General features: G+C 48.6%; 58 protein-coding genes and 1 pseudogene (1 of these 59 only partly in view). 19 read left to right on the plus strand and 40 right to left on the minus strand.

All coding sequences use genetic code 11. The features are described from left to right. Window positions 1-71 precede the first annotated feature (71 nt). A complete protein-coding gene (pta, locus tag RBB45_RS17125) occupies window positions 72-1,049 on the minus strand; it encodes a phosphate acetyltransferase (protein WP_009791662.1) in 978 nt (325 codons plus the stop codon). 453 nt (window positions 1,050-1,502) lie between these two features. On the opposite strand from pta, the gene hemQ reads away from it, so the two are divergent. From hemQ to gerQ, 3 genes are all read left to right on the plus strand, one after another. Continuing rightward, a complete protein-coding gene (gene hemQ / locus RBB45_RS17130; RefSeq protein WP_022544519.1) occupies window positions 1,503-2,246 on the plus strand; it encodes a hydrogen peroxide-dependent heme synthase in 744 nt (247 codons plus the stop codon). 449 nt (window positions 2,247-2,695) lie between these two features. Next, window positions 2,696-3,118, plus strand: coding sequence for a cell wall hydrolase (locus RBB45_RS17135; RefSeq protein ID WP_306010007.1), 423 nt, complete (start codon window positions 2,696-2,698; stop codon window positions 3,116-3,118). Between the two features lie 22 nt (window positions 3,119-3,140). Continuing rightward, a complete protein-coding gene (gene gerQ / locus RBB45_RS17140) occupies window positions 3,141-3,641 on the plus strand; it encodes a spore coat protein GerQ (RefSeq protein ID WP_009794338.1) in 501 nt (166 codons plus the stop codon). Window positions 3,642-3,676: 35 nt separating this feature from the next. On the opposite strand, the gene RBB45_RS17145 is transcribed toward gerQ, so the two are convergent. From RBB45_RS17145 to RBB45_RS17165, 4 genes are all read right to left on the minus strand, one after another. Continuing rightward, complete coding sequence (locus tag RBB45_RS17145) at window positions 3,677-4,048, minus strand: DUF423 domain-containing protein (RefSeq protein WP_009794339.1); 372 nt, start codon at window positions 4,046-4,048, stop codon at window positions 3,677-3,679. A gap of 23 nt (window positions 4,049-4,071) precedes the next feature. Then, window positions 4,072-4,353: a YwdI family protein gene (locus RBB45_RS17150; RefSeq protein ID WP_094769431.1), complete on the minus strand. Its 282-nt coding sequence runs from the start codon at window positions 4,351-4,353 to the stop codon at window positions 4,072-4,074. Window positions 4,354-4,829: 476 nt separating this feature from the next. Beyond that, complete coding sequence (locus tag RBB45_RS17160) at window positions 4,830-5,504, minus strand: uracil-DNA glycosylase (protein ID WP_371931610.1); 675 nt, start codon at window positions 5,502-5,504, stop codon at window positions 4,830-4,832. Then, entirely contained in the window at window positions 5,488-6,264 is a 777-nt protein-coding gene (locus RBB45_RS17165; protein ID WP_224948802.1) for a DUF4230 domain-containing protein, read from the minus strand. Before RBB45_RS17165 ends, RBB45_RS17160 begins: the two co-directional genes overlap by 17 nt. Window positions 6,265-6,442: 178 nt before the next feature. Here RBB45_RS17165 and RBB45_RS17170 point away from each other — a divergent pair, with 178 nt between their 5' ends. After that, window positions 6,443-6,766: a YflT domain-containing protein gene (locus RBB45_RS17170; RefSeq protein ID WP_009794344.1), complete on the plus strand. Its 324-nt coding sequence runs from the start codon at window positions 6,443-6,445 to the stop codon at window positions 6,764-6,766. A gap of 99 nt (window positions 6,767-6,865) precedes the next feature. Here the strand turns inward: RBB45_RS17170 and RBB45_RS17175 are convergent, their stop codons facing one another. The 10 genes from RBB45_RS17175 to RBB45_RS17220 all read right to left on the minus strand — a co-directional run bounded on the left by RBB45_RS17175 (window position 6,866) and on the right by RBB45_RS17220 (window position 14,606). Beyond that, window positions 6,866-7,885, minus strand: coding sequence for a ThiF family adenylyltransferase (locus RBB45_RS17175; RefSeq protein WP_306010008.1), 1,020 nt, complete (start codon window positions 7,883-7,885; stop codon window positions 6,866-6,868). A gap of 13 nt (window positions 7,886-7,898) precedes the next feature. Next, complete coding sequence (gene moaD, locus RBB45_RS17180) at window positions 7,899-8,129, minus strand: molybdopterin converting factor subunit 1 (RefSeq protein ID WP_009794346.1); 231 nt, start codon at window positions 8,127-8,129, stop codon at window positions 7,899-7,901. Then, window positions 8,122-8,586: a molybdenum cofactor biosynthesis protein MoaE gene (locus RBB45_RS17185; protein ID WP_248138147.1), complete on the minus strand. Its 465-nt coding sequence runs from the start codon at window positions 8,584-8,586 to the stop codon at window positions 8,122-8,124. Before RBB45_RS17185 ends, moaD begins: the two co-directional genes overlap by 8 nt. Before the next feature lie 71 nt (window positions 8,587-8,657). Continuing rightward, window positions 8,658-9,254: a molybdenum cofactor guanylyltransferase gene (gene mobA / locus RBB45_RS17190; protein ID WP_248138149.1), complete on the minus strand. Its 597-nt coding sequence runs from the start codon at window positions 9,252-9,254 to the stop codon at window positions 8,658-8,660. A 362-nt stretch (window positions 9,255-9,616) separates the two neighbouring features. Further along, entirely contained in the window at window positions 9,617-10,351 is a 735-nt protein-coding gene (locus RBB45_RS17195) for an ABC transporter permease (RefSeq protein ID WP_009794349.1), read from the minus strand. Between the two features lies 1 nt (window position 10,352). Next, a complete protein-coding gene (locus RBB45_RS17200) occupies window positions 10,353-11,060 on the minus strand; it encodes an ABC transporter permease (protein WP_101548851.1) in 708 nt (235 codons plus the stop codon). Continuing rightward, complete coding sequence (locus RBB45_RS17205; RefSeq protein WP_306010009.1) at window positions 11,060-11,971, minus strand: ABC transporter ATP-binding protein; 912 nt, start codon at window positions 11,969-11,971, stop codon at window positions 11,060-11,062. The genes RBB45_RS17200 and RBB45_RS17205 overlap by 1 nt, the downstream gene beginning before the upstream one ends. Before the next feature lie 58 nt (window positions 11,972-12,029). Continuing rightward, window positions 12,030-12,347 (minus strand): hypothetical protein, encoded by a 318-nt coding sequence (locus RBB45_RS17210; protein ID WP_248138151.1) that lies wholly within the window; start codon window positions 12,345-12,347, stop codon window positions 12,030-12,032. 205 nt (window positions 12,348-12,552) lie between these two features. Continuing rightward, entirely contained in the window at window positions 12,553-13,932 is a 1,380-nt protein-coding gene (locus RBB45_RS17215) for a HAMP domain-containing sensor histidine kinase (RefSeq protein WP_306010010.1), read from the minus strand. Further along, the gene (locus RBB45_RS17220) at window positions 13,929-14,606 is read right to left on the minus strand and encodes a response regulator transcription factor (protein ID WP_371931613.1); all 678 of its coding nucleotides are present in this window, start codon (window positions 14,604-14,606) and stop codon (window positions 13,929-13,931) included. Before RBB45_RS17220 ends, RBB45_RS17215 begins: the two co-directional genes overlap by 4 nt. 140 nt (window positions 14,607-14,746) lie before the next feature. On the opposite strand from RBB45_RS17220, the gene pdxK reads away from it, so the two are divergent. From pdxK to bshB2, 3 genes are all read left to right on the plus strand, one after another. Further along, window positions 14,747-15,583, plus strand: a complete 837-nt coding sequence (pdxK, locus tag RBB45_RS17225; RefSeq protein WP_101548846.1) for a pyridoxine/pyridoxal/pyridoxamine kinase — start codon at window positions 14,747-14,749, stop codon at window positions 15,581-15,583. 128 nt (window positions 15,584-15,711) lie between these two features. Beyond that, window positions 15,712-16,059 carry a YojF family protein gene (locus RBB45_RS17230; protein ID WP_022544523.1) on the plus strand — a complete coding sequence of 116 codons (348 nt, stop codon included), beginning with the start codon at window positions 15,712-15,714 and terminating at the stop codon, window positions 16,057-16,059. A 21-nt stretch (window positions 16,060-16,080) separates the two neighbouring features. Continuing rightward, window positions 16,081-16,749, plus strand: a complete 669-nt coding sequence (gene bshB2 / locus RBB45_RS17235) for a bacillithiol biosynthesis deacetylase BshB2 (protein ID WP_009794356.1) — start codon at window positions 16,081-16,083, stop codon at window positions 16,747-16,749. A gap of 26 nt (window positions 16,750-16,775) precedes the next feature. Here the strand turns inward: bshB2 and RBB45_RS17240 are convergent, their stop codons facing one another. The 4 genes from RBB45_RS17240 to RBB45_RS17255 all read right to left on the minus strand — a co-directional run bounded on the left by RBB45_RS17240 (window position 16,776) and on the right by RBB45_RS17255 (window position 20,103). Beyond that, window positions 16,776-17,219 (minus strand): SRPBCC family protein, encoded by a 444-nt coding sequence (locus RBB45_RS17240; RefSeq protein ID WP_022544524.1) that lies wholly within the window; start codon window positions 17,217-17,219, stop codon window positions 16,776-16,778. 144 nt (window positions 17,220-17,363) lie between these two features. After that, a complete protein-coding gene (locus tag RBB45_RS17245; RefSeq protein ID WP_240684190.1) occupies window positions 17,364-18,449 on the minus strand; it encodes a PQQ-dependent sugar dehydrogenase in 1,086 nt (361 codons plus the stop codon). Window positions 18,450-18,513: 64 nt separating this feature from the next. Further along, window positions 18,514-19,380 carry a Cof-type HAD-IIB family hydrolase gene (locus tag RBB45_RS17250; protein ID WP_022544525.1) on the minus strand — a complete coding sequence of 289 codons (867 nt, stop codon included), beginning with the start codon at window positions 19,378-19,380 and terminating at the stop codon, window positions 18,514-18,516. Between the two features lie 60 nt (window positions 19,381-19,440). Continuing rightward, window positions 19,441-20,103 carry a DNA alkylation repair protein gene (locus tag RBB45_RS17255; RefSeq protein WP_224948782.1) on the minus strand — a complete coding sequence of 221 codons (663 nt, stop codon included), beginning with the start codon at window positions 20,101-20,103 and terminating at the stop codon, window positions 19,441-19,443. Window positions 20,104-20,317: 214 nt separating this feature from the next. On the opposite strand from RBB45_RS17255, the gene RBB45_RS17260 reads away from it, so the two are divergent. Further along, on the plus strand, window positions 20,318-21,835 hold the full coding sequence (locus RBB45_RS17260) for a glycine betaine uptake BCCT transporter (RefSeq protein ID WP_009794364.1): 1,518 nt from the start codon (window positions 20,318-20,320) through the stop codon (window positions 21,833-21,835). 56 nt (window positions 21,836-21,891) lie between these two features. On the opposite strand, the gene RBB45_RS17265 is transcribed toward RBB45_RS17260, so the two are convergent. The 4 genes from RBB45_RS17265 to RBB45_RS17280 form a co-directional block, all read right to left on the minus strand. Continuing rightward, window positions 21,892-22,617, minus strand: a complete 726-nt coding sequence (locus RBB45_RS17265) for a hypothetical protein (protein ID WP_129613215.1) — start codon at window positions 22,615-22,617, stop codon at window positions 21,892-21,894. 135 nt (window positions 22,618-22,752) lie between these two features. Beyond that, entirely contained in the window at window positions 22,753-23,334 is a 582-nt protein-coding gene (clpP, locus tag RBB45_RS17270; RefSeq protein ID WP_009794366.1) for an ATP-dependent Clp endopeptidase proteolytic subunit ClpP, read from the minus strand. A 23-nt stretch (window positions 23,335-23,357) separates the two neighbouring features. Further along, entirely contained in the window at window positions 23,358-24,041 is a 684-nt protein-coding gene (locus tag RBB45_RS17275) for a sigma-70 family RNA polymerase sigma factor (RefSeq protein WP_240684187.1), read from the minus strand. A 245-nt stretch (window positions 24,042-24,286) separates the two neighbouring features. After that, a complete protein-coding gene (locus tag RBB45_RS17280) occupies window positions 24,287-25,186 on the minus strand; it encodes an SDR family oxidoreductase (protein WP_009794368.1) in 900 nt (299 codons plus the stop codon). 150 nt (window positions 25,187-25,336) lie between these two features. Between RBB45_RS17280 and RBB45_RS17285 the strand changes: the two genes are divergently transcribed. The 4 genes from RBB45_RS17285 to RBB45_RS17300 all read left to right on the plus strand — a co-directional run bounded on the left by RBB45_RS17285 (window position 25,337) and on the right by RBB45_RS17300 (window position 30,872). Beyond that, window positions 25,337-26,656: a short-chain fatty acid transporter gene (locus RBB45_RS17285; RefSeq protein WP_129613214.1), complete on the plus strand. Its 1,320-nt coding sequence runs from the start codon at window positions 25,337-25,339 to the stop codon at window positions 26,654-26,656. 171 nt (window positions 26,657-26,827) lie between these two features. Then, complete coding sequence (locus RBB45_RS17290; protein ID WP_224948776.1) at window positions 26,828-27,595, plus strand: MerR family transcriptional regulator; 768 nt, start codon at window positions 26,828-26,830, stop codon at window positions 27,593-27,595. Beyond that, on the plus strand, window positions 27,582-29,348 hold the full coding sequence (locus RBB45_RS17295; RefSeq protein ID WP_148949908.1) for an ABC transporter ATP-binding protein: 1,767 nt from the start codon (window positions 27,582-27,584) through the stop codon (window positions 29,346-29,348). Before RBB45_RS17290 ends, RBB45_RS17295 begins: the two co-directional genes overlap by 14 nt. Before the next feature lie 207 nt (window positions 29,349-29,555). Then, on the plus strand, window positions 29,556-30,872 hold the full coding sequence (locus RBB45_RS17300) for a YjiH family protein (protein WP_101548829.1): 1,317 nt from the start codon (window positions 29,556-29,558) through the stop codon (window positions 30,870-30,872). Between the two features lie 58 nt (window positions 30,873-30,930). Here RBB45_RS17300 and RBB45_RS17305 read toward each other — a convergent pair whose 3' ends face one another. From RBB45_RS17305 to RBB45_RS17335, 7 genes are all read right to left on the minus strand, one after another. Further along, entirely contained in the window at window positions 30,931-31,404 is a 474-nt protein-coding gene (locus tag RBB45_RS17305; RefSeq protein WP_170939576.1) for a hypothetical protein, read from the minus strand. Between the two features lie 62 nt (window positions 31,405-31,466). Then, a complete protein-coding gene (locus RBB45_RS17310) occupies window positions 31,467-32,579 on the minus strand; it encodes a PRK06851 family protein (protein ID WP_094769410.1) in 1,113 nt (370 codons plus the stop codon). A gap of 168 nt (window positions 32,580-32,747) precedes the next feature. Continuing rightward, window positions 32,748-33,224, minus strand: a complete 477-nt coding sequence (gene ybaK / locus RBB45_RS17315; RefSeq protein ID WP_224948772.1) for a Cys-tRNA(Pro) deacylase — start codon at window positions 33,222-33,224, stop codon at window positions 32,748-32,750. Between the two features lie 136 nt (window positions 33,225-33,360). Beyond that, the gene (locus tag RBB45_RS17320) at window positions 33,361-34,677 is read right to left on the minus strand and encodes a UDP-glucose dehydrogenase family protein (protein ID WP_306010012.1); all 1,317 of its coding nucleotides are present in this window, start codon (window positions 34,675-34,677) and stop codon (window positions 33,361-33,363) included. Continuing rightward, the gene (gene galU / locus RBB45_RS17325) at window positions 34,674-35,561 is read right to left on the minus strand and encodes a UTP--glucose-1-phosphate uridylyltransferase GalU (protein WP_009794378.1); all 888 of its coding nucleotides are present in this window, start codon (window positions 35,559-35,561) and stop codon (window positions 34,674-34,676) included. The genes RBB45_RS17320 and galU overlap by 4 nt, the downstream gene beginning before the upstream one ends. 331 nt (window positions 35,562-35,892) lie before the next feature. Further along, window positions 35,893-37,548 carry a glycoside hydrolase family 13 protein gene (locus tag RBB45_RS17330; protein ID WP_224948768.1) on the minus strand — a complete coding sequence of 552 codons (1,656 nt, stop codon included), beginning with the start codon at window positions 37,546-37,548 and terminating at the stop codon, window positions 35,893-35,895. A 210-nt stretch (window positions 37,549-37,758) separates the two neighbouring features. Further along, window positions 37,759-38,220, minus strand: a complete 462-nt coding sequence (locus RBB45_RS17335; protein ID WP_306010013.1) for a hypothetical protein — start codon at window positions 38,218-38,220, stop codon at window positions 37,759-37,761. A 181-nt stretch (window positions 38,221-38,401) separates the two neighbouring features. Here RBB45_RS17335 and RBB45_RS17340 point away from each other — a divergent pair, with 181 nt between their 5' ends. Beyond that, window positions 38,402-39,124 (plus strand): class I SAM-dependent methyltransferase, encoded by a 723-nt coding sequence (locus tag RBB45_RS17340; RefSeq protein WP_009794381.1) that lies wholly within the window; start codon window positions 38,402-38,404, stop codon window positions 39,122-39,124. 533 nt (window positions 39,125-39,657) lie between these two features. Here RBB45_RS17340 and RBB45_RS17345 read toward each other — a convergent pair. After that, window positions 39,658-40,563 carry an NAD(P)/FAD-dependent oxidoreductase gene (locus RBB45_RS17345; protein ID WP_306010014.1) on the minus strand — a complete coding sequence of 302 codons (906 nt, stop codon included), beginning with the start codon at window positions 40,561-40,563 and terminating at the stop codon, window positions 39,658-39,660. Between the two features lie 238 nt (window positions 40,564-40,801). Here RBB45_RS17345 and resA point away from each other — a divergent pair, with 238 nt between their 5' ends. Further along, entirely contained in the window at window positions 40,802-41,338 is a 537-nt protein-coding gene (gene resA / locus RBB45_RS17350) for a thiol-disulfide oxidoreductase ResA (RefSeq protein WP_022544530.1), read from the plus strand. An 84-nt stretch (window positions 41,339-41,422) separates the two neighbouring features. Here resA and RBB45_RS17355 read toward each other — a convergent pair whose 3' ends face one another. Both RBB45_RS17355 and RBB45_RS17360 read right to left on the minus strand, forming a co-directional pair. Further along, a complete protein-coding gene (locus RBB45_RS17355; RefSeq protein ID WP_101548819.1) occupies window positions 41,423-42,031 on the minus strand; it encodes a hypothetical protein in 609 nt (202 codons plus the stop codon). Window positions 42,032-42,045: 14 nt separating this feature from the next. After that, window positions 42,046-43,224, minus strand: coding sequence for a ParM/StbA family protein (locus RBB45_RS17360; protein WP_087944255.1), 1,179 nt, complete (start codon window positions 43,222-43,224; stop codon window positions 42,046-42,048). 448 nt (window positions 43,225-43,672) lie between these two features. On the opposite strand from RBB45_RS17360, the gene RBB45_RS17365 reads away from it, so the two are divergent. The 4 genes from RBB45_RS17365 to RBB45_RS17380 all read left to right on the plus strand — a co-directional run bounded on the left by RBB45_RS17365 (window position 43,673) and on the right by RBB45_RS17380 (window position 49,084). Then, window positions 43,673-45,325 (plus strand): M20/M25/M40 family metallo-hydrolase, encoded by a 1,653-nt coding sequence (locus RBB45_RS17365; protein ID WP_306010035.1) that lies wholly within the window; start codon window positions 43,673-43,675, stop codon window positions 45,323-45,325. A 45-nt stretch (window positions 45,326-45,370) separates the two neighbouring features. After that, window positions 45,371-45,754, plus strand: coding sequence for a VOC family protein (locus RBB45_RS17370; RefSeq protein WP_009794388.1), 384 nt, complete (start codon window positions 45,371-45,373; stop codon window positions 45,752-45,754). Window positions 45,755-46,139: 385 nt separating this feature from the next. Then, window positions 46,140-47,372 (plus strand): peptidase T, encoded by a 1,233-nt coding sequence (pepT, locus tag RBB45_RS17375; protein WP_306010015.1) that lies wholly within the window; start codon window positions 46,140-46,142, stop codon window positions 47,370-47,372. A gap of 191 nt (window positions 47,373-47,563) precedes the next feature. Continuing rightward, complete coding sequence (locus RBB45_RS17380) at window positions 47,564-49,084, plus strand: UDP-N-acetylmuramoyl-L-alanyl-D-glutamate--2,6-diaminopimelate ligase (protein ID WP_306010016.1); 1,521 nt, start codon at window positions 47,564-47,566, stop codon at window positions 49,082-49,084. A gap of 108 nt (window positions 49,085-49,192) precedes the next feature. Here RBB45_RS17380 and RBB45_RS17385 read toward each other — a convergent pair whose 3' ends face one another. Beyond that, on the minus strand, window positions 49,193-50,977 hold the full coding sequence (locus RBB45_RS17385; RefSeq protein WP_306010017.1) for a S9 family peptidase: 1,785 nt from the start codon (window positions 50,975-50,977) through the stop codon (window positions 49,193-49,195). A 158-nt stretch (window positions 50,978-51,135) separates the two neighbouring features. Here RBB45_RS17385 and RBB45_RS17390 point away from each other — a divergent pair, with 158 nt between their 5' ends. Then, window positions 51,136-52,035 (plus strand): PhzF family phenazine biosynthesis protein, encoded by a 900-nt coding sequence (locus RBB45_RS17390; RefSeq protein WP_306010018.1) that lies wholly within the window; start codon window positions 51,136-51,138, stop codon window positions 52,033-52,035. A gap of 11 nt (window positions 52,036-52,046) precedes the next feature. Here RBB45_RS17390 and RBB45_RS17395 read toward each other — a convergent pair whose 3' ends face one another. The 6 genes and pseudogenes from RBB45_RS17395 to mglB form a co-directional block, all read right to left on the minus strand. Then, a complete protein-coding gene (locus RBB45_RS17395) occupies window positions 52,047-53,036 on the minus strand; it encodes a glycosyltransferase family 2 protein (protein ID WP_306010019.1) in 990 nt (329 codons plus the stop codon). Window positions 53,037-53,154: 118 nt separating this feature from the next. Continuing rightward, window positions 53,155-53,469 (minus strand): annotated as a pseudogene (locus tag RBB45_RS17400) (sulfurtransferase); the annotation flags it as partial. Window positions 53,470-53,560: 91 nt separating this feature from the next. Beyond that, entirely contained in the window at window positions 53,561-53,752 is a 192-nt protein-coding gene (locus RBB45_RS17405; RefSeq protein WP_009794397.1) for a hypothetical protein, read from the minus strand. A gap of 77 nt (window positions 53,753-53,829) precedes the next feature. Next, window positions 53,830-54,849, minus strand: coding sequence for a galactose/methyl galactoside ABC transporter permease MglC (gene mglC / locus RBB45_RS17410; protein ID WP_009794398.1), 1,020 nt, complete (start codon window positions 54,847-54,849; stop codon window positions 53,830-53,832). Window positions 54,850-54,861: 12 nt separating this feature from the next. After that, entirely contained in the window at window positions 54,862-56,364 is a 1,503-nt protein-coding gene (mglA, locus tag RBB45_RS17415) for a galactose/methyl galactoside ABC transporter ATP-binding protein MglA (protein ID WP_148949915.1), read from the minus strand. Window positions 56,365-56,536: 172 nt separating this feature from the next. Then, a protein-coding gene (gene mglB, locus RBB45_RS17420) for a galactose/glucose ABC transporter substrate-binding protein MglB (RefSeq protein WP_009794400.1) crosses the window boundary here: on the minus strand, window positions 56,537-56,645 show its final stretch. It continues 953 nt past the right edge of the window; the window shows 109 of its 1,062 coding nt (coding positions 954-1,062); the start codon falls outside the window, past its right edge; it ends in the stop codon at window positions 56,537-56,539.

Below are 56,645 nucleotides of genomic sequence, written 5' to 3' on the forward strand. Positions count from 1 at the left end.
CCACCGCGCCGCGCCACAACACGCTGCACCGCAAAAAAGAACCGGCACACCAGAGTGCCGGCTCTCTTCTATTACTGATTCAATGCCTGAGCTGCTGTGATCAAAGCAAGCTTATACACGTCTTCCTGGTCACATCCGCGGGAAAGGTCATTTACCGGACGGTTCAGGCCTTGAAGGATCGGTCCGACCGCTTCAAAGTTACCAAGGCGCTGGGCGATTTTGTAGCCGATATTTCCGGCTTCCAGGCTTGGGAATACAAATACATTAGCATCTCCCTGCAGCGGTGAATCCGGAGCTTTCTTCTCGGCTACGGATGGAACGAAGGCTGCGTCGAACTGGAATTCGCCGTCCACGATGAGCAATGGCTCACGAAGCTTGGCTTCTTCAACTGCCTGGGATACTTTTTCCGTTTCAGGGGATTTTGCAGAGCCTTTGGTAGAGAAGCTCAGCATGGCAACGCGCGGGTCGATGTCGAACATTCTTGCTGTCTTGGCGCTTTCGATGGCGATTTCCGCTAGATCTGCGCTGTCTGGTGCGATATTGATTGCACAATCCGCAAATACATACTTTTCATCTTCGCGGACCATGATGAAGACACCGGAAGTCTTTTTGACGCCTTCTTTTGTCTTAATGATCTGAAGAGCCGGTCGGACTGTATCTGCAGTAGAGTGAGCTGCACCGCTGACAAGGCCGTCTGCTTTATTGGCATAAACAAGCATGGTGCCGAAATAGTTTTCATCAAGAAGAATGCGGCGGGCATCTTCTTCTGTCGCTTTTCCTTTGCGGCGCTCAACAAATGCAGCAACAAGTTCGTCCATCATGGCAAAGTTTTTCGGGTCATAGATTTCGACAGAATCAAGGGATACATCCAATGATTTTGCTTTATCCTCGATTTGTGCAATATCCCCGATCAGAATAGGGGTAAGAATTTTGTCAGCTGCCAGACGGCCTGCTGCAGTCAGAATCCTTTCATCTGTTCCTTCAGGAAATACGATTCGCAGATTATTGCCGGAAACCTTATTCCTTAATCCTTCAAAAAGATCACTCATATGAAAATCCTCCTTTTATATGTAACAAATCACTCGGCTTAAGCGGCGCTGAGACTGCCTTTATCCATAGAAGTGGGCCTGCGTCCGCTATTCTCACTCCCTTAGGATACTCCTCCACTGTGAAAATTCAAGAACAAGGAGAAGTGGCAGCGGTTACACCTGAAAAGTTTTTGTTTTCTTAACATTCTTATATTTATATCTGGGAATCGATTCTCTCCGGACGATGTTAATATGGTCCTTTTTGCCGGAAAATATCCGATTTCGCGCCCGTTCTGGTTGCCTAATCTGCTATTCTTTAGAATCCCCTTGTTTTCCCGGCTGGAAACCTGATTGAGAATAATTTTTGAAAGCTGGTAAGCGACATATAATTTTCAAGTTTCAGGCAGACGTGTTATGGTGAAACTATGATATAGTATTGATGAGAATTCGAGTACATATATAGGAGTGATCAGAATGACTGAAGCAGCACAAACGCTTGATGGCTGGTATTGCCTCCATGATTTCCGCACAATGGACTGGACAACATGGAAAATGACTCCGAAAGAAGAGCGCGATGCAGCAATCCAGGAATTTATGGGCCTTGTGGATAAATGGAATTCCGTGCAGAGCGAAAAGAATGGCAGCCATGCTTTATATACGATTGTTGGCCAAAAAGCAGATTTCATGATGATGATCCTGCGCCCTACAATGGAAGAGCTGAATGAGATCGAGAATGAGTTCAATAAATCAAAGCTTGCGGAATATACCATTCCGGCACATTCTTATGTTTCCGTTGTGGAGCTCAGCAACTATCTGCCGGCCGGAGAGGATCCTTATCAGAATCCTCATGTCCTGGCACGCCTTTACCCGGAGCTTCCTAAAGCAAAATATGTTTGCTTCTACCCGATGGACAAGCGCCGCCAGGGTGAAGATAACTGGTATATGCTCCCTATGGAAGACCGCCGCAATATGATGCGCAGCCACGGCATGATCGGCCGCCAGTATGCAGGCAAAGTAAAGCAGGTCATCACCGGCTCTGTCGGCTTTGACGATTACGAGTGGGGAGTAACCCTCTTCGCAGACGATGTGCTTCAATTCAAGAAGCTTGTCTACGAAATGCGCTTTGATGAAGTGAGCGCCCGCTACGGCGAATTCGGCTCCTTCTTTGTCGGAAACCTGCTCCTGGAAGACCAGGTAGGCAGCTTCCTGAATGTTTAATATATGAATCAGGCCTCGGCTTTTGCCGGGGCTTTTTTTATTGAAAAAAAACCGTCACATTTACTGCAATTGGGCTTCCAATTTTTCTATCTATACAGTTACCAATAAAGAGATTCCTGCTTATAGAGCAAGCGCCCTCCGCTTTTCTTTTTGTCCAGCTCCGGCTCCTAGGTGCTCGAGTCATAAGTCACTTTGGAACCGAAGGCAAAGAACGCCTTCAATTCCAAAGCGCCTTATGCTGGGCCCGCAGGATGCGGGTCATGCAGGCGTTGCCACAGGACGTGGCGTCTTTAGCCTGCGTTCCTTTATTCTGAACAAGCGCCATCTGCTTTTCTTTCCCCCATCAGGCATAATACAGCATTTCCCACATATTTATGAAATAGTGAGTTTGGTTTTATACGGATACTTTCACTTACAGCCTTTGAATAGCTGCTGAGAGAGGTGAAGTTATGGCCGTTATTCCTTATACCGAAGAGGATGTGAAGCTTCTCGCAAGGCTGATGCGTGCGGAGGCTGAAGGAGAAGGAAATCTGGGCATGCTGATGGTCGGCAATGTCGGGGTGAACCGGGTCAGGGCCGATTGCCTGGATTTCAAAGAGATTCCTTCCATCCGGAAAATGGTTTATCAGCGGCCAGGCGGATTTGAAGCCACCATCAAGGGCTACTTTTATCAGCGGCCCCGTCAGAATGAGCTCGACCTGGCCAGGAAAGTCATCAAGGGGCAGCGCCATAATCCTGCCAGCAATTCGCTCTGGTTTTTCCGCCCCACCGGGGACTGCCCTGCCCAATGGTATAATCAGCCGAATGCCGGAAGATACAAAGCACATTGCTTCTTCCAGCCGGCCCAGGCAGACTGTCCCACTGTTTATTAATGACATTTAGGAGGGATTTATTTTGAAACAGCAATCTGTACCGCAGCAGCAATATGTTGATTACCGCACCTATCCGCCTTATCAGCAGCAGCAGCCGCAACAGCAGCAGCCTTACTATGGGGCCGGCACACAGGCACAGGGATACGGCGCCCAGCAGGCCTATCCGCAGATGCCGTCCGGTTCCATGCTCACCACATCTCCGCCTTCAGGTTCACCCGTTTCACAGGTTCCCGGGATGCTGCCTATTGAGCAATCCTACATTGAAAACATCCTCCGTCTGAACAAAGGGAAGCTGGCAACCGTTTACGCCACCTTTGAGAACAACAGGGAATGGAATGCGAAGATTTTCAAGGGAATCATTGAAGCGGCAGGAAGGGATCACCTGATCTTGAGCGATCCGCAGTCAGGCACACGCTATTTGATCCCGATGATTTATCTGGATTATATTACATTTGATGAAGAGATTGAGTATGACTATCCATATGGAGCGGCTCCAGGGCTGGCAGCCTTTCCGCCAAGATAATGAAAAGCCTGGCTTATGCAGCCAGGCTCATTTTTTTACAGATATTTAACTGCGGCAATGATCAGGAGAACCCATGCAGCAAGGAAGGCGACTCCGCCGAGCGGCGTGATGGCGCCGAGGACACTGATCTTTGTCAGCGTCAGGACGTACAGGCTTCCGGAGAAGAGGATGATTCCAATCAGCATCAGCCAGCCGGACCATGACAGTAAGGCCGTTGCCGGCAGTCGTCCCAGCAGAACACCGATGATCAGAAGTCCGGTGGCATGGAACATTTGATAGGTTACACCTGTTTTCCAGGTTTCAAGATACTTAGGTTCAACTTTTCCTTCCAGGCCGTGGGCGCCAAAAGCACCAAGAGCAACAGCAAGGAACGCATTGATTGCACCGATTATGATAAAAATTTTCATGATTTCACCTCTTCATCGACTTCTTAAAAGTCGAAAATTGAATCTCCATTTGCTTCATTTTCCATATTCATCTTCCTGGGCTGCTGGATTGAAGCCAGCGGCACACTTTCCTGTACAGGCTGAGGAATATAAGATGCAGCCGGCCGCACCGGCTCTGAACTTGTCTTCTCACCTTCCAGAAGCAGCTCGCATAAAGCCTTTATAGAATACACCCGCTCCCGGATCATTTCCTCAGAAGAGCTTGATTTGGCCCCCTGCAGCTCCTTTTCAATCTTGGCAAGCAGATTTCCAACAGGTATCTGCATACTGTTCACCTCTTTTTCCTAAATCTCTACAGCTCCATTTTCGGCAGCAGGCACCCATGCTATTCAGGCAGCCGAAATTACTTGGACTTTCCCTCAAATTTAAGGCAAGGATGGCCTGAAGCCCTTTCAACCGCTTTGGACGGAAGCTGCCTTCCCTTAAATTGAAACGCCCTGCACCCTTTCGGAAACTGCCGGTCCCATGTCACGTAGAAATGCTTGCATTTAAAGCAATTTGGCTGATTGCTGTCCAATCCTGTCATCCTTTGCTGAGCCTTATTTCTAACTCATTTGGCTATCGGTTTCTATTTTACATGACTTGTACCCATTATACATCCTAAAACTCTGACAGTTCTTTGAATAGAGAAAGGCGGAAGCGTCTTGCCCGCCTTATTTTATACTTGTCTATTAAAAAATGCCGTCAGCTTTCGACGGCATTCTTCATATGCAATTTCCGTTCCACGTGAAACATGCCGGAATTAGAGATCTGGTATCTGCCAGTCTATCTCCTCTTCCCCATTATCCTTCAAAATCTGATTGGTTTTTGAAAAGTGATGGCTGCCAAAGAATCCTCTTCTTGCTGATAGTGGGCTGGGGTGGACTGATTTTAGGATAATATGGTGCGGATTATCAATCAGCCTGGCCTTTTCCTGGGCGGGCTTTCCCCAAAGCAGGAATACGACCGGCTTTTCCCTGTCATTCAGCAGGGCAATAACGCTATTGGTAAAAGTCTCCCAACCCTTATCTTTATGGGAATGGGCTTCCCCCTCCCGCACAGTCAAAACGGTATTCAGCAGCAGGACACCCTGCTCCGCCCAGCTGACCAGATACCCGTTATCAGGGATTTTGCAGCCAAGGTCTTCATGAAGCTCCTTGAAAATATTCCTTAAGGAGGGGGGAATCCTGGTCTGCGGCTTGACCGAGAAGCTCAAACCATGGGCCTGTCCCGGTCCATGGTACGGATCCTGCCCCAGGATGACCACTTTTACATCCTCATAATCGGTATACTTCAGGCTGTTGAAGATATCTTCCCTGGCCGGATAGACCGTCTCGCTCGCATATTCTTCTTCCAGGAATCTTTCCAGTTCATGAAAATACGCTTTTTCGAACTCCTCTTCCAGAAGCTCGCCCCAGCGGTTATTTAATAGCTGCATCAGAATCCCCCTTATAGCTGACAGAGGCCTCATAGCCCAGCCTGCCAAAAAATTCGCTGATCGTTTTTTCTGCGTTCTTCTCAGCAAGTTCAAGAATCCCCTGGTCAATCGCTTCCGCTTCTACCAGTTCCTTTGCCTCTGCTGCAAGGCTGTATGCCTCATCCCAGTTCACATCACCCCGAAAAATCCCGGAAGCCGAAAAGGTCTGGACATGCTCCAGATCGAGCGACGGCTCCTGGAGGATGCTTGCCTTCGGAAGGGAAACTTCAATCCTCTTATCCTCTTCCGACACCTTGATATCCTTTTCTCCAACCTGCTCAAGATCGACCCCTGCCGTTACCGTTCCCGGGACAATAAGCAGAAGCTTGCGCTTTGTCCCCGGCAGATCCGTTTCTATCTGCCTGCCAAACAGTTCATTGTCCTCTTTTTCAATCACGGCCTTCACGAGCGCCTGTGATGATGCCAGCGTGGACAGGCCCCGCACCTGTTCTATAAAACTCCCTTTCTCTTCTTGAGCTGATGACCCTGTATAAAAATAAAAGATTCCTGCTGTAAGCAAAATTCCGATCATAATAAGCGACAATAAAAGCAGCCCGATTTTCCAGCTCCACTTCCTGAATCCGTAGCGCAAAAACCGTGAAAACGTGAACGCACCCCCGCTGCCTTCAAGAGCGGCGGCACTTGCAGCCTGCTTGCGGGAAGTTTTCAGTTCCTTCATAAGCGCCTCCATCTGTTCTAATACTTCCTGTTCTTTTTTCAATATCTCCGCTCCTTTTCTATACCCGTTCGTTTACATTATAAAATGAGAACTGCCTTTTTTGTAAAATTTTGCTGAAAAATTGTACACAAAGATTGAAGTTTAAGTATGGAAAAAAAGGATAAATAAAAGAATAAGCGGACAGGCACATTGTCCAAAAAAATTAGAGGAGGAATTATTCATGTATAAAATTGAGGTTTGTGAAAACGGCGTACAAGCAACGGATACTATTAAAACTTTAACAGCAGAAGGCTATGAAAAGGACAATATCTTTATTTTTGCGCATGACGAAAACCGTTCCGAAGATTTAACTGATGCTACGAACACTGGGAGCGTCGGCTTGAAGGAACAGGGCTTATTTGATTCTGTCGGCAATATGTTCAATAAGCGCGGCGACGAGCTCCGCAACAAGTTCGAAGCTCTCGGCCTTTCAAAGGTGGAAGCTGAGCAATACGAAAAGGTGCTTGATGAAGGCAAGCTTGTCATTGTAGGTTCAAACGAATAAGTAAGAAGGTTCTCCAGCCGTTCCGGGACACCCCCCGGGACGGCTTTCTTACTGAAAAAAACAGAACCCCTCTGCAGCCAGGCAGAGGGGTTCCTGTATTTAACCCAGCAGACGCTGGTAGATGGCTTTTGCATGGGACTCATCCTTCGTGCCATGGATGAGGGCCCGGCCGTCACTGAAAAAGACGGCCCTTTCGGCACCCAGCTCGGCAGACAGAAGATAGGGATTGCCCTTTACTTCATAGCCGAGCCGGCCAAGCTGCCCTGCCAGCCCTTCGAGATCCAGGTCCCGCTTACCGGGCGGGCGGATCTGGACCGTATCCCGGCCGCAGAGTACGGCTGTCCTGGTCCGGTTATCCAGCTCCAGGTAAGGATAGGTCCTTTCAGCCCCGCATGAAGGGCAGCCCGGATCCTTGGCTTTGGCAGTCCCCATATTTGTATACTGGCTGTGCCAAAGATCGAAGCTGACAAACGAAGTCCTGACAGCGTCCCAGTCTTCTGTCAGGATTTTCAGCGCTTCTGCCCCCTGATGGGCTACAGTCATCTGGACGGCCGGTCCGATGATGCCGCCTGTATCACAGGTAAGCCCCTGCAGCGGAACGGCTTTCAGAAGGCAATTCAGGCATGGGGTCTTGCCCGGGATCACGGTAAAGCTCATTCCAAAGCTGCCGACACAGGCTCCGTAAATCCATGGTATTCCAAGTTTCTGGGACAGATCATTGATGACCATCCTTGTTTCAAAATTGTCAGTGGCATCAATCATCAGATCAGTTCCAGGCGCAAGCCCAGCCAGAAGTGAAGGATCTGCATCCCCGACAATGCAGCTTAAGCTGACGGAAGAATTTATTTCCTTCAGCCGCCTTTCTGCAGCCTTTGCTTTCGGAAGTTTTTCCCTGGCATCCTTCTCTGCATAAAGCTGCTGCCTCTGAAGATTGCTTTCTTCCACATAATCTCTGTCAATGATCGTCATACTCCCGACCCCCGCACGGATCAGGAGCTCTGCACAGCCTGAGCCCAGCGCCCCGGCCCCGATGATCAGGACATGCTTCCGGGCGATCTTCTCCTGTCCAGCCGTGCCGATTCCGGGAAAAAGCGTCTGGCGCGAATATCTTTCGTCCAACCTATTCCCCTCCTCAGCCGCCGCTGACCGGCGGGATGAAAGCGATGACGTCTCCCTCTTTGATCAGCTCGTGATCCAGGGCGAACTCTTCGTTCACTGCTGTCATTACGGTTTCCAGATTAAGGTGATAGGCTTCAGTTAAAATGGCTTTCAGTTCATTAATCGTCTTGCCCGCGGCGTCAAGCTCGATTTCTTCCTTGCCTGCACTTTCACGCAAGTGGGCAAACAGTTTGATTTTATTCATCCAGATCCTCCTTTTGCGGACGGCCAGCCGGATAAGAAATGGTTTCAAGCTGGTTGCCGATCCATTCTTCCCCGTCCTCCCAGTGTTCCTTTTTCCAGATAGGGACTATCTCCTTGATTCTTTCGATGGCATAGCGGTTCGCTTCATAGGCATCCGCCCTGTGCGGGGTAGATACAGCAATGACGACGGCTATATCGGTAATATCCAGCCTGCCTGTCCGGTGGGTGATGGCTGCCTTCGCGCCTTCCCATTTTTCTTCTATTTCATGGCCGATCTGCTCAAGCTTCTTCACTGCCATTGATTCATATGCTTCATAGACGAGATACAGGGTTTTCTTGCCGCCCGTCAGCTCCCTGACCGTCCCGATAAACACGGTGACCGCCCCAGCATTGCGCTGGATGACTTTATCAGTGACAGCCTGAACATCAATCGGTTCTTTTGATAGTTCAAAATCCATTTTCTCACCTCTTAGGATTCTCGAAGTTTTTATCTATATAGAATAGCAGGATTGGCTTCCCATTCCCAATTTTAAGATTCCCTGCCGAGCATACGCTTAGCTGTCTCGTATTCAGAAGGATGGTTCATATTGAAAAAACAGGCCTCCTCACCACCCCAGCCTCTTTCCAAAAGCTCTTTCTCTGATAAAATCCGGCTGTCCTCTGTGAGCAGATTCCTCATTTTGCGGTCGCCTGCTTCAAGCATTTCCTCTGCCCTCCGGTATAACCCCTTGTGATAGGCACCGAACAAGGGATGAAGCTGCCCGGAGATTTTCGGAACAGCGGCCTGGCATTCTCCCAGCTCGTTTAAAAGGATGCTGCCGAGCCCGGCTGAAAGAAAGGGCATATCACAGGCTGCGGCAAGATTATAGTCTGTTTGCGAATTTTTCAGTCCTGCATGGAGTCCGGCAAGCGGCCCTCCGTCCTGATAGATGTCACCAGCCATCGGGCAGCCGAGAAAATCGTAGTCTTCCGGGGAGTTGGTGACAATGATGATATCCTGGACTGCCTTTTTCAGCTCGTCACGCACCCGTTCAATGACCGTTGTCCCCTCTAAGGTCATAAGCGCCTTATTCTGGCCCATCCGGCTTGAACGCCCGCCCGCAAGAATGATTCCTGTTGCTTTCATGCAGCAGCCTCCTTTTTGGTATATGTATCTATTGTAGCTTTCTTGATGGTGGATTAATAGGTAGTGGGAAAAACATCCATGGAGGGGTGTAAAAAGAGTTTAGTGGTGACAGAGAAAAAAAACTGCGGAATTATAAGGGATGCTTAAAAAGTTTTAGAAACCTGCTGTTTGGAGTGCAAGGCACGTAGACTCCTGAGGGAGATAGCGGCAATGCTGAGACCCCGCACCGCGGAGCGGGAGGAGGCTCAGCGTCGCCCCGCGGAAAGCGAAGTGCCTGGAACGGAAAACAGCAGCAAAGTGTTAAGACTAAATAGTTTTAAATCTACAAATATCCGCCCCCATTTTTCCACACAAACTGGATACTAAATCTCCTTGCGCTGAAAGTACGTCATTCCTGACAGGAAAAACAGTACGAAGCCGCCGAGGATGACAATCAGGAGGGTTTCCATGGAGGCATTCAGTGCCCCGAATTCTTCTCCCATCCGCGGAATCATGGTCAGAAACGGCTGTGCCCAGGGATAGAACGGGCCGTAGGTTTCTGAGTTGGCTACCAGAATGTTTGGGAGTGTAAAGACCACATTGATGGCCAGCGGAGCGGCAAAGCTGGACCATGCGGCTGAAACAAACATTTGCAGGGCCGCGACCGGAAGGCAGGCAACCCATCCGCCGGCTATGCTTTCCAGGATGATTTTCCACGGAATCGGTGCATCGAATCCTTTCAGCTGTGCCACCAGCAGCAGGCCGCCTAAAAAGAGCAGCTGGGAGACAGCAATCAGCCCCATAACAAGACTGAATTTCACGATATATACATTTCTCCGGGAAACCGGCAGTGACAGCAGCTGCTTCCAGCCTCCGCCCAGATGCTCATAGCGGCAGACAAATGCAGAAAATACACCGGTCAAGAGCGGCAGGAACAGCAGCGCATGGACGAACGCCATGCTGCTGAGGGTGTAGAGCCATTGCAGCTCCCCCTCCATCCCGGGATGATCCGCTTCACCAAAGCCGGCCAACGCTGCCAGAAGAGGACTTATAAATATAAGCAGCCAGACAGAAGATTTTCTAAGCTTCAGCCATTCAGAGCTTAATAGATTGATCATGCTATTTCACTTCCTTTCTGGAAAAATCAATCAGCCCGGTCAAGTAGATGCCGATGCCGAGCAGGACGCCGGCCAGTGCCGAATAAAAAGGACCGCCCCAGCTCTCAAGAAACAGCCATTTCAGCGGGACCCAGTCCGGGAACTTCACGGAAAACAGGGTCAGCACCGTCGCCAGAATGCCGGCCGTCAGCGGAATGGCCTGATTTTTCATGGTGATGGAAATCCATAACTGCAGTGCAATGAAAGGCATCCCAGCCAAATAAGGAAAGAACACTGATTCCGCCAGATGAAGGAAGGGGATGTCTGTGCCAAATCCGAGGATCAGTCCCAGAATGATGAGCCCAACGAATAGCAGTACACAGGAAATAAACAATAAGATGGCTGCCAATAGAAACTTGGAGGTAAATACCTTTCCTTTAGAAACAGGAAGGGCCAGGAGCTGCTTCCAGGCATTTGTCTGATGCTCAATATTGGCAATCATGCTGGTGACCAGCGCAAGCCCGAGCATGATCGCAGGGATGCTGAGGAAGCTGGCTTCACCGATCAAGCCTTTCCATAAATCTTTTGCATAAACTCCTGTCAAATACTCATAGCGGAGCCCGAAATTGACCGCTTCAAGAGCGACAACGCCAAAGGGGCCGAGAAAAACGAGAAACAGGATCATTTTTCTTTTGATTTTCAGAAAGTCGGCGGAAAGCATGTTCATCATCACAGGCTTCCCCCTTCTCCTGTCAGCTCCAGGAAGATGTCCTCGAGCGTTTTTCTCTGCTCCTGGACACGGTATACAGAAACATCATGGCGGACCAGTGTTTCCACAGCCGCGGCCACCTGGGCGTCTGTCCCGTCAAGCAGCAGGTGCTCCCGCTCTTTTTCTGCCTGGATGCCGTTTGACAGCAGCGCTCTCCAGGCTTTCTCTGTTTCATTGACTGTAATCGCAATCTGGCTGTTTGCCTTCTGCCTGAGAACATGGATCGAATCCTGGAAAATCATCGACCCTTTGGAGATGATGCCCACCTGTGTTGCCATTTGATCAATCTCTGATAATAGATGGCTGGAGACGAGGATGGTCATTCCATGCTGTGCCGGCATGCTTTTGATCAGCTCGCGGATTTCAAGAATGCCGGATGGGTCCAGTCCGTTCGTCGGCTCGTCAAGGATCAGCAGCTCAGGGTTCGCGAGCAGGGCGGCGGCAATTCCAAGCCGCTGCTTCATTCCAAGGGAAAAGCCTTTTACCGGCCGTTTCGCTTCCTTTGACAGGCGGACAATGGCCAGCACTTCATCAATCCTTGATTTTGGCACCTCGAGAATCCTGCGGAGAGCCTCAAGATTTTCGATGGCGGTCAGATGTCCGTAATAGGAAGGATATTCAACAAGAGAGCCAACCTTGCGAAGGATCTGCAGCTTCTCTTTTTTCAGATCCCTGCCAAAGATATGGATGGAACCGCCCGTCGGCCTGGCCAGCCCGAGCAGCATCCGGATCGTCGTTGTCTTGCCCGCACCGTTAGGGCCGAGGAATCCGTATATTTCTCCTTTCGCCAGCCGCAGATCCACATTTTCGACCGCACTCCGTTTTCCGAACTTTTTCGTTAAACCATTCGTTTCCAAAATTAAATCGCTCATTTTCTTCACCTCGGAACCATCTTATCCCGCGAAGGTTAAGCTGGGGGTGGGGGGAAGTTTAAATTTGGTTTAAAAAAGGATGGATGTAGGCTGCATTTGATGAATTTCTTTGAAAAATTCCATCTATCTTAGTAGCAGCTGGCGCCGATATGCATGATTTCCGGCTGATTCCACCCAAATTCAGCGTTTTTCTGCATAAAATTACAATGATTCGCCCTAAAAATGAAATGATTCGCCCTACTTTTTTGGTTATTCGACCTTTTATACATTTATTACCATTTTCAATAAAAGCGACTGATCCTTTATAAATATTTTTATCTCTTCGAACTTCGTCTGTTAAGCCTCCTGGCGCTTGCGCGCTGTTGGGTCTCAACATTTCCGCTGCAATCCCGCAGGACTTTGAATCTTCACCTTTGAACCTGCTTCGCACGAAGAAAATGCGTATGCATTTTATGAGGAGTCTTCGTGCCTTCCACTGCAATCCACAGCCTTTTTAAATTTGAATTGTTTCAAAATTCTATTCTAGCCTTAAAAAAAACAAAAAGAGTCCAGATGAAATCATCCGAACCCTCCACCAATAACTATCCATCCTTATACCCTTTTCCCAAATCCCCCTTCCTCCCAATCACCATCTCCGTCCCGCCGCTGCTGCTGTTAATCTGAAGATCAAGATCCATCTCCTTCAGCATAAGAGCTGCAATGGAGAGACCGATGCCAGCGCCTTTGCCAGCAGACTCTCCTGTCATTCCCGGCCCTTTATCTTTTACGGCCAGAATTTCCTTTTCTGCATCAAGCAGGACACCGGCATATCTGCCCTGGGCGGCGTGCCGGAGGATATTCTGAAACAGATTATCGAGGATGCGGTTCATCCATTGCCCGTCTATATCCCAGTAGATGCTCTTGTCCGGCAGCTCAATATCAAGCTCGAAGCCTTCATTTTCAAAAACAGGATACCAGGCGGCTGCCGAGGTTTTTACGAGCCGGACGATATCCGTTTTTTCCGGATTGTATGGATACTTGCCTGAGGTTAATAGTGTATAGGAAAGCAGGTTTTCGATCAGCTGGCCAAGATAGCTGACTTTATTGTCAATGAGTTCGAGAGATTCCCGGCCTTTTTCGGAAGTGATTTCTTTTTTCAAAGAATAGGCATGGCCCCTGATTGTTGTCAGCGGGGTTCTGAGGTCATGGGAGAGATTGGCGATCAGCTGGCGCCTCAGCTCTTCTTCTTCCCGCTCCCGCTGCCTGCCTGTTTCAAGCTGGTCGATCATCCGGTTAAAAGCCCCTTCCAGCTGGCCGATTTCATCCTTCTTATCAATGGCGATCGGCAGGGGGATCCCGCCTTCAGCAGGCTTGTCCATTGCCTCCTGGAGACGGAGCAGTCTCTGGCGGATTCTGTAAAAGAAAATCCAGGACACAAAAAGGAACAATCCCAGCACCCCAAAGGTGGCAATCAGATAATAATAGTCATAGCTTCTGCTTACTTGCTCCCATTCTGTGTCCATTTCTCCCCGGGGCACCTGGATGACCATGAACCCTTCGGATTTCCCGGACCCGATGAATGAAACGACAGTATAGGGATCAGCTTCAAGGCCCCTGTTCGTCTTCATGAAATCTATGGTGTACAGCGGGTCCCACTGGGCAGGGATCTTTATTTGCTCTGGAAGCTTCAGCTTTGTGCTCCCCTGTCCGTCGACCCAAAAGATGCTTGCCTTATTGTACTTCTGCTTAAGCTCCCGGAGCCTCTCATTGATTTCCTCATCCGTCCTGCCGCCGAGCTTCTTTCCTTCTTCCTTCCACATTGATTCCATGCCTTTGCTGTCTTCATAGACATTCGGGTCATGCTCCTGCATGGAAAATGGGATATGGAATAAAACTGAAACGAGCGGAAAGGTGATTGGCATGAGCACCAGCGCCAGCAGGATGATGAGCAGGTATCTGCCCTGCAGTGATTTTGGCTTCATTGCTTCACCCTGTAGCCGATGCCCCGGATGGTTTCCAGGATGGCAGGCGAGCCTGGGTTTTCTTCAATTTTTTCGCGCAGGTAGCGGATGTGGACCATCAAGGTTTTATCTCCGTCCATATAGGGCTCCCCCCAGACTGCCTCAAAAATCTGCTCTTTTGTGAGAATCTGGTTCGGATGGCGGAGCATGTACATGAAAATCTGATGCTGCTTGCCTGTCAGGATGATCTCTTCGCCGCTCCTTGTATCGGTGATGCGATTCTCCCCAAGGCTGACTTCGAGATGGCGAAGCAGGAGCTGGCTCTGTTCCGGCTTTCCATACCTCCGGAGCAGCACATCGACCCTTGCCGCCAGCTCTTCCGGATGAAATGGCTTTGTCAGGTAATCATCGGCAAACTGCAGGCCCTGCAGCTTATCATCGACAGCCGTCCGGGCCGAAAGCATCAGGATAGGAATCCCCGGGGCATCCTTCTTCAGGCGCTGGCCGACCGTAAAACCGTCCAGACCTGGCAGCATTACATCAAGGATGACCAGGTCCGCTCTGACAGCTGCCTGGGCTGCTCCCTCCCCTGACTGCAGCCAGTCGACCGAGTAGCCTTTTTCAAGGAGATAATCTTTCGTCCATTTGCCGATTTCTTTATCATCTTCGATATATAGGATGTTCTTCATCTTCATCACCGCTCAATCTTCTATTTCTGTTTTTATCATAGGTAAATTTTGGCGAAAAGAAAAGGGGTCCCTGCAATTCGTTCCAATTGTACTGAGATATAATATTGTTATAATCATAATTAGAACAATAATGGGAGGCGCATGACATGACTATGAAGAAAGTACTTACGATTGCTGGATCGGATACGAGCGGAGGAGCGGGCATCCAGGCGGACCTGAAAACATTCCAGGAACTCGGTGTGTACGGGATGACTGCACTGACAACGATTGTAACGATGGATCCGAAAGACCAATGGCATCATCATGTACATCCGCTGCCAATCGAAACGCTGAAGGCGCAGCTTGAAACCATCCTGTCTGTCGGCATCGATGCCATGAAGACCGGCATGCTCGGAACGGTGGAAATCATTGAGCTGGCGGCAAAGGTGATGGATGAAAATAAATTGAACAACACGGTCATTGACCCTGTAATGGTCTGCAAGGGCGAAGATGAAGTATTGAACCCGGAGACCACTGACGCGATGAGGGAGCTTCTTCTTCCGCGGGCAACAGTGGTAACGCCGAACCTGTTTGAAGCATGGCAGCTGGCACAGACCGGGCCGATCCGCACCATCGATGATATGAAGGAAGCGGCTGCGAAAATTCATGACATGGGTGCGAAGTATGTATTGATCAAAGGCGGCAGCAAGCTGAAGCATGAAAAAGCGGCTGACCTCCTATATGACGGAAAAGATTTCCTTTTGTTTGAAAACGAGCTGATTGATACTGTTTATACGCATGGGGCAGGCTGCACCTATTCTTCTGCAGTAACTGCAGGGCTTGCGAAGGGCCATAGCGTGACAGAAGCTGTCGAGACCGCGAAATCCTTCATTACGGAAGCAATCCGCCATGGGTTCCGCCTGAACGAGTATGTGGGTCCTACGATGCATGGTGCATATCGCAGCAATGGCTCAATCGAAAAAGCCGAGGGCCGGAAAATCTGATAGCGGAGGAAACACTGCCGCTGCTTAAAAGGAATGTGGAAGCGCCGATTTCGCTTTTCCATTCCTTTTTTAGTAAAATAATCTCATTCAAGGAACAGCAGCATTGTGCTGAAAGGAGGCATATATTTATGAAGCCTGTCGTAAAAGAAGATGTGCAAAAAGAGATTAGCCGGCTTGCCGGAAAGAACGTTTTTGTTCACCTCGAAACCACAAATGGGGCATACGCATCCCATTTTGATGAGTCTTTTTTCTCTGCCGGAGCCTATATCCGAAACGCATCCCTCAAATATGAGCTCGGAAAGATTACCGGAGACGGCCCGTTCAGAGTCGGTTTGAAAATGGAATTCGGCTGGGTGTATGCGGAGGGCATCACCCACTTTGAAGTGGATGAAATCGGCCGCCTGCTGATGGCTGGCCATGATAACAGCGGAAAGCTTGCTGTAGCGCTGCAGATCAGCGAGACTCCGTTTGAATAAAAGTGAAAGGAGAAATAGCTAATGGATAAGGAAAGACATGTACTCGTCATTTTCCCGCACCCGGATGATGAAGCGTTTGGCGTGTCAGGCACGATTGCTTCCCATGTTAACAGCGGGACCCCTGTTACATATGCATGCCTGACGCTTGGCCAGATGGGGCGCAATCTGGGTAACCCTCCTTTTGCAACGAGGGAGAGTCTGCCGCTGATTCGCCGCAAAGAATTGAAGGAGGCTGCCCGCGTCCTGGGGATCCAGGATTTGCGGATGCTCGGCTATCGTGACAAAACCATTGAATTTGAGGATGAAAAATTGCTCACCGACCACCTTTTTTCCATTGTGGAAGAAGTGAATCCGTCACTGGTCATTTCCTTTTATCCGGGATATTCGGTTCACCCGGACCATGATGCAACAGGGGCAGCTGTTGTAAGGGCACTTGAGCGCCTGCCTGAGCAGGACCGGCCGAAGCTGCATTGTGTCGCATTTTCCAATAACTGCGTCGATGAACTTGGCGAAGCGGATATTCTCAATGATGTCAGCGCCGTTGTCGACCAGAAGCTTGCTGCCATTAAAGCGCATCTTTCCCAGACACAGCTGATGGCTGCCCAAACGGAGGAAAAGCTGAAAAATAAGGACCCGCAGGCTACAGCCTGGATCCAGAATGAACGGTTCTGGACTTATAAGTTCCAATAAAAAAAGAGCCCCCGGGCTCTTTTTTTTTACTCTTCATCCCCCTGCAGCATCTGCTTAAGATAGGACAGCTGCCTGCCATCTTCTTTTTTTATAATCTTTACGAGCATTGGCTTTGTCAGGGACATGATGAAGCCGGATGTGTGGATATTGGCTTCGAGCTCCACCTGCGTGCCTTCATCAATTTCCGTGAATGTATAATCATACGTGACAACCAGCCCATTGGAATTGCTTTTTGCTGTATAGGACCTGTCCTGTTCAAATTGTGTATATTCAATTTCAGCCTTGACCTTCTTGCCCCTGATCATCCTTGTTTCAATGAATTTCGTGGATGGCCCGATCGGACCGTCCGTTGCCTTTTCCATCTTGACGACATTCGGCATAATTTCAGGCGCGTTGTCCGGGTTGGTGGCGTACTGGAAAACTTCTGCTACTGGTCTTCTTATAATGACAGTTGATTTAAAATCAGCCATATTCTGCACCCCGTTTAAAAGATTTGCTGGTACAGAGAACATTATACCTTTTTGAGGGATATGAGTCAGGTATTAATTTAAGAGATATGGCTCGAACGCTCATTATGTCAAAAAGAGGCATGGCTCTCTGAGCCTGCCTCTTTTCTATTCTGAAAGCCGGATTTTATACAGCTTATCATCGTTTGGCCCCGGGTTGCCGCGGCCATCCGTATTATTGCCGGCGAAGTACAGGATATCATCGGAGAGCAGCACATCCCTGATCCTTCCGGCACCGGTGATGAGTTCCTTTAGCTCCCCTGACTCCAGGTTGAATTCAAGTACTGCAGTACCCCTCAGCGCAGCCGCATATAGCTTGCCGTCCTTGATGGCAATGCCGGATGGGGCCCAGGTATTGTCTTCCCCTGAGGTGAAGAGCGGCGTTTCCATGCCTTCCTTCTCTTGCTTGCCCTGGATGACCGGCCAGCCGTAGTTTTTCCCGGCCTCGATCCGGTTGATCTCATCATTGGCGGAAGGTCCGTGCTCAGAGGCATAAAGGGTGCCGTCTTCAGCCCAGGCAAGGCCCTGCGGATTGCGGTGGCCATAGCTGTATACATAAGAACCGGCAAATGGATTATCGTCGGGAACCGTTCCATCCAGATTCATCCGGAGGATTTTTCCGCCGAGGGAATCCAGATCCTGGGCGATTTCCGGATCGGCTGCCGCGTCGCCTGCGGTAGCATAAAGCTTGCCGTCAGGGCCGATTTTCAGGCGGCCCCCATGATGGTATTGCCCGCTCGGGATCCCATCCAGCAGCAGCCTTGTTTCCTCCCAGGCATCCTCCGTCTGCTTCAGGACGACGATCCGGTTCTGCTGTACGGATCCTTCTTCATACGTATAATACGCAAAGGCTTCTCCAGAGCTTTTAAAATCCGGGGAAAGGACAAAGCCGAGCAGGCCGGCCTCTGAAGCCTGTGAGAGTTTCTTTTTCAGGCGGACCTCCTGCCTCTGCCGGCTGCCTTCTTCTGCTTTTACAATGCTCCCTGTCCTTTCGGTCATATAAAAAGTGCTTCCTGCCTGGTCGATCGACCACGGGGTCTTCAGATCGGCTGCGAACTCTTCCGCCTCCGGCACGGCTGAAGCCGCCTCCTCGCTTTCCTGCGGGCTCGGCTCTGTCTCATTCGATTTGTCTTCTGCCGAGCAGCCCGCCGTTGCCAGCAAACCGAGCAGCATGAATAGGGCTGATTTTTTCACAGTATCTCCGCCTTTCAGTTAAAGGTTTCAAAACGTCCAAAAAACAGGCCGTGCCGTCATTTCCCTATGCCTTAAGGGCATCCAGGATTGCTTTTGCCACTCCGCTTTCTTCATTAGTCAGCGTCACAAAGTCGCACTGTGCCTTGATGATTTCGTCTGCATTGCCCATGGCGACAGACCTGCCCACCCGTTTGAACATAGAAAGATCGTTATAGTTATCGCCTATTGCCATTGCATCCTGGATGCCTGTCCCGCTTTTTTCAAGGAAGGCTTCAAGCGCAACGCCCTTTTGCGCTTGTTTGCTAGTCAGCTCCAGGTTTTCCTCACCGGAAGAGCTGATGACGAGCCCTTCGTCCTCAAGCGGCACAAGGGCTTCCTTTGCCGCTGCCAGCCTTTCAGCGTCGAATGAGAAGGCAAGGAGCTTATAAATTTGATGCTCTGTATCATCAAAAAGGATATCGTAGCTGTCCACCTTTTGGACAAGCCCTTTTGTGAACCTTTCCTCTGCCGCCTTCATGACTTCATCCACATCAGCTTCAGGGTTTCCGCTCATGAAGATGTCGACGATGATAGAGACGCCTTTATCGGCATCAATCGTGTAAGTGCCTTTGTTTGTGTACACTTCAAAATAAACGCCATTTTGCAGGAGCGCCATGCCGGCTGTCCTTGCCGTCGACTTGTCAAGCGGATTGCTGGCTATTACTTCTTTATCGATGGACCTCACTTCGGCCCCATTGACGCAGATCATCGGGGTGTGTATCCCGGCTTCTTCCAGGACGAAGTTCGCTTCAAAATAGGATCGTCCTGTGGCGATGACAACCTCCACCCCTTCAGCCTGCGCCTTCTGGATCGCTTTTCTGTTTTCTTCTGTAATCTGCTGGGTTGCGGTCAGCAGTGTCCCGTCCATATCAATCGCGATGCATTTCACCATGATTTCTTCACCTACTAATTGTTTTTTCAATCTATGTAGCATTCTATCAGTTTTTCCTTCTTACTTTAAATATTTGCTACCCTCACGGATGCTCAAGGGTGCGAGCGAAGAACTGCTGATAAAGCTTCTGACTGACTCAGGGTTTGTCTTGCTGTACTCCCTCAAGGCCCAGCCGATTGCCTTTTGGATAAAAAATTCCTTGCTGCCGGCATTCTGGCTGATGAATTCATACAGGATGCCTTCACTTGTATTTTGCTTGTACCGGAGCTGAAAGATGATGCTTGTCCTTCTCAGCCATAGATGGCTGCCATAGGCCCAATCCTTCACTGTATCCTCAATGGTTTCAGGATGATCGGAGGCAATTCGGCCGACAGGGTGGGCAGCCAATGTATCAACAGTATCCCACCAGGACTTTTCTGTAATCAATCTCTCCATAAATAGCATGTCGTCTTTTACAAGCTTCTTCAAGGAGCTGAGGATATAGTCACAGGCTGCATATTGATATTCCCTTTCTTCCTTCTTCCATAGCTCTGACACAAACTCATGCTGAAAAGGCTCCTTCAAGATCTGAGTTTCTGCAAAAAACCCCTTCGTAAGCTTCCTGCGCTCCGGCGTCCTTATTCCCAGGAACGGGAAGTTGCCTTTCATATATTTTCTCATCGGCTCTGCCTGCTCAGCATTCCTGTGCAGGGTGAATTTTTCTTCCAAAGGTTTGAGATACATCTCATCCAGCTCCTATATATTCAGATTTTTTGCTAAATAGGTTGCTAACTTGCTTATTAGGGTATATATCTACATGAGGCACTCTCAAGGCGGCAAAATCCCGGCTTTCCCGCCATATATTCTTGGATATTGCCATTTTCAGCTATTGATGGCGTTTTCTCCAGTCTTTTATACATGTTAAGGTTAAATATAGAGAAAAAACAGGGGGTATTCTATGAATGAACAGCAAGATAAGTCATTAAACAGTGTATTTTGGGTCTCTGCTTCAGTGATCCTTCTGCTTGTCCTCACAGGCGTCTTCCTGCCTGACATTTTTTCAGGGGCCGCACAGAAAGCCTTCGATTTCACTACATACGCCTTTGGCTGGTTCTACCTGCTATCGGTACTCCTCTTTGTATTTTTCTGCCTATTCCTGGCCATCAGCAAATATGGCCGCATCCGGCTTGGCGGAGATGATGAAAGACCCGAATATTCCTTTTTCACGTGGATCGGCATGCTCTTCAGCGCCGGATTCGGCATCGGCCTTGTCTTCTGGGGAATCGCCGAGCCGATGAGCCATTATTTTTCGCCTCCCATCGCTGATATGGAAGGGCTCACACCTGAAGCAGCAAGAACTGCCATGGGCTACTCTTTCTTCCATTGGGGCGTCAGCCAATGGTCCGTCTTCACGATTGTCGGACTCGCAGTCGGCTATTTCCAGTTCCGCAAAAAGCAGGACGGGCTTGTTTCCACTACGCTCAAGCCGATCATCAGTACAAAAAAGGAGCGGACAGGCCTCCGGAAATTCATTGATATCCTGGCTGTCATCGCCACTGTCCTGGGTGTAGCCACATCACTCGGGCTTGGGATCCTGCAGATTAACGGCGGATTGAATGCTGCCTTCGGGATCACTAACAGTGCATGGGTGCAGATTATCATCATCGTCGTTTTGACAGCCCTTTTCCTGTTGTCGTCTACGACCGGGTTGGATAAAGGAATCAAGTATTTGAGCAATCTTAACCTTTCCCTTGCTCTGATCATCATGCTCTTTGTATTCATTGCCGGACCGACTGTTTTCATCCTGAATACGTTCACACAGGGCATCGGCGATTATATTACCAATTTCATTAACTGGAGCCTGCGCCTTACACCTTATAAAGGCGGTACATGGGTGCGTGACTGGACGATTTTCTATTGGGCATGGGCGATCGCCTGGTCCCCGTTTGTCGGCGCGTTCATTGCACGGGTATCAAGGGGCAGGACCATCAGGGAATTTGTCGTCGGCGTGCTGATCATACCGCCGCTCATCGCCCTTTTATGGACAGCCGTGTTTGGCGGGACCGCCCTGCATTTTGACCTGTTCCAGGGAACAAGCATAGCTGAAGCAGTCAATGCGGATGTTACCAGTGCACTGTTCACAACATATGGTGAATTGCCGTTTACCTTTATTGTCTCATTATTATCGATTCTGCTGATTTTCACGTTTCTTATTACCTCAGCAGATTCGGCAACCTATATTCTCGGCAGCATGACCTCCAAGGGGTCACTGATGCCTCCCCTCGGTGTGCGCATCGTCTGGGGCATCCTGATCGGTGCGATTGCGGCCGTCCTCCTGCTCAGCAGCGGGCTTGAGGGACTGCAGACTGCCTCGCTTGTCGCAGCCCTGCCATTTACTGTCATCCTTGTCTTTATGTGCATTTCGCTCCTCAAATCATTGAGCAAGGAACCGCCTGCGCCAAGGACCAAAAAATAAACAGCGAAACTCCCGTATTTAAGCGGGAGTTTTTTTGGTATCAAAATTATTTTCCCCTAGTGCTTTGATATATAAGATTTCAGCTCCTGCATGTCAGTTGTACGATAAACAATCTTCTCCTGCTTAAAAACAAAATAGGAGGGAAGCTCGTTCAGCTCCAGTTCGGGATAAGCTTTTTGTAAATAATCCAATTCTCCAGATATGTATCCAGAGGCAAATCGATCGCCTGGTTTTTTATTGGCAAATTTAAGAGATGATGAATTGCTGACAGCAAATCCAATGACGGTTTGAACCTCTTTATCAGGGGCCAGAAGTTCCTGGTAAGAGACAATCTTTTCGGTTTTGACTCTGGTTAAATACGTTGCCTTGCCTTTATTCCACTCAGCCTTAATCACAAGAGTCACAGTTCCGGGACGGTTTGTAAAATGAAAGACAGATCCAACCTGTTTATAGATTTCTTCTTCAAGCCGCGGCTCCCAGGCGGAAATGGATATTAGATCAGGCTTCTCCGAAAAGGAGACTGAAAGATCTGAAAATGGTCCGACCGGCAATGCCTCCATGCTTTCCAGGGAGTCTGATAGATTAGCTTTATTCAATGCTTTGGATGTGTCCGTCCCGTTCCATGAATAATCAAACAAAACTGCTTGAGCTTCCTTGCCTTCTGACACTATTTCAGGGAATGGAGGCTTTTCTTCCTTATACAGTTTCCATTTATCGAAAGATAGCAATATAGCCAATAGCACTATCGCTCCAATTCCCCACTTCAAAGATTTCTTAGTCATAATCCGCCTCCTCCACCCCCTAAATGTTACCATATTTTCTTCGACTCGGGACGTTTATCCAGATTTCCCAATATGATATAAGATTCAATTTTTCAAAAAAAAGCAGCCCTTCCTAAAAGGCTGCCATTCCCGCTATCAGCTATGAAAAATGATAGTATCGATAATCCCGTATTCTTTCGCTTCTTCGGCGCTCATGAAATAGTCGCGGTCTGTATCCCTGGCCACTTTTTCAACAGGCTGGCCCGTTTTTTCGGAAATGATTCCGTTGATATGCTCCCGGAGCTTCAGAATGCGTTTCGCGGATATTTCAATTTCAGTTGCCTGGCCCCTGGCCCCGCCGAGCGGCTGATGGATCATGATTTCGCTGTTTGGCAGGCTGCAGCGCTTGCCTTTCGTGCCGGCGAGCAGGAGCATCGCACCGAAGGAAGCGGCCATACCCGTGCAGATTGTCCTGACGTCAGGCTTGATGTACTGCATAGTGTCATAAATTGCAAAGCCTGCTGTTGTGGATCCGCCCGGGCTATTGATATAAAGCGATATATCCTTGTCTGGCGCATCTGCGGCAAGAAACAGAAGCTGGGCAATCACACTGTTTGCCACATGATCATTGATCTCTTCTCCAATCATGATGATCCTGTCCTTCAGAAGCCGTGAATAGATATCATAGGAGCGCTCGCCCCTGCTCGACTGTTCAATTACATATGGTATTGCCGTCATATCCAATCCTCCCTTTCTGCGGTCTACGCCGCGATAGAGAGTGTGCATTGCGGAGGAGACTGCCTGCGATGATGGCAAGGCTTTGGCTCAGCATGGACAGACAGGCTTTTCAGTGACGGCAGCATCGGGAGCGCCCTTAGAAGACAGCCTGGATCTTCTTCCTGGAGGGACTTTACCAGCAGCCTGGCAACAAAGGCAGCCTCTTCGCTCCCGGTGTCAGGACTGCCCGTGTCTGCATCTGACTGCAGCTGCCTGCGCGCCCGGCTTAAGGCCGACTTTACGGCAAATTCGGTTGTCTGCATCAGTCCGGCAATTTCCTTTGAGGTATATTGGAACCCTTCCTTAAGAGCATAAATGACTGCCTGCTTCAAGGTCAGGCATTCCAACAGCTTTTCGACAGCTTCACTGCTGACGTATTGCTTCTCTTCATTCCGGATGGGCTCCGGCGCCTCCTCCAGCTGCTCCTTTTTACGTTTGCGCGTCACATCCACCCAGCAGTTATAGGCAATTTTCTTCAAAAGTGCCTGGCTGACCCGTTCAGGCTCGTAGCTGCTGGCGGCACGGAGGAAAGCCTCCTGTGCAAGGTCATCCCCATCCCAGCTGTTCCGTGCGAGAAATCGGCTATAGCGCTGAAGGGCGGGATACATCTCATCCGCCTTCTCCGCCAATGCCGGCACCTGGTCTGCCTCTACCTGCTTCATCACCATCGCTGCTCACTCCTTTTACACATCTCTGCCCCTTAAACGGATCAGGGAGGAAGAAAAGATACGGCCATTCAAATATATTTTATGCATTTCATGAAAGAGTTCTCTAATAGTGTATTCTTCAGGAAGCCGCCCCAAACCTTCCCATTTTACTTCCCAACTGTGAAAAACTGGCCAAGGCACAGCTCCCCAGGGGTCCTGAACAGTCTTCCATAGAAAAACCGGGCCAGCCCGCCCGGCAGCTTTCCTTATGAACTTACCATCGTCCCGCCGTTGATATGAAGCACCTGCCCGCTCATATAGCGGGAGTCGTCGGAGGCAAGGTAAACATACGCCGGAGCCAGCTCAAACGGCTGGCCAGCCCTTTTCATCGGCGTATCTGTGCCGAATTCTGATACCTTCTTCGCAGAGAAGCTGGCGGGGATGAGCGGTGTCCATATAGGACCGGGAGCTATGGCATTCACCCGGATTCCATTTTTCTCAAGCGACAATGATAAGGACCTTGTAAAGGTTACGATCGCACCTTTTGTCGAGGAATAGTCAATCAGATCTTTATGGCCTTCGTAGGCCGTAACGGACGTTGTATTGATGATGGAGCCCCCTGCCTTCATATGGGGAAGAACGGCTTTTGTTAAGTAGAAAAACGCGAAAATATTGGTTTCAAAGGTGTCGAAGAGCTGTTCCCTTGTGATATCGAGAATGCTCTTCTGCACAAATTGGACGCCATGGTTATTGACGAGGATATCGATCCTTCCGAAATGATGAAGCGTTTTTTCGACAATTTCCCGGGAAAAGTCTTCCCTTCTCATATCGCCGGCGATAAAAAGACTTTCCCCGCCAAGCTCCCGTATCCTTTCCTGTGTTTCCCTGGCATCCTGGTGCTCATTCAGGTAGACAATGACGACTTTGGCGCCTTCCTTTACAAACGCGTAAGCCGCCGCACGGCCAATCCCGCTGTCCCCGCCGGTGATGATGGCCACCTTCCCTTTCAGTTTCCCTGACCCCCGGTAGTCCGGGTCCTCCGAAATCGGTCTTGGCACCATCTGATATTCCAGGCCGGGCTGTACATCCTGATGCTGCGGCGGGAAAGACAGCGGCTTTTCTTTGCATTCCTCTTTTTTTCCGTAATAAGGATAGACTGGATACATGATCACCACTCCTGTTCATAGGCATATGACTATCCAGTGTATTCTGTGGATCCCCACTTGGTGAAAAGAGAAGATTAAGGAGCAAAAGAAGGAAAAATTAGAATATTACAGAAACTATATAGGAATTGTTTTTTTAAAGGGGGAATTAATATGAAAGCTGTCGTCTCACTTTTTAACCGGATCATGCAGCGTTATTTGCCGGATCCATTCCTGTTTGTGGTGATCCTGACCTTCGCCGTTTTCGGCCTGGGGCTCATCTTTACAGAAAGCAGCCCGTATCAGATGGTCCAGTTCTGGGGAGGCGGGTTCTGGGGACTTCTGACATTCTCGATGCAGATGGTGCTCGTGCTGGTGACGGGCCATGTGCTGGCTAGCAGCCGCATTTTTAAAAAGGGCCTTGGCTCATTGGCAGGCCTGGCCAAATCTCCGGGGCAGGCCATCATCCTTGTCACTGTCATCTCCATGCTCGCGAGCTTGATCAACTGGGGCTTCGGCCTTGTGATCGGTGCACTTTTTGCCAAAGAGCTGGCGAAAAAGGTCAAAAATGTAGATTACCGGCTCTTGATTGCAAGCGCATACACCGGCTTTATTGTCTGGCATGGAGGCATTTCTGGTTCGATTCCGCTGACGATTGCAACAGCCGGGCATTTTTCAGAGGACCTCATTGGCATCATCCCGACAGACCAGACCATCTTTGCTTTTTTTAATATTGCTATTATCTTAGGCATTTTCATCATTATGCCGATTGTGAACAGAATGATGATGCCCTCCAGGGAAGACACTGTCACGGTTGACCCTGCTCTGCTTGAGGAGGACCAGCCGGCTGCTGCCATTGAACAGGCGGCCCTGACACCGGCGGACCGCCTTGAGAACAGCAAGATCGTTTCCATGCTGATCGGCATTTTCGGGCTTGTGTTCTTATTCTATTATTTTGCTACAAACGGGTTTAAGCTCAATCTTGATATCGTAAACTTCCTGTTCCTGTTCCTGGGCATCCTGTTCCACGGGACTCCAAAGCAGTTCCTGAACGCGACAGTCAATGCCGTGAAAGGAGCCAGCGGCATCATCATCCAGTTCCCGTTCTATGCCGGGATCATGGGAATGATGACCACTTCCGGGCTTGCGGCTGTGATGTCAGAGGCATTTGTGTCCATTTCCAATGATTTCACCTTCCCATTCTTTGCCTTCCTTTCCGCCGGCCTGGTCAATTTCTTTGTCCCGTCAGGAGGCGGCCAGTGGGCCGTACAGGCGCCGGTCATGCTTGAGGCGGCACAAACGCTCGGTGTTTCGATACCAAAGACAGCCATGGCAGTCGCCTGGGGCGATGCGTGGACTAATCTGATCCAGCCATTCTGGGCACTTCCCGCCCTTGCCATTGCCGGGCTGAAGGCCAAGGATATCATGGGTTACTGCGTGCTTGCTTTATTTGTAAGCGGTATCATTATTTCACTGGGAATGCTTTTTCTATAAGACTTCCGAAAACCCGCTCCGGCGGGTTTTTTTCATGCGGCCGGTTCCTGCTTATGGGCAGAGCTGCGGCTTGGCTATAATAGACTTAACCAATTTTTTAAAAAAACAGCTTGCATCTCACGCTGCGTGAGGTTTTAAGATAAAGACAGATAGATTAAGGGAGATGAAGAGATGGCTGGCAAATACTCAATCGGTCAATTTTCAAAGAAAACCGGCACCACGATCAGGACACTCCATTATTATGATGAAATCGGCCTCCTGGAGCCAACCGAAATAACAGATTCAGGGCGCCGCTATTATTCCGACCCTGATTTCACCGTGCTCCAGCGGATTGTGACACTGAAATACCTCGGCTATTCCCTCGAGCAGATCAAAGGGATGCTCCAGAATGAAAAATGGAGCCTGAAGGATTCTCTTGCCTTTCAAAGAGCGGAGATGATCCGTAAGAAGGAAGAAGTCGAAGGGGTCATCCGGGCTTTGGACCGGGCGCTCTATGTAATGGAGGATCAAAACGAGGTGGATGCTGGCATCTTCATTTCGCTCATCAACACTATCCACCGGGAGGATGAACAGAAAGAATGGCTGAAGAGCTTCCTCCCGGAGGAAAGAGTAGATTCGATTTACGCCATTCCCGAGGAGAAACAGCGGGAATATGAAAGCAGATGGGTTTCCATTTCAATGGGCTTGAAGGAGCTTGCTGGTTCAGACCCTGCTAGCGGGGAAGTTCAGGCTTTAATTGAGGCCATGATGGAGATAGTCGATGAAATCTCGGGAAACGATCCTTCGCTTCTGAAAGAAATCAGTTCGGTGGATTTAAGCGATGAGGATGACGGCGGTCTTTTCCATATCCCATTCTCCCCCAAGGAGGAAGAATGGCTTGCAGCTGCACTCGGTCTCTATCTGGAGCAGAAAGGAATGAATGTTGATGACGAAAAATGAAGAGCCTGCTATCAAGAAAGGGAGCTGGAAAGCTTTCTGGGGTCTGCTGAAGGACTCCAAGCCGCCGCGCTGGATCCTGCTGTCGGCCATCATTCTCAGCATCCTGGAAACCGGTGCCGGGCTGATCGTCCCCCTTTTCACCAAGTCGATGGTCGACCAGCTTGCCGCATCTTCTTTGGAGATGAGCGTCGTGCTCCTCCTGGCGGGTGCCTTTATCATCCAGACCGTATCTTCCGGGTTTTCTTACTATTTCCTCAGCTATATCGGGGAAGCAGTTGTAGCGTCCATCAGGAGGAAGCTTTGGGGACAGATTCTTCATCTGCCGGTCCCTTTCTTTGACCAGCAGCAGTCAGGTGAAACGATGAGCCGGGTCACTCAGGACACAAATATTGTCAAAAACCTCATTACCCAGCATTTGATTTCATTCCTGACCGGAATTATTTCCATCATCGGCTCCGTGATCATCCTTCTGCTGATCGATTGGAAAATGACTCTTGTGATGATCATTGCTGTACCGCTGGCCATTGCTATGATTATGCCGCTGGGGCAGAAGATGTATAAGATTTCAAGAGCAACCCAGGATGAAATGGCGAGTTTTTCCGGCAATCTCGGACGGGTTCTTGCAGATATCCGCCTCGTCAAAGCCTATCATGCTGAAAAAGCAGAGCAGGAGAGCGGCGACAAGGGAATACGCCACCTATTCCAGTTCGGGCTGAGGGAAGCGAAAATCCAGGCAGTCATTTCCCCCTTCATGACCTTCATCATGATGTTTGTGCTCGTCATCCTGATCGGCTATGGCGGTGTACGCGTTGCTTCTGGCGCCCTGTCAGCAGGCTCGCTCGTCGCCATCATCATTTATATGTTCCAGATTGTAGTTCCTTTCAGCCAGATGGCATCCTTCTTTACAGCCTTCCAGAAGGCTGTCGGGGCAACAGAAAGAATCCAGCATATATTTGACACCGAGAAGGAAGTGGATAAAGGCACGGAGGCTGTGGCCAATCCAAGCCAGGATATCACTTTTGAGAAGGTGAGCTTCGCCTACAAAGAGAAGGAGATCCTTGGCGGGGCCTCACTGACTGTACCTGCCGGAAAGACCACGGCCATCGTCGGCCCGAGCGGAGGCGGAAAGACCACCCTGTTCGCCCTGCTGGAGCGCTTCTACCTCCCGCAGACAGGCCGGATCCTGCTCGGCGGTCAGGACATCAGCTCCTTCCGCCTCCATGCATGGCGGTCATCAATCGGTTATGTTTCACAGGAAAGCCCGATCATGTCGGGCACCATCCGCGATAATATTGCCTATGGAATGGAGCGGGAGGTACTGGATGAGGAAATTGAAAGAGCTGCGGAGCTCGCCAATGCTTCGGAATTCATCGATGCCCTGCCTGATGGATTCGACACACAGGTCGGTGAGCGCGGTATCAAGCTTTCCGGCGGCCAAAGGCAGCGGATTGCCATTGCCAGGGCGCTGATCCGCAATCCCCGCATCCTGCTGCTTGATGAAGCTACATCCAATCTCGACAGCACATCAGAGCATCTTGTCCAGAAAGCACTGGAGCATCTGATGGAGGGCCGCACCACCCTTGTAATTGCCCACCGGCTCTCCACTGTCGTGGATGCCGATCAGATTGCCGTACTTGAAAACGGAAGCATTACCGGGACCGGCACACACCGGGAACTGTATGAAAAACATTCTTTATACAGGGAGCTCGCAGAGCAGCAGCTGTCAGACCGCTCTGCCGCCTCAGGAGGCTGACTTTTCAGGTCAGTCTCTTTCTTTATAAATATATTTCTTTGGGAAAAAGGTTTAAAAACAAGGGAATCCGTGGAATTTAAGAGAAGTGGGTTGGCAATTCATACAGGATGAATTAAAATAACCTTTGTCTTATAAATATAAATTGTATTAAGGGTGAATGTTTTGATAGAATCTGCAGCGAGGAAAAAAGCATCAGGAAAAAGCTTTATGCTCTTCCTCATTCCTTCATTAATCGGCATCAGTTTATTTATGCTTCCTATTTCTTATAAAGGCGAAGTGACCATTCCTATCGCCATCTTATCGGGTCTTGTCCAGGACCTTCTGGCAGCCTATCTGCCGGCCATCATGACCGTGATCATTTTTCTGACTTTTGCAGGCACACTGCTGGCAAAGCTTGTAAAGCCCGCCTTCATCCGCAGAAGCGCGTTTTTCACTGCCCTGTTCGATGTTCCGGCGATCTGGTTTGCCGCAAGAGTGCTCGGCGCCATCTTTGCATTAATGACTTTTTACCAGATCGGCCCTGAATGGGTATGGTCTGAGAATACAGGAGGGCTTCTGCTTTACGATCTCCTTCCGGTCTTATTCTCGGTATTTTTATTCGCTGGTTTATTCCTGCCCCTGCTTTTGAACTTTGGGCTGCTCGAGCTTTTCGGCTCCCTCCTGACGAAAGTTATGAGGCCCTTGTTCAGGCTGCCGGGCCGCTCTTCGGTTGACTGTGCGGCATCCTGGCTTGGCGATGGCACGATCGGTGTCCTTTTGACAAGCAAGCAGTATGAGGAAGGTTTTTATACAAAGAGGGAAGCGGCTGTCATCGGCACGACCTTCTCTGTTGTCTCCATTACCTTCAGCCTTGTTGTTATCTCCCAGGTGGATTTGGGGAGCTATTTTGTTCCATTCTATCTGACCGTCCTCATAGCCGGGATTGTGGCAGCCCTTATCTGTCCGAGAATTCCGCCGTTGTCGACCAAGCCTGACACCTATGTTACTGAGGATGCTCCCCAGCTTGATGAAACGATTCCGGAAGGCTATACACCTCTTAGCTGGGGTATAACACAGGCAACAGCCAAAGCGGCAACAAACCGCGGCATCAAACAATTCTTTGAACAGGGTGCGAAAAATATCCTCGATATGTGGATGGGTGTGGCGCCGATCGTCATGGCGCTCGGCACATTGGCGCTTATTGTAGCGGAATTCACGCCGATCTTCAAGGTGGCTGGTATGCCGTTCATCCCGCTCCTGGAGCTTATGCAGGTGCCTGAGGCGAAAGCAGCATCAGAGACGCTTGTAGTCGGATTTGCCGATATGTTCCTGCCTTCTGTTATCGGAAGCGGGATTGAGAGCGAGATGACCCGCTTTATCGTCGCCTGTACGTCCGTTACACAGCTGATTTATATGTCAGAAGTCGGCGGACTCCTGCTTGGAAGCAAGATTCCTGTCTCCCTGAAAGACCTGATCATCATTTTCCTTGAACGGACCATCATTACCCTGCCGGTCATCGTGCTGGCAGCGCATCTTATTTTTTAACGAAGCGAAGACCCCTTCAGGATGGCTGAAGGGGTCTTTTTTATTAGGCAATCTTTTCTCAGGTGCAGCGGAATGAGCGGATCCGGCTGGTATCTGTGCCGTAATACTCCCAGCGGAATCCTCTCCACCTCCAGCCGGCGACAGAAGTCCTGCCGACGAATGTTGGATAGAACCAGAAGCTTCTGCCGTTATTCAGCCATAAATAGGTGAACCGATATAAGCAGCCTCTGATGGCGCCGGGATCGACGGCAAAGACGGAGGCAGACTGTGTCTGGAGTTCAGGCGTAAAGGATGGAGGCGGGCTGCTTGGCGGTCCTCCCGCCTGGCCCTGGGCTTCTCCTCCACCAGGGAATCCTGGCTGGCCTCCTCCACCTGGAAACCCGGGCTGGCCTCCGCCTCCCGGAAAGCCTGGCTGGCCAGGGAATGGCGTCCCTCCTGGAAAACCTGGCGGAAATGGAATGCCCGGCTGGCCCCCGCCACCTGGGAATACATTAAATCTTTCCGGCGTCTGCTGCAGGTCTGCCTGAGGCAAAGGATAGTACAGTCCTTGATAAGGGTAATAATTCAATGAGTCGTTCCCCTTTCTGCTTTCAGTTAGTCGGCATAGATCGGATGGGGAGTTTCAACACGGAGAATCTTCTCCTCAATCCTGCCGCGGATCGTGTCCACAATTGTATAATCCATGGCTTCTGAATAAATCTTCTCCAATTCATCATTCAGCCGCTTGGCGTCTGCCAGACAGCCTGTTGCCTCTGTCATCTTCGCTTTATATTTAGCGGCGATTTCTTTGATTTCATCAGCAAAAATTTCATCCGTCCCTGGGGCGATCAGCTGTTCATACATATCAATGATTTCATCCCCATCCCTGCTCGGGAAATATTCATGAGGGGCCGTACTGTCGAATATGGCAAGGCCAAGCTCACGGATAATCAGCATGTCAAGGCTATTGGGATCAAATCCGCAATGATAGACTTCAATGTCAAAACCGCGCTTTTCAGCTTCGGCAGCCAGCTTTTTCAAAAGCGTTGACTTGCCTGAGCCGGGACGGCCTTTGATGAAGTAACGCTTATGGATATCAAGAGTCAGGTTCGGGATGCAGTCTACCGCTCCATTTGGTGTAGCAGCACCCAAAAATCTATGCTTGACGGAAGAGATCTTATTCAGGGTCATTTTACCGAAAAATACCTGTGTCAGCTTTGAAGTAAGCTGGTTCGCTTTCTCAAAGTCCATGCTGTCGATATAGAATTTCTCCCAGTCATCATGGATTTTCAATGCCTCTGCAAAGGTACTGTATGCCTGTTTATAGAAGGCTTCGATCTTGCTGTTGAGCCTGAGTATTTTCCCTTTCTGAGTGGCCAGCTGGGCAGAATCCCACGCTTCCCCAAGGTTGACATACTCTTCTATGGCCCCCGGCGCTTTCGGTTCAATCACCTGCGGCGCAGTGCCGTCTACAATTCCGATCTTCAAAGCTGGGATGATCACACCGCTGACAGAGTCATTGTCCGATGGACTGTGGATGAGCTCAATGTTAAAGCCTTTATCAAGCCATTTAGAGCCGATTCCTTTCATGAGTGTTGATTTCCCGGTACCTGGTCCGCCCTTAAGTATAAATAAACGCGATAAATCCTGAAGATTGGATTCATATAGACTGTGGAAGCCTCTTGCGGTATTGCCGCCTGCAAAATAGTCGATAATTTTTCCTGCCACATTCACACATCCTTTTTCAGTTGATTGCTGAATGGTCCTGCCTCTTTACTGTATGCCGGGACATCATGATGGGTGAACGCCCAGGTGCAGAAAATTGCCGGTGGAGGATGTACTTTTTTTAGGGACAAAATAAAAAGCCCCCTATCGTGCAGAGGCTTTTGGATATTGCTATTCTTTTACAAGGTCCTTCCATTCGGCTTTAATCAATTCCTTCAGCCTCTCAGGAGCCAGTTCGATTTGGAGGCCGATCTTCCCGCCGCTGACGATGATGCTTTCAAGCTGCTCCCCCTGTGAATCGATAAAAGTCGGATACAGCTTTTTCATGCCGACTGGCGAGCAGCCGCCGCGGATATAGCCGGTAAGCTTTTGAATGTCCTTCACAGGAATCATCTCAACTTTTTTCTCGCCTGCCGCCTTCGCAGCTTTTTTGAGGTCCAGCTCAGCTTCCACCGGAATAATAAAAACATAGACATTCCTGCCGGCCTGGGCGACCAGTGTTTTATAGACCAGTTCCGGGTCCCTGCCAATTTTCCCGGCAACCGAAACGCCGTCAATCTTGCCGTCCTTGCTGTCATAGGATAATGAATTGTACTCCAGCTTTGCTGCATCCAGCAGCCTCATTGCATTCGTTTTTCCCTGTGCCATTGCTATTTCCCTCCTGGCGTTTTTCCTTTATAGTAGCATCTCCAATGGGTTCCAGGCACCTGTGAAACAGAAAAAAAACCTTCCCGCTGCGGGAAGGTTCTTTTGGAAACTGGTCTAGTGGTGGTATAGGTGCCTGTCACCAGAATACTGCACTTCTGGCCGGGCATTCAGGACGGCCGATGGAGATGTAGCGGATATTGGCAGATTCTGCTTCCTGCAGTGTATAACAGTTCCTTCCGTCCAGGACGAGGGGCTCTCTCATGAATTCTTTGTAGGCGCTGAGCGGGAAGCGGCAAATTTCAGCCCATTCGGTAGTGATGAAGGCCACATCTTTTCCATGGATGGCCTCATGAATGGATTCCGCGAAATGAACGCTGTCAGGCAGGACCCCCATAGCCCTGCTGGATGCTATTGGATCATAGACCGAGACGCCGGCCCCTTCATCCACAAGATCCCGGATCAGCTCAATGGAAGGAGCTTCACGGATATCATCTGTATTCGGCTTAAAGGCCAGCCCTAATACAGCTGCATTCTTCCCGGCCAAAGGCATGATGCTTTTGGCTTTGTGCAGCAGCACTTTCTTTTGTATCGCATTAACTTCCATAAGGGCTTTCAGGATCCGGAATTCATATTGATGTTCCTCCGCCATCATGCCCAGCGCTTTTGTATCCTTCGGGAAGCAGGATCCCCCAAATCCTGCTCCCGCCTGGAGAAACCGGCTGCCTATGCGCTTATCCAGCCCCATTCCTGCTGCCACATCATCAATATTAGCCCCCAATCTTTCGCACAAGTGAGCCATTTCATTAATAAAGCTGATTTTGGCTGCCAGGAAGGCATTTGAAGCGTATTTGGCCAGCTCCGCACTTTTGGCATCCATATGGACAATAGGCACGGAAAATGGTGCATAGATCTCTTCAACCGTTCTTGCTGCCTTCAGGCTGTCTGATCCGATGATAACCCTGTCTGCCTGAAAGGTGTCCCTAATCCCTGATCCTTCTCGCAGGAATTCAGGATTCGAGACCATATGGACCGGGATGGCGAGATTCTGTTTAAAAAAAGCCCGAAGCTTCTCATTGGTCCCGGACGGAACTGTACTTTTGATGGCAATGACCGTCTCATGTCCAAGTTTATCGGCAATCACCCCGCACGCACTGTAGATAAAACTAAGATCTGCAGAGCCATCCTCTTTTTCCGGTGTTCCGACTGCAAGAAAGATGCATTCAGGATTTCTATAGGCAATCTCCGGATCAGAAGTAAAGGCAAGCTTTCCTTCTTTCATATTCCGGTCAAGCATTGCCTCTAATCCAGGTTCATAAATTAAAGGAACCCCGGCAGAGAGGGCGGCTGTTTTCTCTTCATCATGGTCATAGCATATGACCATATGCCCTTTCTCTGCAAGGCAGACACCTGTCACCAGCCCCACATACCCTGTTCCGGCTATGGTTATATTCATAGAGCGGCTCCCTGCCGGTTCATCAGCATCTTTTCAAGGTAAACAATCAGATCTGTCCTTATGTCAGCCTGCAGCATAGCCATCTCAATGTTCGCTTTTAAAAATCCCATCCTGTCGCCGATATCATAGCGGCTGCCTGACAGCACCACTCCATACACAGGTGTGATCCCTGCTAAAAACCGGATAGCGTCTGTCAGCTGGACTTCCTTATTGGCACCCGCCGGGAGAGTTTCCAGGATAGAGAATATTTCGGGCGGGAGAATATAGCGCCCCATTAAGGCATAGCTGGAGGGCTCCAGCCCTTTAGGAGGTTTTTCCACAAGGCTTTTGAGCTTCATGAGCTGCCTGTCGATAAATTTTTCCGGTTCCACTACTCCATATTTGCATAGTTCTTCCGCAGCGACCTCCTGTACTCCTACTACTGTGCCGCCATATTGCTGGTGGGCCTGCAGCAGTTCTGACAGGCAAGGGCGTTCCCCCTGGACCACATCATCTCCCAGCATAACGGCAAAGGGTTCATCACCTATATAGCTGCGCGCGCAATAGATCGCATCTCCCAGCCCCTTCGGCTCTTTCTGCCTGACATAGTGAATGCTGGCGAGGTTCGAGACAGCTTCAACCGCCTCCAAGAGCTCATGCCTGTTCTGTTTGGCCAGCGTTTCTTCAAGCTCATAGGATTTATCAAAATGATCCTCGATCGCCCTTTTTCCCCGCCCGCTGATAATGATGATATCTTCGATCCCCGATGCAGCCGCCTCCTCAACGATATATTGGATGGCAGGCTTGCCGGCGATCGGCAGCATTTCTTTGGGCTGGGCTTTTGTTGCCGGCAGGAATCTGGTCCCCAGACCGGCTGCTGGAATGATGGCTTTGCGAACGTACATGATTTACCCCCTCGAATGATATTGGTGCTTCTTTCCACTACCATAGGATCCGTCATGATGATCTACACGCAAACTAGCAAATAAGGCTTTACATCTTTAGTATAAAAAGCAATATTTAAAGCTTTATCTACTTTGTGCAAAGAAATTGTTAAGATGAGCGACACGTGCCTGTCTGGCAAACAAAAGACTTTGTCCTCTGATCGGGAATTAAGGAGGTTCAAGTGTATAAAAGTGGTATAGGTGCCTGTCACCGTTATAAACCAAAAACCCCCGTCCCGGATGGGATTGGGGGCTGCAGCTGGTGTCTAGTAGTGGTATAGGTGCCTGTCACCTAAATACGGTATACCCGCGCCTCATAAGGCTTCAAAGTAACGCTTTTCCCTTCTGCTTCTGCTGCCGGATAGTTGTTCAGGAGCAGATTCTCAGGTTTTAAGGCGAAGCCGCTTGTAAAGACGGCTTCTTTAGCGGACAGATTGGTGATGACGATAACCTGATCGTCTTCCAAAGTGCGTGTATAGGCATAGATCTGCTTGTCATCTTCAAGCAGCAAATCGTATTGTCCATAGGTAAAGACTTCATTGGCTTTTTTCAGAGAAATCATTTTTTTATAGAAAGACAGAATGGATTCTTCATCCTTTTCCTGTTTTTCAACATTGATGTTTGTGTAATTGCTGTTCACCTTCATCCAGGGACTGCCGCTGCTGAAGCCGGCGTTGGCTGTGCTGTCCCACTGCATCGGTGTCCGGCTGTTGTCGCGGGAGGAAGCCCAGATGATCTCCATGATTTCCTGGTGGCTCTTGCCTTCTTCTGTTTTAAGCTTGTAAAGATTCTTTACGGCCACATCGTCATAATCGTCAATGGAAGGGAACTGGACATTCGTCATCCCGATCTCCTGGCCCTGGTAGATGAAAGGCGTGCCCTGCATCAGGAAATACATCGCAGCCATCGAGGTGGCGCTTTCCCGCCAGAACTCCTGGTCATTGCCCCATGTTGATACAACACGCGGCTTATCATGGTTTTCAATGAATAATGCATTCCAGCCGTCTTTTTCAAGGCCCTTCTGCCAGCGGGTCAGCACTTTTTTCAGCTCGACAATATCCAGCTCAGGATTAGTTTCCGCATCCCACAGACCAAGATGCTCAAATTGGAAGATCATATCCATCTTTCCGTTTTCAGAGCCTACCCATAAGTCTGCCTCGTCCACAGTGACGCCGTTTGCTTCGCCGACAGACATGCTGTCATAGTTTGCATATGTCTTTTCCTTGAACTCCTGAAGGAACTCATGGATGCCTTCCTGGTTCATATGCATATCGAAGGAAGAAACATACTTCTTATTTTCCGGATTCGGCAGGTCAGGCATGCCGGGACGTTTCTTGATATGGCTGATGGCATCGATCCTGAAGCCATCGATTCCTTTTTCCAGCCACCAGTTCACTACATCATAAAGCGCCTCGCGGACTTCGCTGTTCTCCCAATTCAAGTCCGGCTGCCTTCTTGAGAACACATGGAGGAAATATTGCTGAGTCAATTCATCCCATTCCCAAGCAGAGCCTCCGAAGATGCTTTCCCAGTTATTCGGTTCAGCACCCTGTTTGCCGTCGCGCCAAATGTACCAGTCGCGCTTTGGCGAGGTTTCGGAAGACCGTGATTCTATGAACCATGGATGCTCATCGCTCGTATGATTGAGGACCAGATCAATGATCAGCTTCATGCCGCGCTGATGGACCTCTTCGAGCAGCCTGTCGAAATCGGCCATCGTTCCGAAATCTTCCATGATGTCCTGATAATCGGAAATATCATAGCCGTTGTCATCGTTCGGCGACTTATAAACAGGACAGATCCAGATCACATCAATGCCCAGATCCTTTACATAATCAAGCCTTTCAATGATTCCCTGAAGATCGCCGATCCCGTCTCCATTCGAATCCTGAAAGCTGCGGGGATATATTTGATAGCCTACTGCTTCTTTCCACCAGATTTTTTTCATATGAACACCCTCAAGTAAATTAATGTTTGTATGCGCAAACGTTTGCATTAAAAAGCAAAAAAAAACCGCATACATCTATATGTAGTGTAACGCTTACATAGAATTTAATCAATATGAAAGTAGATTGACTATATAGGAAAATGTGACCCTTTGAAGAATCATTATAAGAAAAATGCCAGCAAAAAACCGGTCATCCTCCTGGATGCCGGCCTACACAGCTTCAGCGGCTTCTGCCTCAAGCAGCTCCATATAGGGCTGAAGCGAATGATAGATGATGGTTTTTACAAAAGCAATATTAATATGCCCCAATAGTTTTTCAGCAAATTCCCAAGCATTTTCTTCAATAAGGAGAGCTAGCTGGTTTCTTTCCACTGAAGTGGCTGCAAGGTCAAAACGGTCTGCAAGCTCCCCGAGCTCCCGGTCTTCGGCATGGCCGATTTCATGTGCGCAAACGACTGCAAAATACTCTTCAAAATGATCAAGCGAGGAAAAAATCTGCAGGCACTGCTTTTTAATTTCCTCTATATATAATGTAATGGTATGGGTCCCCATGCTGTATTTGCCACCCGCAAAACGGTTTCCCCCGAAATAATCCTCCAAAACGACATCGGCCGTGCTCCCTGCTTTTTCAAGAAGCTCATCAACGATTAGTTCAAGCCTTTTATTCGCCATTCTTACACCTTTCTTTGCAAATAAGCTAATAATCCATCACAGCGAATGAAAGGGAAACAAATCCTTTACCCTATTAACTCTGTAATGAAACATTATCTTACCATTATTTTTGTGACTTTGCACCCTTTTTATCCATATACTGTATGGCACAGCAGAACGGAACAGGAGGGATACCGGAAATATGAAGCCATCATATCAGGATGCCCTTGCTTTTTTCGGAATGGGCGGCGCTCACCCGGGCGGTTTGGCTTTGACGAAAAGAGTTTTGGGAATGGAACAGCTCTCAGGCAAGGCAAAGGTGCTTGATGCAGGCTGCGGCACCGGGCAGACAGCTGCCTTCATAGCCAAAACTTTCAATTGCCAGGTGACGGCGATCGACCGTCATCCTCTGATGATCGGCCAGGCAAAGAAAAGATTTGCCCACGAAGGCCTGGCAGTCAATGCCCTTAGGGAAAACATTGAGAATTTATCTTTTGCTGATAATAGCTTTGACTATATTATCGCCGAATCTGTCATTATTTTTACCAATATTGAACAATCTTTGAAAGAAATTAAACGGGTTCTCAAACCAGGCGGGATATTCCTTGACCTCGAAATGACAGCTGAGGAGCCATTGAATCCCCAGGAGAAAAACCAAATCCAGAGTGTATACAGCATCAAGCGACTGCTGACAGAGGGTGAATGGCTGCAGACTTATACATCAGAAGGTTTCCGGTCCCCAAGGACGGTAGCTGCCAATTCCATTTATACTGAAATCATCAACTCGCCATGGGACCAGCAGCCGGAAATCGCCAACCCGCATCTTGTTAATCCCAAATACGAGCATATACTGATTGAGCACCAAAAGCTGCTTGCCATCTATGCCGAACGACTGGGATACCGGGTGTACCGGATGCAGAAATAGACGTGATTATACAATCTATGCATAAAGCGGGCATTGTATGTATGGTGTCCACCCGGAAAGCACAGCGGCATCCGGAGTGTTCACTATAATGAACACTCAGAAGAAACCCAACAGGATCTCTTTTGGAGTGCAAAAACAAATAACACAGTAAAAACATGGTGATTAGCAAAGTAATCATCATGTTTTTTTATATAATTCTTGATACCCGATCTGATAAATAGACGGAGAAATTCCGTCTATTAACTTAAAAAGCATTAAAATGGGAGATTTGCTCGGCATAACCGGAAAACCTCCCCTTATTTAGCCCGCAACGAGCTCCATTCTAAATTTAACCGGAAAATCTCCGCTTATTTTCTTTCGCCGTCTTTCCATTTAGGTACGCTCATAACAGTCTTAATTTCCACTAAAATTGCCATAAACGGTTTTACACCAATAAAAAAATAGCATGCTAAATCATATATGATTTAACATGCTATTTCACGGTTGCACTTCACCCTGTTATTCAGAAAAAATCAGGGTGTGCCTTTTATGCATTATTTATTTTCCTCCGCCAGGATGGACTTATGAATCCAAATCGCCGCCTGGGATCCGTCTCCCATTGCAATGGTCACTTGTTCTGAATGGGCAACCACATCTCCTGCAGCCCATACATTCTTGACGTTAGTCATCTTGGAACGCGAATCAACATTTATATGCTTATTTTCAAGCCTTTCCACCCCCAGCTGCTTTGCCAGGTCTGACTTGACTTCATTTCCTCCAAAAGCCGTAAAGCCCCGCTCTCCCATAACTCTCTTGCCATTCTCAAGCAAAAATCCCTGGATGTTCGGCCCGTCAGCTATAGCTTCCGCAATCAATTCTTCCATGTATTCAATATTCAGCTCGCGCAATTTGTCCATCAGCTCTTGGCTGACTTCCTTTTTCTCATGATTGATAAAGACCAGTTCGTCTGTCCAGTAGGAAAGTGTAACAGCCATATTGGCCCCAGGGTTACCAGAGCCGATTACAATTGTCCTTTTATCTTTAATTTCATAACCGTCGCAGTCCGGACATACATACACACTTACGCCGAGCGTTGGATAAAGATTAGGAAATTCCGGAATCCTGTCCATCACCCCCGTTGATAAAAGCAGCCTTTCGGACTCAAGCTTTCCCCCGTCCTCAAGCGTAATTTTAAACCCGCTTCCCTTTTTCTCCGCCTTCTCTGCTTTTCCCAGCTTAAATTCCACCCCAAGCTTTTCTGCATGAGACCGCCCGATGTCCCTGAGCTCCTGGCCGCTCACCCCATCAGGATACCCGAGGATATTATGATAGCTTTTGCAGATGGTTGACCTGCCATGGTTTGAGTCCACAACCAGCACCTTGTGTTTATACCTTCCCAACTGAATCGCAGCCTGCAGGCCTGCAATCCCTCCGCCGATGATAATGCAATCGTATGTCATTCTATGGCCTCCTTGAGCCTTTTAGGTATTTATAGGTAATTTACCCTCATTGACCCTCAATTAACGCATGGACAGATGATTTTAGCTGTTGAAAAAAAAGACTTGAGACCCATCAAACCACCGGCCTTCCCCAGACCAGGCTGTTTGAAATTGTCAAAAAACAATAACACTTTTCCATATATCCCCTTACAGGAAATGTTACACTAATTAATACCATCTGTTTTAGATTGGAGGATTTATGAAAGCGAAAAAGACACACAGACTAGTAATGAGGTCGATCATTTTATTGGTTTTATTCTTTGCAGCAGGATACACTTTGTACCAGAATTTTTTCTTAAAAGAATCCGGCACAAAAGCTATGCTCAATGAAAAAGCTCCTGACTTTGCGCTTCAAGCACTGGATGGCGGGAAGACAAAATTAAGCGAGTACAACGGAAAGCCCGTCTTGATCAACTTTTTCGCCACCTGGTGCGCACCCTGCAAAAATGAAATGCCCGCAATCCAGTCCACTTATGAAGAATTTAAGGATGACGGGTTTGAGGTGCTGGCAGTCAATCTGAGCGAACCAGAAATATCAGTAAAAAACTTAAAAGAGCAACTCGGAATAGACTTTCAAATCCTACTAGATAAGAACAATGCAGTAGAAAGCATGTACGATGTTTATAAGATCCCGTCCAGCTTCTTTATAGATTCTTCAGGGAAAATCGCCAGAGTGTATGAAGGGGAAATGAGCGAAGAAGATTTGAATGACTGGGTAGGCGAATTGGTTGATTAGATAAGATCAGCATTCGCCCGCCCTACCAGAATCCTATTGGTAATAAAAGAGACAGGCCATTGTGAGCCTGTCTCTTTCTTCATCCTATTTATTCATATGAGCAAGAAAATCACCAAGAAGGTCTTCCATGCTTTCTTCTTCCTGGTCCTCGTTTTCAGCCGAACGGTCTATTTGTACACTTGACCAATCAATATCATCCAGATCGTCATCAGCACCATCTGTGTACGCAGGTATTGCATCCTCTACTTCCTGCACAGGAGGGGAGGGAGGTGGAACATCCGCCTGATAGACCGGCTTCTCTTCCCTTTCCTTCCGCTCTTGCAGATAGAGAGCTTCATCAATATCGGTCGATTTGCTGTTCAGGCTGGCAAGCAGCGCAGCAGACCGTACCGGGTCTGTGATCAGCTGGTAGATGATGCTGCCGAGAAGGGCTTCGGAGTGCTCGTGCTTAAGCCAGTCGCGCTGCATCTTGCTGAGCGCCTTCGGCAGCGGAATTGTAACTGTTTCCTGTTCCTGTTTGACTGATTGGCTGACACCCTGCATGACATAGTCGGCAATCCTGCTGGAAAAATTCCTTTTTTCAGCTTCTTTAAGCTTTTGCAGCTGTTTAACTAAGTAATCCGGGGTATCAGAAGGTACACGAAACGCAATCGTCTGGCCTCTTTCGATCCCCTTGGATGAAGATTTTGTCATGTTACCACCTTATTTTATGCTTTTACTGGCTTCTTCTCATCCTGCTTGTCCGGCTTGGATGTTCTCTTCAAATGGTCGGCAACCAGCTTGTAATAAGCATTTGCCATCATCCAGATGCTCTCTTTTTCATCCTCAAAGAAGTCGATATTATATCCATCAAGGCTGTTGTTCAGTGATTTGATATATTCCTTCAATACAGCAGATCCTCCGCCCACGAAGTAGCAGATCTCCGTCTGTGAATTCTTCTGCCAGACATTGCGGAGCAGGCGGTACTGCTTTTTGGCAAGGTCGAACAGGATGCGGTCAGTGATGTCATGAACGCTTGTCCTGCTTCCTTTAACCATGATATGGTTGCGGTCATTTTTCTTGGTGATGATCTCCACCACATCGCGGCGGCTGTCCAGCTCAACGCCATGCTTGGATCTGATTTCCTCACGGATCATTTCCAATGATTCCGATACACCCAGGTTGAAGCCCTGCGCCTTGTCATCATCAACTGTGCGGTTTTTGATGACAGCGATATCTGTAGATAGGCCCCCGATATCCTGGATGAGGATACGCTTATCGATCAGTTCTTTATTAATAATGTTCAGGTCGTTATCCATTACAAGATTGATGAATGCCGCGAATCCTTCAGGATAAACCTTTACATCGCTGAATTTCAGATTGACTTTGATGCCCTGGTATTTAGGCGTAACCAGGAATTCTACCTGGTGCACTGACCCAAGCAGCTTCGAGCGGTAGCCCGCATCTTTCCCTTCCTTCACTTCACGAAGAGGGAGCCCTGTGCCCAGGATGTAATTAGTATCGATTATATTGTTATTTTTCGGGAATAAACCAGCGTTCTCTTCCCTTACCGCATCAAGGGCAAGTGAAACAAAAAGCATAACAAGCGTCTGGTCCTCTTCAGATTTGCTGCTGCCGGGATCAAGCTCGGAAGCATTGTCGCTTTTAGTCGCCAGTGTTCCTACACGATAGATTGCATTATTGTCTTTTAATGCTGGGGAATGAACTTTAACATGAATCCCGTCCAAAGGTTCTTTGCTGTCTAATTCTTCTATGCCGATTACCGGTCTGTCCGCAACATCCCTTGCAATGACATTCGGTATATTCAATTCATAATCCAATTTTCCGAATAAGGCTTTCAGCGAATCATTGCCTACGTCTACTGCTGCTATTCTCGGGTTTTTCAAATCTACCATTCCTTTCACATTGTACCTTGCTTATCGTACAAGCAATTATCTTAAGCTTAATTAATATTTGGAAAATATTCAATGAGTTTCATATAAAGTAATATAAATGTTAGATTGTAAACATTACGCAAACTTCACCTCAATATCTAAAAACATTGAAACAACAGCATCTAAACAACTTTGTAAACTTGTAAACATTTTTATAAACATCTTGTATGCGTTTTGTTTGCAAGTTTACAATATTGTTTTCTTTTGCAAACATGAAAGTAAACAAGTATACAAATTTGTTTTCAATCTATTTTCTCTCTTATTAATCTCTTTAAAAATCATTCCCCCTCCCCTTGCAAGAATGTTCATCAGTAAAAACAGTCCTCTTGACGACCGTTCCAAAAATAGGATAATTTTAATACATTAACAGTTTACTAGACAAAAGGAGAGCTTGATGGAGATGCTTAATTGCCGCGAAGAAACTTTGGCCTTTACGAAACAGCTGGTCAACATTGAAAGCATAGTGAATACAAATGGCGAGAAGGTGATCGCCCATTCTTTATATACACTCTTATCCTCGTTTCCCTATTTTACGGAGAACTGTGGACAGCTCGTTATAGAACAAACGATAGATGATGAATTGGAACGGTATAATGTACTGGCTTTTGTGAAAGGAACTAAAAGGAAAAGCAGCCGTACAGTCATTCTGATGGGCCATATGGATACTGTCGGAATCGATGATTTCAATCAGCTCCGCGATGCAGCATGCGACCCGGATCAGCTTGCAGACCTGTTCAGGAAGGAAGAACTCCCTTCCGGAGCAAAGGAGCAGCTTGAATCCGGAGACTGGATGTTTGGCAGAGGCGTGCTTGATATGAAGAGCGGTCTTGCAAGCCATCTTTATCTTTTAAAATACTATTCTGACCATCCGGAAGAATTAGAAGGAAATCTCGTCTTTCTTGCAGAATGTGATGAAGAGGACGGTTCACATGGAGTCCTGTCTGCTTTGAAGACCTTGAAGAAATGGAAGGATGAGCATAAGTTCCATTATGCTGCTGCCATCAATGCAGACTTTGTCTCCCCCCGATTTGAGGGAGATACAAACAGGTATATCTACAAAGGAACGGTTGGGAAGCTCCTCCCCTCTTTCTTCATAACAGGTGCTGAAACACATGTCGGCTCCTGCTTTGAAGGGCTCGATCCGAATTTCCTTGCTGCAGAACTGACAAGGCAGATCAGCTACAACCCGGAACTAAGCAATGAGGCGCTTGGGGAAACGACCGTTCCTCCGGTTTCACTGAAGCAGACAGACCTGAAGCCTTCTTATACGGTACAGACTGCATTAAGTGCCTATGTCTATTATAATTTCTTTATTCATTCCTGGTCCCCAAAGGAAGTACTCGAGAAGCTGAGGAAGCAAGCGCATATTGCCTTTAGCAATGCGCTCTCTTCCTTTGAGCAGCGGAACAGGCAATTTGCCGAATTAAGCGGGGAACCATATGCCGAGCTGCCTTGGCAGCCTCGCATCTATACGTATGAAGAAATGCACCGGATGCTTATGGAAGAATACGGGCAGGGCTATATAGCCCATATGGACGCTTTTAAAGAAGAGCTTCTCCTTGATAAGGAACTGGATACAAGGATGTATGCCGCGAGAGTCGTGGAAGAGGCCTGGAAATGGATGAAGGATAAAAGCCCGGCGATGATACTCTTCTACTCTTCTTTATACTCGCCGAGAATTGAGCTGTCCGGGAAAACAGAGGATGAAAGAAGGCTTATAGATGCCTTGGATCAGGCAGTGGAAGAAATCCAGCCTTCCTATCCTCATCCAATCATCGCCAAGAATTTTTTCCCTTATATATCAGATATGAGCTTTATAGCGCTCAGCGATGATGAAGCAGGAATCAGTGCTGTAACTGACAATAACCCTGGCTGGGGCACAAAGCATTATGTCGAATACAGCGACATCCGCGAGCTGAATGTGCCTGTCATCAATATTGGGCCGTACGGACTGGATGCCCATAAGAAACTGGAGCGCATGGAAATGAAGTATTCACTTGAAATTGTCCCTAACCTGACAAACCGGGTGATTCAGCAGGTACTAAAAGGCTAGGTTTCCGGGGAAATAATTTCAACATAATAGTGAGGAGATGTTTTTATGGCAGGAAAAAGAATTGACCATGTTGGAGTAATGGTTAAAAACATAGAGAAATCAATAGAGTTTTATACAAATGCTGTCGGCATGGAGCTGAAGGCAGAGGTGCCTCATTCAAACGGTGTCATCAAGCTTGCATTCCTAGGCTTTACCGGAAATGAAGAAACTGAGCTGGAACTGATTCAAGGCTATAATGACCATCTCCCGGAGGAAGGTACGGTCCATCATTTTGCGGTCAGCACCGATGATGTGGAAGGAGAATTCACACGTCTCAAGGAGCTTGGAATTGAACTCATAGACCAGGAAATCACCACCCTCCCGAATGGCTATAAGTATTTCTTCTTTTATGGGCCGGACAGGGAATGGATTGAGTTCTTTCAACGGTAATATTAATTACAGAACGGGCTGAGACCATACGGCATTAGTCGCATTTTCATAAAATCATCAGCCCCATTATTGATGCAAACTTGTCCAACTATTTATAGGAACCCTGTTGATTGGAGTGCAAGGCACGCAGACTCCTGCGGGAGATAGCGGCAAGGCTGAGACCCCGCAGGAGCTTGCTCTGAGGAGGCTCAGCGTCGCCCCGCGGAAAGCGAAGTGCCTGGAACGGAAATCAACAGCCCCTATATCAAACAAAAATAAACTTAAAAAGCTCTGCCGTTTCCTTTCTCCGAAACCAAAGCGCAAAAGTTCTGCTTTTGTGCCTTTTTTTATTCGCTTCCCGAAACAAAAATGATATGATGAAAGAAAAAAGCTAGGAGTGATTTTAGTGAAAAAAGACCTGATTGAACGATTGGTTTCGTATGCAAAAATGGACACACAGTCAGACGATAACAGCACCACCTGCCCTTCCACCCCTGGACAGCTGGAGCTTGGCAGAAAGCTTGTAGAAGAGCTTAAAAGCATCGGTATGCAGGATGCGGAAATGGATGACAATGGCTATGTCATGGCCACTCTCCCTTCCAATACAGAAAAGCAGGTGCCTGTCATCGGCTTCCTTGCCCATGTGGATACAGCAACAGACTTTACCGGCAAAAACGTCAGCCCGCAGATTACTGAAAATTATGACGGCGGAGATATTGTCCTAAACAACTCTTTACATATTGTCCTTTCACCGAAGGATTTTCCAAGCCTGGAGCAGTATAAGGGCCATACACTTATCACAACTGACGGCACTACCCTTCTCGGGGCCGACAATAAGGCAGGAATCGCTGAAATCATGACGGCAATGGAATACCTTATTAAACACCCTGAAATCAAGCATGGAGCAATCAGGGTCGCTTTTACACCAGATGAGGAAATCGGCAGAGGGCCGCATAAATTTGATGTGAAGGCATTTAATGCTGCCTATGCATACACCATGGACGGCGGACCGCTCGGTGAGCTTCAGTACGAAAGCTTCAGCGCAGCGGGAGCCAAGATCACCGTTAATGGCACCAATATCCACCCTGGCTCTGCCAAAGGAAAAATGGTTAATAGCATCAAAATTGCGATGGAGCTGCAAAACAGCCTGCCGCAGGAACAGGCGCCTGAACTGACAGAAGGATACGAAGGCTTCTTCCACCTCGGCTCATTCAAAGGGGACGTGGAAAAGACAGAGATGAGCTATATTATCCGTGATTTTGACCGTACGGAATTTGAACATAAAAAAGAGCTGCTGGAAAAAGCTGTTGCTTCACTGCAGGAGAAATACGGAAAAGAGCGGATCCAGCTGGAGCTTAAGGACCAGTACTATAACATGAAAGAGAAAATCGAGCCGGTCATCGAAATCGTCGACATTGCAGGAGAGGCGATGAAAAAGCTTGATATCGAGCCGCAAATCCTTCCGATCAGGGGCGGCACGGACGGTTCACAGCTTTCCTATATGGGGCTTCCGACGCCGAATATTTTTACAGGCGGCGAAAATTACCACGGCAAATATGAATATATTTCAGTTGATAATATGGAAAAAGCAGCTAATGTCATCATAGAAATTGTAAAGCTGTTTGAAGAAAAAGCATAATATCAGGGGGCGGGGATTTAATCTCCGCCTTTTTTCTTCCTCCAAATCCTGAATTGACCGGGACACATCCACAAGATACATTTTTTCAACTGGATGTGTAAATACTTTTTGTATGGGTACAGGTATATGGCGCAATGTCGAAAAATGCGCCAATTCAGGCTTTTATTACAGGGGGTTTAGATAGCAGCATTATGGACATCTACTTTGAACAATATGGTCAGCTGAACATCAGGCAGAGATGGGGCAGCCCCAGCCAAAAAATAAATAGCATCACTTATGATTCCCGCAATGCAGGCCCTCAATCGGTCTTTGTCTGCATGGGCGGCGAAAATCATGACGGCCATACATTCCTGGAAGAGGCCATTGCAAAGGGCGCAGCTGTCCTTGCAGGCGAGAATGCTGCCATTCTTGAAGAGTTCAGCAGAAAATTCCCGGAGCTTACTTTTCTCCAGACTGAAGACGCACGGGCTTTCCTTGCCCAATTATCGATTATATTCCATGGAAGGATCCATGAAAAAATACATACTGTCGGCATTACCGGCACTAACGGCAAAACGACTGTTGCGGCCTTTGTGAAATCACTGATGACGGCACTCGGCATCCCCTCCGGTTCGATTGGCACCAACGGGGTGCTCTCGTCCATGGGCCCGGTCAGCTTTGTCCAGTCCACACCGACTACTCCTGAGGCGAGCGACCTGCATGCCATTTTTACTGATTTCGCCAAGCGCGGAGACCAGCTCGCCGCCATGGAGGTCTCTTCCGTTGCCATTGAGCAGCAGCGGACCGCCGGCATCAACTTTGATGTGGCTATTCATACGAATCTGTCGCCAGAGCATCTTGAATTCCATAAAACCTTTGAGAATTATAAGCAGGCAAAGCTGAAGCTGTTCCGTCAGGCGAAGCGGGCCGTCGTAAACCTTGATGACGAAGGGATGGGCGCTGACATCATCAAGGACTTCCAGGGCAGCCTTCTCACCTACAGCCTGAAAAAGGATTCTGCTGCCGATGTTAAAGCTTCAAACATCAGAGTGACAAATGATGGGACCAGCTTTGAATTGAAGCTTGGGAATGATTCTTATATCGTTCGGACGCCTGTGTTTGGCAGCTATAATGTGGCAAACCTCCTTTCGGCCATCTGTACGGCCATGCACCTTGGCTTTACGATCGGACAGATCATTGAGGCCCTCCCGCGCGTAGAAAATCCGTCAGGGCGCTTTGAAGTGCTGAAGGAATTCGGCCGGAGGAAGATCATCATTGACTACGCGCACACGCCTGTTGCCCTCAAAAGCCTTCTGAAGGAAGCGAAAAAGCTGCCGCATAAGCGCCTTATTGTCATGATTACCGGAATCGGGATCAGGGATAAAGAGAAAATGCCCCAGATGGCACAAGCTGTCGAGAATCAGGCGGACCAGGTAATCGTATCGGTCGATCATCCTGGATTCCTCGATCCCTGGGAAGTGGTCGGCCATGTGATGAAAGGCTTCTCCAATCCGCGCGCCGGGAATATCCTGCAGGAGCCGACGCGAAGAGACGGCGTCCTTGCAGCATTATCTGTCAGCGATGAAGATGATTTAATCCTTCTCACAAGCGGCTGCATCAATGGTGCCCAGATTGTAAAAGGCGAGAAAATACCTCATTCTGACAAGGAGATTATCCAGGAATTCTTCCGGAATCTTGAAGAAAGTAAAGCACTTGAACGCTATGAAGCATAAGAACGGGCAGGCCGGGGGCTTGCCTGTTTTTTTTTGCAAGGCTACAGGAACCCCGAAAACAGCAAAAAAGCCGAAAAGCACATTCAGTATGCACTTTCCGGCCAGCCCTTAATTAATAAAACCATCAAAAAACTCCAGCACTTTCCGGTAAACTTTGATTTCGTTGTCTTTCTTGGAAAAGCCGTGGCCTTCGTCATCCAGGACGAGGTATTCGACTTCCCTCCCCTTCTCCTGAAGCGCAGCTACGATCTTGTCGGATTCTGCTTTGACAACACGGGGGTCTTTGGCTCCCTGGATGACGAGCATCGGTTTTGTCATCGTTTCAAGATAAGTGATCGGTGAGTATTCGATCAGCTTTTCCTTGTCTTTGACCGGATCGCCGACCCATTGGTTCATAACAGGCTTCCAGTGCTCAGGAACCGATTCAATGAAGCTGAACAGGTCGCTCGGGCCGAAGATATCGACAACCGCTTTAAAGTACTCAGGATGCCTGCCGTGCAGGAGCAGGGCCATATAGCCGCCATAGCTTCCGCCCATGAGCAGGAGATTCTCCCGGTCTGCATAGCCGTTCTTGATGAGCCATTCAAGTCCTTCAATATTATCCAGCCGCGGGCCGTAGCCCCAGTCGCCTTCGACCATCTTCATATAAGAGAGCCCATAGCCTGAGGAGCCCCTGAAATTCGGTGCAAAGATGCTATAGCCCCTGTGGACCAGGAACTGGAACAGAGAGCGGAAAAAGGCCCTTTCTGCCGCCTGAGGACCGCCGTGCGGCCAAAGGATGACATGTCCGTTGCTGTTTTCCTCCTTGGCCCTGAAGAAGAGCGCCTCGATCTCAAGTCCGTCGTACGAAGGGTAGTGCAGGATTTCCGGCTCAGCCATTTCCTCTTCACTGACGCCAGGCACACGATTATTGGTCAGCTGTGTCCACACGCCCTTTTCATATTTATAAAGATTAGGAGGAGTGACTGCAGACCTGCCGAGCAGGTAAAGGTTTCCGGACTCTGCCACTGACAGCCCGTCAATGGTGCTCGCAGGGAGCTCCAGCTGCTCCGCCTTGCCTTCCTCAAGCCCGTAGCGGTAGAGATGATCCTCTACTCCTTTTTGGCTGCTGATATACAGGGTTCGGGCTTTTTTATCAAATTTCAGCCCTGAAAAGTCTTCCCCATCAAGCGAAAGCAATTTTGTGAATTCGTTTGTATCCAGGCTGAATTTAGCTAAATAAGATAAGTCCTCTTTATAGTTGGTGACCAGATAGATATCGTTTTCTGAAGTAAAGACAGCATCTGTGACTGTATGCTGAGGCTCTGCTTCAGGCGTCAGCAGAACCTCATTCTCGCCATCCCAGGCATAGGCTAGTGAGTATGTATTCGCAAACATCCTCCCAAAGACAAAGCGCTTCTCATCAGGACTCTTGGCTGTCAGGAAGGTCGCGGCGTCCCGGCCGTGAAGCAAGACCTCCTCTTCCCCCGTCTCCATATTGTAGGCATATGCCTTCAAAAAAGTGGCATCTTCCTTGCTGGATGTATAATAAAGTGTCTTTCCGTCCTTAGAGGCGATCAGACCCATATGCCGGGCATTTTCATGTGTGCGGATAGGCTTTAACTCGCCGCCATTTCTCGGCAAAGCATAAATCTGGCCGTTTTCATCGCCGTCCGAGTCGATGACGGCAAGCAGGAAGCGCCCCTCCTTATCAAACTCGATTTCCTCACAGTTTTGGTTCTGGAAACTTAACGGATAAGGATAGAGATTGGGCAGATCCATCGCCCATAGATTATATTTTCCGTTCAGATTTGTACTGAACACAAGCTGCGATTCATCCGGGCTTACAGCGAATGTCTGGATCCCAAAGGTCTGGAAGAAATATTCAACATCTGGTTTTGAAAAAGACAGCATTCTAGTTTTTCCCCCTTCTTCTCTGTTTTTACTAGATTCGGCAGTGATTCTGTATAATAGATTTGCCGGCATCTCTATCCTATTCGGGAAGAAAGGCCGGAATCCCTATCTTTTTGCAAGAATTTTCTTGAAAATAAGAGCAGAAGGAGGAGTTTTTGTTGAAAAATATCACATTTTATCAGGTGGATGCCTTTACTGATCAGGCATTTGGCGGCAATCCAGCCGGCGTAGTCCCGGAAGCCGCAATCCTTGAGGAAGAAGAGATGCAGCTGGCTGCGCGGGAATTCAATTTGTCTGAAACTGCTTTTCTATCTCCTTCCGGCAGCGAAAATGCCGATTTCAGGGTCCGCTATTTTACACCTTCCTGCGAGATTGATTTTTGCGGCCATGCGACCCTGAGCGCAGCGTGGATCATGGCGTCTGAATTAGATTGGCTCAGGCACAGCAGGGAAATCCGTTTTGAAACCAATATCGGCATTGTGCCGGTTATCTTCCAAACAGAGGGAGAAAAGCTTGTTTCTGCAGAGATGACTCAAATATCACCGAAAATAAAAGAAATAGAATACAGTCTGGAAGAGCTGTGCCAAATGATCGGCGTTTCATCTGCCGACATTGACGAGCGCTATCCCATCAGGCTGGGGTATACAGGGAACTGGCATCTGCTTGTCCCCTTGAAAACGAGGGAAGCAATCGATGGGGCAGCACCCCAGTTTGATCTGGTAGAGGAGCATAACCGCCGGCTGGGGATCAGCACGACCCATTTGTTTACTTTTGATGCTAAGGGCATGGAATATGACATCTATACAAGGGATTTTGCTCCTGCTGCGGGCATCAGGGAGGATCCTGTCACAGGCTCCGCGAATGGCGCCCTTGCCGGTTATCTAATGCTTGAGAATATTCTTGAACAGGGAAGAAACCACATGCTGGCCATTGGCCAGGGGCATGCAGCAGGCAGGCCCGGCCTGCTTCAGGCGGGCATCAGCTCTGATGGGGGAAGCATCAGGATTACAATCGGCGGCAGTGCAGTACCAGTCATCTCTGGAACGCTTGCGTTTTAGGCATCCTTTTCCTAAGCCTGGACTGCCTCCAGGCCGGAGAAAGCCTTAAGCCTTTCCAGGTCGCCCCGCTTCACAAGGAAAAGGAAGACCCTCATATTGAGAGGCAGAAGCTTTTCCGTTTTATCATCTACCCAGCTGTTTAAAAATCGGTTCAGTTCACTGAGCCACAGGAATTTTTCATCGAGACTCATTTGAGAGCCGGCAAACAGGATGCTTCTTCCGGTTGTCAGCTCTTTCTTTAAGTACTTTGCCTTTAACAGATTGCGTTTCTTTTTATTGTCTGCGTATCGGTGGATGACCTTCACCGATTCTTCCAGCGTCTTATAATAGTCCCTCGGCTGGACCTGGATGACGCTCGCATGCTGCTTATCTTTATGATTGACCACATAATAGCATGGATAATCCGCTACGATTGAAATGCCGCGTGCCAGGACATAGGCCTTTACCATGAATGGCTGGTCCTCTGCTGTGCAGATCCCTACCGGGAAGGTAATATCATTTTCAAGCAGAAAGCGGCGGCGGAACATTTTTGTAGGGCCGATCGCTTCGAGCACATTTGATTCATACACATTGGTGAACGGCTCGTTTGCTGCAAACATTGACTTGGCCACCCATCTCCCATTCACGCCTGTAAATTTTCCTACAATAATGTCAGAATGATTATCATTCCCCATCTTGTACATCCGCTCCAGCGCCTCCGGACCCAGATAATCATCCGCATCTACGAAAAAGATAAACTCTCCCCGGGCTTGTTTCATAATTGTATTGCGCGGGGCGCCCGGCCCTCCTGTATTCTCCTGATGGATGACAGTGATGTTCGGATGGGAGCTTGCATAGCTGTCCAGCACTTGTCCGGAACTGTCGGTCGACCCGTCATTCACCATGATGATCTCAATGCTCTCCTGTTCCATTGACTGGTTCAGGATTGAATTCAGGCATATGCTGATATGATTGGCAGAGTTGTAGACCGGAATCCCGACAGTTACTTTGATTTGGCTCATATGGGCCTCCCCCTTTACTATATATGTATAGTTTTTTACATCTTTTCCCTGTTAAAGTATTTTTTCAAACAGGAATTTTACGGAAACAAAAAAAACCCGAAAAAAATCGGGCTTCTCCTTATTCGCTGCCTGTGACAAGCGGGCATTCTGAATCGCTGGCCCATTCATTCATGGAGCCGTCGTAAACAGCGACATTCTTTTGCCCAAGCTTGTTAAGTATCAAGGCATTCCAGGTGGCCGCTATTCCGCCTCCACAATAAGTGATGACCTTCTTGCCGGGATCAAGGGCGCCCGTTTTTTCAAATGTCTCCCTAAGAACTTTGTCAGAGAATAATTCCTTCGTTTTTTCATTTGCATGAACACCGAAGAACACATTCTTACTCCCGGGTATATGTCCTTTGCGCGGATAGGTCTCCGTTTCGCCCCTGAAATCCACATTTATTAAACAGAAAAATGGCCTGTATATGGGCAGAAACTCCTGCTGGCAAGGGCGCAGCCTGAGTTGTGGAGATAAAAAAAAGGACCTACTTTTTAGGCAGGTCCAAGGCTTGATAGGCAGTCTGATATTTTCCCCCGTCTGCAACCTCTGCGTGGTACAAGGCTTTTAGAGCGAAGTTTTTTTCAAGCATATGCTCTTTTTCGAGCTCTTTTAAACGCAGCTGCAGTTCTTTGTTCTGCTTGACCAGCTGCTTCATTTGCGATTTCAGAAATTTCATGGTCTGAGCTCCTTTTGCCGGATATGTCTGGCAAGTATAGCACAGGGTGGCGTAAATGAGAAACGCAGCTTGGCAGCTTATTTCTTTTTCGCATGCTTTCTCATGTCAAAGGCTACAGCGACAATGATAATGGCACCTTTGACGATGAACTGGATATAAGGGCTGACGCCAAGGAAAGCGAGTCCGTAGTTGATGATCTGGAAAATCAGTACGCCGGTGATGACGCCCGGCACGGTGCCGATCCCGCCGGACAGGGATACCCCGCCGACCACACAGGCCGCAATGGCATCGAGTTCATACATATTTCCTGTATTATTCGTAGCACTTCCTACACGCCCGGCTTCAAGGGTGCCGGAGAATCCGTAGAGAAGGCCTGCGATCAGGTAGATCAGGATGATATTCCTTGCGACGTTGACGCCTGAAACCTTTGCTGCCTCAGGATTTCCGCCGATTGCGTACATATTTTTCCCAAGCTGGGTCTTGTTCCAAATCACCCAGATGATGATGGAAACAATAGCCGCATAAATGACAAGGTATGGCAGTTCATACTGGCCGATCGGGATTCCCCGCTGGGCGAATGTTGTAAAGCTCTGGCTCAGTCCGCCGATCGGCTGGGCACCGTATGGCGGGCGGTCAAAGTAGATCGAAGTGACGCCGTATACGCCAATCATCATGCCAAGGGTGGCAATGAACGGGGGCACATGGAACTTGGAAACAATAACACCGTTCAGTGCCCCGAACAGGCCTGTAACCGCCATGGCGATCAGAATCGGTACGATGATCGGCAGCTCAGCAAGATTCGGATACATTTTATAAGCATAATCCGAAGCCTGCAGCATCGATGCTGACACAACAGCGGCGAGGCCGACAAGCCTTCCTGCTGACAGGTCTGTCCCGGCAGTAATCAGAATGCCTGCTACCCCGAGGGCAATGATGATCCTGGATGAAGACTGGCTCAGGATATTGATAAAGTTTGTGATTGATAGAAAGTCAGGTGACGCGATGATGATCCCGATGACAAGCAGGACCAGAACGACATATATGACATTGTCGACGAGCCACTTGGCTGCATCGAATCTTTTTTCCGCTTTGTTCATGTGTGTTTCCTCCTAGTACATCGCAGCGAGCCGCATGATTTCTTCCTGCGAGGCTTCTGCAGTATCCAGTATCCCAGCCAGCTTCCCGTTGCTCATGACCATGATCCGGTCGCTCACGCCCAGCAGCTCGGGCATTTCGGATGAAATGAAAATGATCCCCTTGCCTTCTGCCGCCAGTTCGCTGATCAGCTGGTATATTTCAAATTTAGCCCCGACATCGATTCCCCGCGTCGGTTCATCCAGCAGCAGGATTTCAGGCCTTGTGAGGAGCCAGCGGCCGATGATGACCTTCTGCTGATTCCCTCCGGACAAAGAGCCGATGGAAGTTTTCTGTGACGGTGTCCGGACATTCATAGAATCTATGACCCATTTCGTATCCTCCGCCACCTTGCCGTCCGAAAGAAAGATGCCTTTTCGGTATTTCTTCAGATTGGCAATGATAGAGTTGAAGCTGATGCTCAATTCCGGGAAGATGCCGGTAGATCTTCTTTCCTCTGTAACAAGCGCAAAGCCGTTCTTGATAGCATGCTGCGGGGAATGGTTCTGGACTTCCTTGCCATGAAGCTCAACCTTTCCTGACTTCACGCCCCTCATGCCGAACAGGGCTTCCACCACCTCGGTCCGCTTTGATCCGACCAGCCCGGCGATGCCAAGGATTTCTCCCTGCCTCAGTTCGAAGCCGATATCAGAGAAAGAATGCTTTGCTTCTGCTGTGAGGCCGGAAACCTTTAAAATGACCTCTCCCGGCTTGTTCACCTTTTCCGGGAAGCGCTGTGACAGATCACGTCCGACCATGAGGCGGATGATTTCATCCGTTGTCAGCTCCTCGGCGCTCTTTGTCGCGATATACTGTCCATCGCGCATGATCGTCACTTCGTCGGATATCTGGAGGATTTCCTCCATTTTGTGGGATATATAGATGATGGCTACATTTTCGCTTTGCAGCTTTTTAATGATTTTAAATAAATGATTCACTTCTTTTTCTGTCAGTGAAGAGGTCGGTTCGTCCATGACAATGATTTTGGACTGATAGGAAACCGCCTTGGCAATTTCAACCATCTGCATCTCCGAGACGGAGAGCGAACTTACCTTGCTGGACGGATCAATCCGGATATCCAGGCTTTTAAAAATGGCTGCCGTATCTTCATACATCTTCTTCTCATCAATGAAGATGCCTTTCTTCGGGTAGCGGCCAAGCCAGATATTATCCATGACATTCTGCTGGCGCACCTGATTGAGCTCCTGGTGGACCATGGAGACCCCGCTTTCCAGCGCCTGCTTCGAGCTGGCAAAGGCTACCTCCCGGCCTTCGAGGAGGATCTGTCCCTCGTCCATTGAATAGATGCCGAAAAGGCATTTCATCAAAGTTGATTTGCCTGCTCCATTTTCCCCCATCAGCGCATGCACTGTCCCTGCCCTTACCTTAAGGGAGACGTTGTTCAGGGCGATGACCCCGGGGAATCTTTTTGTTAGATTTTTCATTTCCAGCAGCACTGCTCCGTTTGTTTCCGGCATGAGTGCACCTCCTTGCTTGCCCTTCTGCATGTGCCGGCACTGCCTGTTATGGCTGTTTCATCCTGCCGGCTTATTTTTGGAAAACAATGAGAGACCCGCACAGCAAGCCCCCCATTGTTGGAAAAACTCTTTTTATCTATTGTTCTGCTGCCATCAAATTGAGGCGCAGTTCTTACTTGTAAGCATTCTTGCCGACGTCGATATTATCTTTCGTCACTTCTACGTAAGGAACGCGGACGGCTTTGGCTTCGTCAAGCTCCCATTCTGTTCCGTCAAGCACG

Source organism: Bacillus sp. MMSF_3328 (assembly GCF_030733525.1).
GTDB lineage: Bacteria > Bacillota > Bacilli > Bacillales > Cytobacillaceae > Bacillus_AB > Bacillus_AB infantis.

Bases quoted from the DNA above. Each gene is read 5' to 3' on its own strand.
- RBB45_RS17275 (WP_240684187.1), bottom strand. From the start codon at position 24,041: ATGGTGATGAAGCAGGTAGAGGCAGACCAGGTGCCGGCATTGGCGGAG.
- RBB45_RS17370 (WP_009794388.1), top strand. From the start codon at position 45,371: ATGGCAGGAAAAAGAATTGACCATGTTGGAGTAATGGTTAAAAACATA.
- RBB45_RS17290 (WP_224948776.1), top strand. From the start codon at position 26,828: ATGGCTGGCAAATACTCAATCGGTCAATTTTCAAAGAAAACCGGCACC.
- clpP (WP_009794366.1), bottom strand. From the start codon at position 23,334: ATGACGGCAATACCATATGTAATTGAACAGTCGAGCAGGGGCGAGCGC.
- pdxK (WP_101548846.1), top strand. From the start codon at position 14,747: ATGACTATGAAGAAAGTACTTACGATTGCTGGATCGGATACGAGCGGA.
- RBB45_RS17200 (WP_101548851.1), bottom strand. From the start codon at position 11,060: ATGATGAACATGCTTTCCGCCGACTTTCTGAAAATCAAAAGAAAAATG.
- RBB45_RS17185 (WP_248138147.1), bottom strand. From the start codon at position 8,586: ATGGATTTTGAACTATCAAAAGAACCGATTGATGTTCAGGCTGTCACT.
- mglA (WP_148949915.1), bottom strand. From the start codon at position 56,364: ATGCCGGAAACAAACGGAGCAGTGCTGCTGGAAATGAAAAATCTAACA.
- RBB45_RS17380 (WP_306010016.1), top strand. From the start codon at position 47,564: ATGGACATCTACTTTGAACAATATGGTCAGCTGAACATCAGGCAGAGA.
- RBB45_RS17295 (WP_148949908.1), top strand. From the start codon at position 27,582: ATGACGAAAAATGAAGAGCCTGCTATCAAGAAAGGGAGCTGGAAAGCT.
- RBB45_RS17285 (WP_129613214.1), top strand. From the start codon at position 25,337: ATGAAAGCTGTCGTCTCACTTTTTAACCGGATCATGCAGCGTTATTTG.
- RBB45_RS17215 (WP_306010010.1), bottom strand. From the start codon at position 13,932: ATGAAGCCAAAATCACTGCAGGGCAGATACCTGCTCATCATCCTGCTG.
- RBB45_RS17220 (WP_371931613.1), bottom strand. From the start codon at position 14,606: ATGAAGATGAAGAACATCCTATATATCGAAGATGATAAAGAAATCGGC.
- RBB45_RS17330 (WP_224948768.1), bottom strand. From the start codon at position 37,548: ATGAAAAAAATCTGGTGGAAAGAAGCAGTAGGCTATCAAATATATCCC.
- galU (WP_009794378.1), bottom strand. From the start codon at position 35,561: ATGTACGTTCGCAAAGCCATCATTCCAGCAGCCGGTCTGGGGACCAGA.
- RBB45_RS17255 (WP_224948782.1), bottom strand. From the start codon at position 20,103: ATGTATCTCAAACCTTTGGAAGAAAAATTCACCCTGCACAGGAATGCT.
- pta (WP_009791662.1), bottom strand. From the start codon at position 1,049: ATGAGTGATCTTTTTGAAGGATTAAGGAATAAGGTTTCCGGCAATAAT.
- RBB45_RS17335 (WP_306010013.1), bottom strand. From the start codon at position 38,220: ATGGCGAATAAAAGGCTTGAACTAATCGTTGATGAGCTTCTTGAAAAA.
- mglC (WP_009794398.1), bottom strand. From the start codon at position 54,849: ATGAACAAAGCGGAAAAAAGATTCGATGCAGCCAAGTGGCTCGTCGAC.
- mobA (WP_248138149.1), bottom strand. From the start codon at position 9,254: ATGAAAGCAACAGGAATCATTCTTGCGGGCGGGCGTTCAAGCCGGATG.
- RBB45_RS17340 (WP_009794381.1), top strand. From the start codon at position 38,402: ATGAAGCCATCATATCAGGATGCCCTTGCTTTTTTCGGAATGGGCGGC.
- RBB45_RS17405 (WP_009794397.1), bottom strand. From the start codon at position 53,752: ATGAAATTTCTGAAATCGCAAATGAAGCAGCTGGTCAAGCAGAACAAA.
- RBB45_RS17240 (WP_022544524.1), bottom strand. From the start codon at position 17,219: ATGGCTGATTTTAAATCAACTGTCATTATAAGAAGACCAGTAGCAGAA.
- RBB45_RS17135 (WP_306010007.1), top strand. From the start codon at position 2,696: ATGGCCGTTATTCCTTATACCGAAGAGGATGTGAAGCTTCTCGCAAGG.
- RBB45_RS17395 (WP_306010019.1), bottom strand. From the start codon at position 53,036: ATGAGCCAAATCAAAGTAACTGTCGGGATTCCGGTCTACAACTCTGCC.
- RBB45_RS17385 (WP_306010017.1), bottom strand. From the start codon at position 50,977: ATGCTGTCTTTTTCAAAACCAGATGTTGAATATTTCTTCCAGACCTTT.
- RBB45_RS17195 (WP_009794349.1), bottom strand. From the start codon at position 10,351: ATGATCAATCTATTAAGCTCTGAATGGCTGAAGCTTAGAAAATCTTCT.
- RBB45_RS17205 (WP_306010009.1), bottom strand. From the start codon at position 11,971: ATGAGCGATTTAATTTTGGAAACGAATGGTTTAACGAAAAAGTTCGGA.
- RBB45_RS17260 (WP_009794364.1), top strand. From the start codon at position 20,318: ATGAATGAACAGCAAGATAAGTCATTAAACAGTGTATTTTGGGTCTCT.
- RBB45_RS17210 (WP_248138151.1), bottom strand. From the start codon at position 12,347: ATGTTGAGACCCAACAGCGCGCAAGCGCCAGGAGGCTTAACAGACGAA.
- RBB45_RS17355 (WP_101548819.1), bottom strand. From the start codon at position 42,031: ATGACAAAATCTTCATCCAAGGGGATCGAAAGAGGCCAGACGATTGCG.
- bshB2 (WP_009794356.1), top strand. From the start codon at position 16,081: ATGGATAAGGAAAGACATGTACTCGTCATTTTCCCGCACCCGGATGAT.
- RBB45_RS17280 (WP_009794368.1), bottom strand. From the start codon at position 25,186: ATGTATCCAGTCTATCCTTATTACGGAAAAAAAGAGGAATGCAAAGAA.
- RBB45_RS17145 (WP_009794339.1), bottom strand. From the start codon at position 4,048: ATGAAAATTTTTATCATAATCGGTGCAATCAATGCGTTCCTTGCTGTT.
- moaD (WP_009794346.1), bottom strand. From the start codon at position 8,129: ATGAATAAAATCAAACTGTTTGCCCACTTGCGTGAAAGTGCAGGCAAG.
- RBB45_RS17150 (WP_094769431.1), bottom strand. From the start codon at position 4,353: ATGCAGATACCTGTTGGAAATCTGCTTGCCAAGATTGAAAAGGAGCTG.
- RBB45_RS17230 (WP_022544523.1), top strand. From the start codon at position 15,712: ATGAAGCCTGTCGTAAAAGAAGATGTGCAAAAAGAGATTAGCCGGCTT.
- RBB45_RS17365 (WP_306010035.1), top strand. From the start codon at position 43,673: ATGCTTAATTGCCGCGAAGAAACTTTGGCCTTTACGAAACAGCTGGTC.
- RBB45_RS17265 (WP_129613215.1), bottom strand. From the start codon at position 22,617: ATGACTAAGAAATCTTTGAAGTGGGGAATTGGAGCGATAGTGCTATTG.
- ybaK (WP_224948772.1), bottom strand. From the start codon at position 33,224: ATGGCACAGGGAAAAACGAATGCAATGAGGCTGCTGGATGCAGCAAAG.
- RBB45_RS17320 (WP_306010012.1), bottom strand. From the start codon at position 34,677: ATGAATATAACCATAGCCGGAACAGGGTATGTGGGGCTGGTGACAGGT.
- RBB45_RS17170 (WP_009794344.1), top strand. From the start codon at position 6,443: ATGTATAAAATTGAGGTTTGTGAAAACGGCGTACAAGCAACGGATACT.
- hemQ (WP_022544519.1), top strand. From the start codon at position 1,503: ATGACTGAAGCAGCACAAACGCTTGATGGCTGGTATTGCCTCCATGAT.
- RBB45_RS17250 (WP_022544525.1), bottom strand. From the start codon at position 19,380: ATGGTGAAATGCATCGCGATTGATATGGACGGGACACTGCTGACCGCA.
- resA (WP_022544530.1), top strand. From the start codon at position 40,802: ATGAAAGCGAAAAAGACACACAGACTAGTAATGAGGTCGATCATTTTA.
- RBB45_RS17300 (WP_101548829.1), top strand. From the start codon at position 29,556: ATGCTCTTCCTCATTCCTTCATTAATCGGCATCAGTTTATTTATGCTT.
- RBB45_RS17345 (WP_306010014.1), bottom strand. From the start codon at position 40,563: ATGACATACGATTGCATTATCATCGGCGGAGGGATTGCAGGCCTGCAG.
- RBB45_RS17160 (WP_371931610.1), bottom strand. From the start codon at position 5,504: ATGCAGCTATTAAATAACCGCTGGGGCGAGCTTCTGGAAGAGGAGTTC.